Annotated in this window: 50 protein-coding genes and 2 tRNA genes (2 of these 52 running past the window's edge); 15 read left to right on the forward strand and 37 right to left on the reverse strand. The window is 56.6% G+C overall.

Annotated features, from left to right (window positions below; translation table 11 throughout):
- The 9 genes from truD to cysG form a co-directional block, all read right to left on the reverse strand.
- Nucleotides 1–227, reverse strand: partial view of a tRNA pseudouridine(13) synthase TruD gene (truD, locus tag D5066_RS13275; protein ID WP_119916220.1) — the beginning only. It extends 823 nt beyond the left edge of the window; the window shows 227 of its 1050 coding nt (coding positions 1–227); it begins with the start codon at nt 225–227; the stop codon falls past the left edge of the window.
- Nucleotides 224–703 (reverse strand): 2-C-methyl-D-erythritol 2,4-cyclodiphosphate synthase, encoded by a 480-nt coding sequence (gene ispF / locus D5066_RS13280; protein WP_043956768.1) that lies wholly within the window; start codon nt 701–703, stop codon nt 224–226. Before ispF ends, truD begins: the two co-directional genes overlap by 4 nt.
- Nucleotides 703–1413: a 2-C-methyl-D-erythritol 4-phosphate cytidylyltransferase gene (ispD, locus tag D5066_RS13285; RefSeq protein ID WP_119916221.1), complete on the reverse strand. Its 711-nt coding sequence runs from the start codon at nt 1411–1413 to the stop codon at nt 703–705. The genes ispF and ispD overlap by 1 nt, the downstream gene beginning before the upstream one ends.
- A gap of 19 nt (nt 1414–1432) precedes the next feature.
- Nucleotides 1433–1744: a cell division protein FtsB gene (ftsB, locus tag D5066_RS13290; protein WP_003862095.1), complete on the reverse strand. Its 312-nt coding sequence runs from the start codon at nt 1742–1744 to the stop codon at nt 1433–1435.
- Nucleotides 1745–1823: 79 nt separating this feature from the next.
- Nucleotides 1824–2150 carry a DUF3561 family protein gene (locus D5066_RS13295; protein WP_080330142.1) on the reverse strand — a complete coding sequence of 109 codons (327 nt, stop codon included), beginning with the start codon at nt 2148–2150 and terminating at the stop codon, nt 1824–1826.
- A 58-nt stretch (nt 2151–2208) separates the two neighbouring features.
- Nucleotides 2209–2814: an adenylyl-sulfate kinase gene (gene cysC, locus D5066_RS13300; protein ID WP_080330141.1), complete on the reverse strand. Its 606-nt coding sequence runs from the start codon at nt 2812–2814 to the stop codon at nt 2209–2211.
- Nucleotides 2814–4238 carry a sulfate adenylyltransferase subunit CysN gene (cysN, locus tag D5066_RS13305; RefSeq protein WP_080330140.1) on the reverse strand — a complete coding sequence of 475 codons (1425 nt, stop codon included), beginning with the start codon at nt 4236–4238 and terminating at the stop codon, nt 2814–2816. Before cysN ends, cysC begins: the two co-directional genes overlap by 1 nt.
- Nucleotides 4239–4247: 9 nt before the next feature.
- Nucleotides 4248–5156: a sulfate adenylyltransferase subunit CysD gene (gene cysD / locus D5066_RS13310; RefSeq protein WP_006811770.1), complete on the reverse strand. Its 909-nt coding sequence runs from the start codon at nt 5154–5156 to the stop codon at nt 4248–4250.
- Nucleotides 5157–5165: 9 nt separating this feature from the next.
- Entirely contained in the window at nt 5166–6515 is a 1350-nt protein-coding gene (gene cysG, locus D5066_RS13315) for a siroheme synthase CysG (protein WP_165853348.1), read from the reverse strand.
- Between the two features lie 246 nt (nt 6516–6761).
- Between cysG and D5066_RS13320 the strand changes: the two genes are divergently transcribed.
- Nucleotides 6762–7805 (forward strand): aminopeptidase, encoded by a 1044-nt coding sequence (locus tag D5066_RS13320; RefSeq protein ID WP_119916223.1) that lies wholly within the window; start codon nt 6762–6764, stop codon nt 7803–7805.
- 77 nt (nt 7806–7882) lie between these two features.
- Here D5066_RS13320 and cysH read toward each other — a convergent pair whose 3' ends face one another.
- From cysH to cysJ, 3 genes are read right to left on the reverse strand one after another with little or no spacing between them, the layout of a single operon-like run.
- Nucleotides 7883–8617, reverse strand: a complete 735-nt coding sequence (gene cysH, locus D5066_RS13325; protein WP_119916224.1) for a phosphoadenosine phosphosulfate reductase — start codon at nt 8615–8617, stop codon at nt 7883–7885.
- Nucleotides 8618–8632: 15 nt separating this feature from the next.
- Nucleotides 8633–10345: an assimilatory sulfite reductase (NADPH) hemoprotein subunit gene (gene cysI / locus D5066_RS13330; protein ID WP_119916225.1), complete on the reverse strand. Its 1713-nt coding sequence runs from the start codon at nt 10343–10345 to the stop codon at nt 8633–8635.
- Nucleotides 10345–12150 (reverse strand): NADPH-dependent assimilatory sulfite reductase flavoprotein subunit, encoded by a 1806-nt coding sequence (cysJ, locus tag D5066_RS13335; protein WP_119916226.1) that lies wholly within the window; start codon nt 12148–12150, stop codon nt 10345–10347. Before cysJ ends, cysI begins: the two co-directional genes overlap by 1 nt.
- Before the next feature lie 306 nt (nt 12151–12456).
- Here cysJ and queD point away from each other — a divergent pair, with 306 nt between their 5' ends.
- Complete coding sequence (gene queD, locus D5066_RS13340; protein ID WP_119916227.1) at nt 12457–12819, forward strand: 6-carboxytetrahydropterin synthase QueD; 363 nt, start codon at nt 12457–12459, stop codon at nt 12817–12819.
- Between the two features lie 88 nt (nt 12820–12907).
- Here the strand turns inward: queD and queE are convergent, their stop codons facing one another.
- Genes queE through D5066_RS13355 form a run of 3 tightly spaced genes read right to left on the reverse strand, consistent with a single transcriptional unit; the run spans nt 12908 to nt 15900 of the window.
- A complete protein-coding gene (queE, locus tag D5066_RS13345) occupies nt 12908–13579 on the reverse strand; it encodes a 7-carboxy-7-deazaguanine synthase QueE (RefSeq protein ID WP_119916228.1) in 672 nt (223 codons plus the stop codon).
- A 54-nt stretch (nt 13580–13633) separates the two neighbouring features.
- Nucleotides 13634–14341: an N-acetylmannosamine-6-phosphate 2-epimerase gene (locus D5066_RS13350; protein ID WP_119916229.1), complete on the reverse strand. Its 708-nt coding sequence runs from the start codon at nt 14339–14341 to the stop codon at nt 13634–13636.
- Nucleotides 14341–15900 carry a PTS transporter subunit EIIC gene (locus D5066_RS13355; RefSeq protein WP_119916230.1) on the reverse strand — a complete coding sequence of 520 codons (1560 nt, stop codon included), beginning with the start codon at nt 15898–15900 and terminating at the stop codon, nt 14341–14343. Before D5066_RS13355 ends, D5066_RS13350 begins: the two co-directional genes overlap by 1 nt.
- A gap of 165 nt (nt 15901–16065) precedes the next feature.
- Here D5066_RS13355 and D5066_RS13360 point away from each other — a divergent pair, with 165 nt between their 5' ends.
- Both D5066_RS13360 and D5066_RS13365 read left to right on the forward strand, forming a co-directional pair.
- The gene (locus tag D5066_RS13360) at nt 16066–16890 is read left to right on the forward strand and encodes a MurR/RpiR family transcriptional regulator (protein ID WP_119916231.1); all 825 of its coding nucleotides are present in this window, start codon (nt 16066–16068) and stop codon (nt 16888–16890) included.
- 357 nt (nt 16891–17247) lie between these two features.
- Nucleotides 17248–18357, forward strand: a complete 1110-nt coding sequence (locus tag D5066_RS13365) for an SDR family oxidoreductase (protein WP_119916232.1) — start codon at nt 17248–17250, stop codon at nt 18355–18357.
- 53 nt (nt 18358–18410) lie between these two features.
- Here the strand turns inward: D5066_RS13365 and eno are convergent, their stop codons facing one another.
- The 5 genes from eno to rlmD all read right to left on the reverse strand — a co-directional run bounded on the left by eno (nt 18411) and on the right by rlmD (nt 26091).
- Complete coding sequence (eno, locus tag D5066_RS13370; RefSeq protein WP_006811784.1) at nt 18411–19709, reverse strand: phosphopyruvate hydratase; 1299 nt, start codon at nt 19707–19709, stop codon at nt 18411–18413.
- A gap of 81 nt (nt 19710–19790) precedes the next feature.
- Nucleotides 19791–21428: a glutamine hydrolyzing CTP synthase gene (pyrG, locus tag D5066_RS13375; protein WP_080330130.1), complete on the reverse strand. Its 1638-nt coding sequence runs from the start codon at nt 21426–21428 to the stop codon at nt 19791–19793.
- Between the two features lie 223 nt (nt 21429–21651).
- Nucleotides 21652–22443, reverse strand: coding sequence for a nucleoside triphosphate pyrophosphohydrolase (gene mazG / locus D5066_RS13380; RefSeq protein WP_119916233.1), 792 nt, complete (start codon nt 22441–22443; stop codon nt 21652–21654).
- Nucleotides 22444–22509: 66 nt separating this feature from the next.
- On the reverse strand, nt 22510–24741 hold the full coding sequence (gene relA, locus D5066_RS13385) for a GTP diphosphokinase (protein WP_080330128.1): 2232 nt from the start codon (nt 24739–24741) through the stop codon (nt 22510–22512).
- Nucleotides 24742–24792: 51 nt separating this feature from the next.
- Nucleotides 24793–26091: a 23S rRNA (uracil(1939)-C(5))-methyltransferase RlmD gene (rlmD, locus tag D5066_RS13390; RefSeq protein ID WP_119916234.1), complete on the reverse strand. Its 1299-nt coding sequence runs from the start codon at nt 26089–26091 to the stop codon at nt 24793–24795.
- A gap of 57 nt (nt 26092–26148) precedes the next feature.
- On the opposite strand from rlmD, the gene barA reads away from it, so the two are divergent.
- The gene (gene barA / locus D5066_RS13395) at nt 26149–28908 is read left to right on the forward strand and encodes a two-component sensor histidine kinase BarA (RefSeq protein ID WP_080330126.1); all 2760 of its coding nucleotides are present in this window, start codon (nt 26149–26151) and stop codon (nt 28906–28908) included.
- Nucleotides 28909–28997: 89 nt separating this feature from the next.
- Here barA and D5066_RS13400 read toward each other — a convergent pair whose 3' ends face one another.
- From D5066_RS13400 to syd, 8 genes are all read right to left on the reverse strand, one after another.
- Nucleotides 28998–30137 carry a glycerate kinase gene (locus D5066_RS13400; protein ID WP_119916235.1) on the reverse strand — a complete coding sequence of 380 codons (1140 nt, stop codon included), beginning with the start codon at nt 30135–30137 and terminating at the stop codon, nt 28998–29000.
- 77 nt (nt 30138–30214) lie between these two features.
- Complete coding sequence (gene gudD, locus D5066_RS13405; protein WP_080330124.1) at nt 30215–31552, reverse strand: glucarate dehydratase; 1338 nt, start codon at nt 31550–31552, stop codon at nt 30215–30217.
- 15 nt (nt 31553–31567) lie between these two features.
- Nucleotides 31568–32908, reverse strand: coding sequence for an enolase C-terminal domain-like protein (locus D5066_RS13410; protein WP_119916236.1), 1341 nt, complete (start codon nt 32906–32908; stop codon nt 31568–31570).
- The gene (gudP, locus tag D5066_RS13415; protein ID WP_080330122.1) at nt 32908–34263 is read right to left on the reverse strand and encodes a galactarate/glucarate/glycerate transporter GudP; all 1356 of its coding nucleotides are present in this window, start codon (nt 34261–34263) and stop codon (nt 32908–32910) included. The genes D5066_RS13410 and gudP overlap by 1 nt, the downstream gene beginning before the upstream one ends.
- A gap of 293 nt (nt 34264–34556) precedes the next feature.
- Nucleotides 34557–35006 carry a flavodoxin gene (locus tag D5066_RS13425; RefSeq protein ID WP_119916237.1) on the reverse strand — a complete coding sequence of 150 codons (450 nt, stop codon included), beginning with the start codon at nt 35004–35006 and terminating at the stop codon, nt 34557–34559.
- 24 nt (nt 35007–35030) lie between these two features.
- On the reverse strand, nt 35031–35807 hold the full coding sequence (truC, locus tag D5066_RS13430) for a tRNA pseudouridine(65) synthase TruC (protein ID WP_119916238.1): 777 nt from the start codon (nt 35805–35807) through the stop codon (nt 35031–35033).
- Entirely contained in the window at nt 35804–36133 is a 330-nt protein-coding gene (locus D5066_RS13435; RefSeq protein ID WP_119916239.1) for a YqcC family protein, read from the reverse strand. Before D5066_RS13435 ends, truC begins: the two co-directional genes overlap by 4 nt.
- A gap of 630 nt (nt 36134–36763) precedes the next feature.
- Nucleotides 36764–37309, reverse strand: a complete 546-nt coding sequence (gene syd / locus D5066_RS13440) for a SecY-interacting protein (protein WP_119916240.1) — start codon at nt 37307–37309, stop codon at nt 36764–36766.
- Nucleotides 37310–37378: 69 nt separating this feature from the next.
- On the opposite strand from syd, the gene queF reads away from it, so the two are divergent.
- From queF to xni, 5 genes are all read left to right on the forward strand, one after another.
- Complete coding sequence (gene queF, locus D5066_RS13445) at nt 37379–38221, forward strand: NADPH-dependent 7-cyano-7-deazaguanine reductase QueF (protein ID WP_119916241.1); 843 nt, start codon at nt 37379–37381, stop codon at nt 38219–38221.
- A 115-nt stretch (nt 38222–38336) separates the two neighbouring features.
- Entirely contained in the window at nt 38337–39701 is a 1365-nt protein-coding gene (gene ppnN / locus D5066_RS13450) for a nucleotide 5'-monophosphate nucleosidase PpnN (RefSeq protein ID WP_119916242.1), read from the forward strand.
- 513 nt (nt 39702–40214) lie between these two features.
- Entirely contained in the window at nt 40215–41510 is a 1296-nt protein-coding gene (locus D5066_RS13455) for an HAAAP family serine/threonine permease (protein WP_080330115.1), read from the forward strand.
- Nucleotides 41511–41575: 65 nt separating this feature from the next.
- On the forward strand, nt 41576–42943 hold the full coding sequence (sdaB, locus tag D5066_RS13460) for an L-serine ammonia-lyase II (RefSeq protein WP_080330114.1): 1368 nt from the start codon (nt 41576–41578) through the stop codon (nt 42941–42943).
- Between the two features lie 112 nt (nt 42944–43055).
- Nucleotides 43056–43811 (forward strand): flap endonuclease Xni, encoded by a 756-nt coding sequence (gene xni, locus D5066_RS13465; RefSeq protein ID WP_119916243.1) that lies wholly within the window; start codon nt 43056–43058, stop codon nt 43809–43811.
- A gap of 100 nt (nt 43812–43911) precedes the next feature.
- Here the strand turns inward: xni and rlmM are convergent, their stop codons facing one another.
- From rlmM to D5066_RS13485, 4 genes are all read right to left on the reverse strand, one after another.
- Nucleotides 43912–45012 (reverse strand): 23S rRNA (cytidine(2498)-2'-O)-methyltransferase RlmM, encoded by a 1101-nt coding sequence (gene rlmM, locus D5066_RS13470; protein ID WP_119916244.1) that lies wholly within the window; start codon nt 45010–45012, stop codon nt 43912–43914.
- On the reverse strand, nt 45005–45400 hold the full coding sequence (locus tag D5066_RS13475; RefSeq protein ID WP_028014272.1) for a DUF423 domain-containing protein: 396 nt from the start codon (nt 45398–45400) through the stop codon (nt 45005–45007). Before D5066_RS13475 ends, rlmM begins: the two co-directional genes overlap by 8 nt.
- Nucleotides 45401–45439: 39 nt before the next feature.
- The gene (gene gcvA / locus D5066_RS13480; RefSeq protein WP_014885066.1) at nt 45440–46357 is read right to left on the reverse strand and encodes a glycine cleavage system transcriptional regulator GcvA; all 918 of its coding nucleotides are present in this window, start codon (nt 46355–46357) and stop codon (nt 45440–45442) included.
- A 349-nt stretch (nt 46358–46706) separates the two neighbouring features.
- Nucleotides 46707–46934, reverse strand: a complete 228-nt coding sequence (locus D5066_RS13485; protein WP_008499648.1) for a YgdI/YgdR family lipoprotein — start codon at nt 46932–46934, stop codon at nt 46707–46709.
- A 192-nt stretch (nt 46935–47126) separates the two neighbouring features.
- Between D5066_RS13485 and csdA the strand changes: the two genes are divergently transcribed.
- Together csdA and csdE are read left to right on the forward strand one after the other, a co-directional pair.
- Nucleotides 47127–48332: a cysteine desulfurase CsdA gene (gene csdA / locus D5066_RS13490; protein ID WP_119916245.1), complete on the forward strand. Its 1206-nt coding sequence runs from the start codon at nt 47127–47129 to the stop codon at nt 48330–48332.
- Nucleotides 48332–48778, forward strand: a complete 447-nt coding sequence (gene csdE / locus D5066_RS13495; protein ID WP_080330110.1) for a cysteine desulfurase sulfur acceptor subunit CsdE — start codon at nt 48332–48334, stop codon at nt 48776–48778. The genes csdA and csdE overlap by 1 nt, the downstream gene beginning before the upstream one ends.
- Here csdE and tcdA read toward each other — a convergent pair.
- Entirely contained in the window at nt 48769–49575 is an 807-nt protein-coding gene (gene tcdA, locus D5066_RS13500; protein ID WP_006811804.1) for a tRNA cyclic N6-threonylcarbamoyladenosine(37) synthase TcdA, read from the reverse strand. The genes csdE and tcdA overlap by 10 nt on opposite strands.
- Before the next feature lie 75 nt (nt 49576–49650).
- A complete protein-coding gene (gene mltA, locus D5066_RS13505) occupies nt 49651–50748 on the reverse strand; it encodes a murein transglycosylase A (RefSeq protein WP_119916246.1) in 1098 nt (365 codons plus the stop codon).
- Nucleotides 50749–50957: 209 nt separating this feature from the next.
- Between mltA and D5066_RS13510 the strand changes: the two genes are divergently transcribed.
- Nucleotides 50958–51034, forward strand: a tRNA-Met gene (locus D5066_RS13510).
- 44 nt (nt 51035–51078) lie between these two features.
- Nucleotides 51079–51155, forward strand: a tRNA-Met gene (locus tag D5066_RS13515).
- Nucleotides 51156–51244: 89 nt separating this feature from the next.
- Here the strand turns inward: D5066_RS13515 and amiC are convergent.
- A complete protein-coding gene (gene amiC / locus D5066_RS13520; RefSeq protein ID WP_014885071.1) occupies nt 51245–52498 on the reverse strand; it encodes an N-acetylmuramoyl-L-alanine amidase AmiC in 1254 nt (417 codons plus the stop codon).
- Between the two features lie 227 nt (nt 52499–52725).
- Here amiC and argA point away from each other — a divergent pair, with 227 nt between their 5' ends.
- The gene (argA, locus tag D5066_RS13525; RefSeq protein WP_014885072.1) at nt 52726–54057 is read left to right on the forward strand and encodes an amino-acid N-acetyltransferase; all 1332 of its coding nucleotides are present in this window, start codon (nt 52726–52728) and stop codon (nt 54055–54057) included.
- Between the two features lie 34 nt (nt 54058–54091).
- On the opposite strand, the gene recD is transcribed toward argA, so the two are convergent.
- Together recD and recB are read right to left on the reverse strand one after the other, a co-directional pair.
- Nucleotides 54092–55912 (reverse strand): exodeoxyribonuclease V subunit alpha, encoded by a 1821-nt coding sequence (gene recD / locus D5066_RS13530; protein WP_119916247.1) that lies wholly within the window; start codon nt 55910–55912, stop codon nt 54092–54094.
- A protein-coding gene (gene recB / locus D5066_RS13535; RefSeq protein WP_119916248.1) for an exodeoxyribonuclease V subunit beta crosses the window boundary here: on the reverse strand, nt 55909–57671 show its 3' portion. The gene runs 1780 nt beyond the window's last position; 1763 of the gene's 3543 nt are visible here — the last part of the coding sequence; the start codon falls outside the window, past its right edge; its stop codon occupies nt 55909–55911. The genes recD and recB overlap by 4 nt, the downstream gene beginning before the upstream one ends.

Genomic DNA, 57671 nt, shown 5'->3' on the forward strand with positions numbered 1-57671 from the left:
GCAAAGCTCACTTCCCGGGCGTGAATTTTGAGGAATTTTGCCAGCGCATCGGCCACAAAGCGGGTGTTGCAGCCGTTTTTCAGAATACGCACCAGGATATGTTCGCCTTCGCCATCGGGCTCAAAGCCTAGATCCTCGACCACGAGGAAATCTTCCGGGCTGGCTTTCAGCACCCCGTAACCCTGCGGTTTTCCGTGCAGGTAAGTCAGGTTGTCAAAGTCCGTCATTTTGCCGCCTTCACCAGCAGCGCCACGGCTTCACAGGCAATCCCTTCGCCACGGCCGGTAAAGCCCAGCTTCTCCGTAGTGGTGGCTTTGACGTTGACGTCGTCCATGTGGCAGCCCAAATCTTCGGCAATAAACACGCGCATCTGCGGAATGTGCGGCAGCATCTTCGGGGCCTGAGCAATGATCGTCACATCAACGTTACCGAGAGTGTAGCCTTTCGCCTGAATGCGGCGCCACGCTTCGCGCAGCAGCGCGCGGCTGTCGGCCCCTTTAAAGGCCGGGTCGGTGTCCGGGAACAGCTTGCCGATATCGCCCAGCGCGGCAGCGCCCAGCAGCGCATCGGTCAGCGCATGTAGCGCCACGTCGCCATCAGAATGCGCCAGCAGCCCTTTTTCGTAAGGAATACGTACGCCGCCAATGATAATTGGGCCTTCTCCGCCAAAGGCGTGTACATCAAAACCGTGTCCAATTCGCATTATGCCTTCTCCTGATGGGTCGAACGGGTAAGATAAAATTCCGCGAGCTGTAAATCTTCCGGGCGCGTCACTTTTATATTATCAGCGCGCCCTTCAACAAGCTCAGGGTGAAAACCGCAATACTCCAGCGCGGAGGCTTCGTCCGTGATGGTCGCCCCTTCGTTAAGCGCACGTGTTAAGCAGTCGTGGAGCAGTTCGCGGGGGAAAAATTGCGGCGTCAGCGCGTGCCATAAATCGACGCGCTCTACGGTGTGGGCGATAGCCTGCCGGCCCGGCTCGGCGCGCTTCATGGTGTCGCGCACCGGTGCGGCCAGAATACCGCCCACTTTACTGGTTTCGCTCAGCGCCAGCAGGCGCGCAAGATCGTCCTGGTGCAGGCACGGACGCGCCGCGTCATGGACCAGCACCCACTGCGCGCTTCCGGCAGCCTGAATGCCCGCCAGCACGGAATCGGCGCGCTCGGCGCCGCCATCGACAACGGTAATTTGTGGGTGGTTTGCCAGCGGCAGCTGCGCAAAACGCGCATCGCCGGGACTGATGGCGATGACCACGTGCGTCACCCGCGGGTGCGCCAGCAGCGCCGCCACGGCGTGCTCGAGGATCGTTTTATCGCCAATTGAGAGGTACTGCTTAGGACATTCTGTCTGCATGCGCCGGCCAAAACCTGCGGCCGGCACCACGGCACATACGTCCGAAAAAGTTGCTGCCATGTCGTAATCCTGGGCCTGATTATCGATTGTTTTGTGCTGAGCCCTGATTGCGTTTAGACGCATCCGGAACCAGACGATAAAAGGTTTCGCCCGGCTTAGTCATACTGAGTTCATTGCGCGCGCGTTCCTCAATCGCTTCCTGGCCGCCATTGAGGTCATCAATTTCAGCAAAGAGTTGATCGTTTCGCGCCTTAAGTTTGGCATTAGTTGCCTGCTGAGCCGCGACGTCATCGCTCACCCGGCTGTAGTCGTGCAGCCCGTTCTTACCGAACCACAGCGAATATTGCAGCCAGACCAGCAAAGCCAGCAACAGCAGCGTTAGTTTACCCATCCTGCCCCCTGAAAAAACGGCATCATCATCCCATAACTTTCCGCTGGACTCTACTGCGGGGTTTTAATTATGTCGTAAGTTAGCCCATCAGCCATAAAAACAGCAGGCCAAAGATGACGACAACGGTGGCAATCGTGATAACCGTACTGTACAGGAGCTTGCCGTTGAAAAGAGAGTGCAGCGCAACGCCCACAACGACCGCAACGGGCATCAGCGCCAGGAAGAAGGGCCAGGTGTAAAGGAAGAAGAAAAGGGTGTTACCACCGTAGATCAAAAACGGGATACCCAGCGCCAGTAACCACGACGCGAAGCCGACTATCGCCCCAGGAAAGGACCAGGTCGTCTCGTCATCGGTGGTTAACGGTTCCGACCCGGTGGTGATAATGTAGTTTTCACTGTTGCGCATAGCTAATCCTGTGACCGTGACTCATCGTTCGGGAAGACAGCTCCCGAACGATACCGCCTCAGGATCTGATAATATCGTCCCGTCTGAGCAGGTCTAATAATTGGCTTACTAAATTTGTTACCAATTGTTGACCCTTCAGATGAATCTCAGGCGATTCAGGCGCTTCGTAAACCGAGTCAATTCCCGTGAAGTTTCGCAGTTCACCGGCTCGCGCTTTTTTGTACAGCCCTTTCGGATCGCGCGCTTCGCAAATCTCCAGCGGCGTATCGACAAACACTTCAATAAAGCGATCCTGGCCCACGCGCTCGCGCACCATCTGGCGCTCGGCGCGGTGCGGAGAGATAAACGCCGTCAGCACCACCAGCCCGGCGTCCGCCATCAGGCTGGCGACTTCTCCCACCCGGCGGATGTTCTCTTTGCGGTCGTCGTCGCTAAAGCCCAAATCGCTGCACAGGCCGTGACGCACGTTGTCGCCATCCAGCAGGTAGGTACTCACCCCCTGCTGATGCAGCGCCTCTTCCAGCGCGCCCGCTACCGTGGATTTACCCGAGCCTGACAGCCCGGTAAACCACAGCACAACCCCACGGTGACCGTGGAGCTGTTCGCGCTGGGCGACGGTGACCGGATGAGGATGCCAGACGACGTTCTCATCATGGGCGGCCATTACTTGCCTCCCAGCAGATCGCGGGCGCCCCAGTGCGGGAAGTGCTTACGCACCAGCGCGTTAAGCTCCAGCTCGAAGGCGCTGAATTCAGAGGCCGCGGTCGCCTGCTCGTTTGGCTCACGCACCATCCCCGCACCAACGGTAACGTTCGTCAGACGGTCGATAAAGATCAGCCCGCCCGTCACCGGGTTCTGCTGATACGGATCCAGCACCAGCGGCTCGTCGAAGGTCAGATCCACCAGGCCAATACCGTTCAGCGGCAGCTCGCTCACGTCACGGTGGGTCAGGTTGTTGATGTCCACCTGGAACTGAATGCCGTCCACGCGGGCGCGGGTTTTCTTGCCCGCAATTTTGATGTCGTAGCTCTGGCCCGCGGTCAGCGGCTGTTCTGCCATCCACACTACGTCCACGGACGCGCCCTGCACCGCCGCCAGCGTTTCCTGCGCGTCGACCAGCAGGTCGCCGCGGCTGATATCAATTTCGTCTTTGAGCACCAGCGTGACCGCTTCACCCGCACCGGCCTCAGGCAGATCGCCGTCGAAGGTCACGATACGCGCAATCGCTGACTCCACGCCGGATGGCAGCACCTTCACGCGCTGTCCTACCTTCACGGAGCCAGAGGCGATAGTGCCGGAGAAGCCGCGGAAATCGAGGTTAGGGCGGTTCACGTACTGCACCGGGAAGCGCATCGGCTGAGTGTCGACCACGCGCTGAATTTCAACGGTTTCGAGCACTTCCAGCAGCGTCGGGCCGCTGTACCACGGCATGTTCGTGCTCTGGGAGGCGACGTTATCCCCTTCCAGCGCCGAGAGGGGCACAAAGCGAATATCCAGGTTGCCCGGCAGCTGTTCGGCAAAGGTCAGGTAGCTCTGGCGGATCTCCTCGAATTTCTCTTCGCTGAAGTTCACCAGATCCATCTTGTTCACCGCCACCACCAGGTGTTTGATCCCAAGCAGCGTGGAGATAAAGCTGTGGCGACGGGTTTGATCCAGCACGCCTTTACGGGCGTCCATCAGCAGGATCGCCAGGTCGCAGGTGGAGGCACCGGTCGCCATATTGCGGGTGTACTGCTCGTGCCCCGGGGTGTCGGCGATAATAAATTTGCGCTTTTCAGTAGAGAAGTAGCGGTAGGCCACGTCGATGGTGATGCCCTGCTCGCGCTCCGCCTGCAGGCCGTCGACCAGCAGCGCCAGGTCGAGTTTTTCACCCTGGGTACCGTGACGCTTGCTGTCGTTGTGCAGGGAAGAGAGCTGATCTTCGTAAATCTGTCGCGTATCGTGCAGCAGGCGGCCAATCAGGGTACTTTTCCCGTCATCGACGCTGCCGCAGGTCAGAAAGCGCAGCAGGCTCTTGTGCTGCTGGGCATGCAGATACGCTTCTACGCCGCCTTCGTTGGCAATTTGTTGAGCAATAGTGGTGTTCATGGCGGCTCCTTAGAAATAACCCTGACGTTTCTTCAGCTCCATGGAGCCTGCCTGGTCGCGGTCAATCACGCGCCCCTGTCGCTCGCTGGTGGTAGACACCAGCATCTCTTCGATAATCTCCGGCAGCGTCTGCGCGCTGGATTCCACCGCGCCGGTCAGCGGCCAGCAGCCGAGGGTACGGAAACGGACCATCTGTTTTTTGATCACTTCACCCGGCTGCAGGTCAATGCGATCGTCGTCGATCATCATCAGCATGCCGTCACGTTCCAGCACCGGGCGCTCGGCGGCCAGATACAGCGGAACGATCTCAATGTTTTCCAGATAGATGTACTGCCAGATATCCAGCTCGGTCCAGTTCGAGAGCGGGAAGACGCGAATGCTTTCGCCCTTGTTGATCTGGCCGTTGTAGTTGTGCCACAGCTCCGGGCGCTGGTTTTTCGGATCCCAGCGGTGGAAGCGGTCGCGGAAGGAGTAGATACGCTCTTTGGCGCGGGATTTCTCCTCGTCACGGCGCGCGCCGCCGAAGGCCGCGTCAAAACCGTATTTGTTCAGCGCCTGCTTCAGCCCTTCGGTTTTCATGATATCGGTATGCTTGGCGCTGCCGTGAACGAACGGGTTAATGCCCATCGCCACCCCTTCCGGGTTTTTGTGCACCAGCAGCTCGCAGCCGTAGGCCTTCGCGGTGCGGTCGCGGAACTCGTACATTTCGCGGAATTTCCAGCCGGTATCCACATGCAGCAGCGGGAACGGTAGCGTACCCGGATAAAACGCTTTACGCGCCAGGTGCAGCATCACGCTGGAATCTTTACCGATGGAGTACATCATCACCGGGTTAGAAAACTCGGCGGCCACTTCGCGGATAATATGGATACTTTCCGCTTCAAGCTGCCGCAGGTGAGTAAGTCGTTTTTGGTCCATAACCGTTCCTTAAGCCAAATTTACAACAGAAGCGCCGAAGCCTTCTGTATCGGTTGTGTGCTGAAACCAGGCGAGCGTGCTGTGCAGCTGCACCACCTCTCCCACCACGATCAGGGCAGGCATCGGGGCGTCTTTCGCCAGGGTTGCAAGATGTTCCAGCGTGCCCGTCGCAACGTGCTGATCGACGCGCGTACCGCGAGAGATCACGGCTACCGGCGTCGCCGCCTCGCGACCGTGCTGAATAAGCTGTTCGCTGATGTCTGCCGCCTTCATCGTGCCCATGTAGATCGCCAGCGTCTGGCGGCTCTGGGCGAGATGCGACCAGTCGAACGGCGTGCTGTCGGCCTTGTAGTGGCCGGTCACAAAGGTCACGCTCTGGGCGTAATCGCGGTGGGTCAGCGGGATACCGGCGTAGGCCGTCACCGCCGATGCTGCCGTGATGCCAGGCACCACCTGGAACGGGACGCCCGCTTCGGCTGCCGCCTGCAGTTCTTCACCACCGCGCCCGAAGATAAACGGATCGCCCCCTTTCAGGCGCACCACGGTCTTGCCCGCTTTCGCGGCGTCAATCAGCATCTGATTGGTTTCATGCTGCGGGACGGAGTGCTCGCCCGCCCGTTTGCCGACGCAGATTTGCTCCGCGTCGCGACGGATCAGCTCGCGCACGCCGTCGGTAACCAGATGGTCGTAGAACACCACGTCCGCATCCTGAAGAACCTGGAGGCCACGCAGCGTCAGCAGACCGGCATCGCCCGGCCCCGCGCCCACCAGAATGATCTCCCCGCCCGTACTGCCGGGGTTATCCAGCTCGTCTTCGAGTATTTTCTGTGCCGCCGTCTCATTGCCCGCCTGCATCAGGCTGGCAAAGCGGCCGCGAAACACGCGCTCCCAGAAGCGACGACGTTCCGCCACGCTGGTCAAACGCGTTTTAAGATGATTTCGCCAGTAGCTCGCTTTCTCCGCCATGCGTCCGAGACTGGTCGGCAGCAGCGCTTCGATTTTTTCCCTCAGAACGCGCGCCAGCACCGGTGCGGTGCCGCCGGAAGAGATCGCCACCAGCAGCGGCGAACGGTCAACGATTGACGGGAAGATAAACGAGCATAACGGCTGGTCGTCCACCACGTTCACCAGGCGGTGACGGGCCTGGGCCGCGTCGGAAACCCGCCGGTTAAGTTCGTGATTTTCAGTAGCCGCAATCACCAGCACCACGCTGTCGATCTGCGACTCGTCAAAATCCGCCTCTGCAACGACCCGCACCTGCGCCCCAGCGCGCTGCAAAAACGCGATTTTGCGCTCGGCAATTTCACCCGTGCCGACAATTAGTACCGGTCGGTCTTTTAAGGCGGCAAAAAGGGGCAGATAGTCCACAGGCAACAACTCACTAACAACGAGGAATAGAGGGACTATAGGGGGCGGCTTAGATCGAATGAAATTACGAATTGGAATGAGTAGTTACTCAATGGAATAACGCCGTGAAAAAGCAAATACCAAAAAGTGCTTAACACGCGAAATTTCGGGCATTTAAGAGCAATTCAAATTGTGTATGGACGATCACAGTTTCATACTAGGCGGGTTATTATTTTGCTCTGTTTTTAAGGACTCACTATGTTTTCCGCAACGCGCCACCGTATTGCTGCCCTGGCGCTCGGCGTTTGCTTTATCCTTCCGGCTCAGGCAAAAAATCAACCTTATGGTGAAATCGCCAATATGCAGGCGCGGCATATTGCCACCGTCTTCCCTGGCCGCATGACCGGCTCACCCGCGGAGATGCTCTCCGCCGACTATATTCGCCAGCAGTTTGCCGATATGGGCTACCAGAGCGATATCCGCTCGTTTCACAGCCGCTACGTCTATACCTCACGCAATAAAACAAAAAACTGGCATAACGTGACCGGCAGTACGGTGATTGCCGCGCACGAAGGTCGCGCGGCTGAACAGATTATTATTATGGCGCACCTGGATACCTACGCCCCGATGAGCGATGCCGATACGGATAACAACCTCGGCGGTCTGACGCTACAGGGCATGGACGATAACGCAGCAGGCCTCGGCGTGATGCTTGAACTGGCTGAACGCCTTAAAAATATTCCGACGAAATACGGTATTCGCTTTGTGGCGACCAGCGGTGAAGAAGAAGGGAAACTCGGCGCTGAGAATCTCCTTAAGCGGATGAGCGCTGAGGAGAAGAAAAATACGCTGCTGGTGATTAACCTCGATAATTTAATCGTTGGCGATAAGCTCTATTTCAACAGCGGACAGAGTACGCCGGGTACCGTGCGCAAGCTGACGCGCGACCGGGCGCTGGCGATTGCCCGCAGCCATGGGGTTTATGCCACCAGTAATCCCGGTGGAAATCCGGCTTATCCACGTGGAACGGGCTGCTGTAACGACGGCGAAGTGTTCGATAAAGCGGGCATTCCGGTGCTGTACGTGGAAGCAACAAACTGGACGCTGGGGGAAAAAGACGGCTACCAGCAGCGGGCCAAATCAAAGGCCTTCCCGGACGGAACAAGCTGGCATAATGTGATGCTGGATAATCAGCAGCATATCGATCGCGCCCTGCCGCAGCGGATTGAACACCGCAGCCGCGACGTGGTGAAAGTGATGCTGCCGCTGGTGAAGGAGCTGGCGAAAGCGGGGAAAGCGTAGTGCGTTATTTTTTCCCCACCCCTCACCCTAACCCTCTCCCCAAAGGGGAGAGGCCAGGGGTGAGGGGCAGTGAGATTTTACCCTTCGTGCAGCCCGCACTCGCGCTTCAGCCCGAAGAATCGCGTCTCTTCTTCCGCCATTCCCGGTTCCCATTTGCGCGTGGTGTGGGTATCCCCCACGGACAGGTAGCCCTGCTCCCACAGCGGATGGTACTTGAGCCCGTGTTTTTGCAGGTACTGATACACCGTGCGGTTATCCCAGTCGATAATCGGCAGCACTTTGAACACCCCACGCTGGACCGCCAGCACCGGCAAGGTTGCGCGGCTCCCTGACTGCTCGCGGCGCAGACCCGCAAACCACGTCTGCGCGTTCAGCTCTTTCAGCGCCCGGTTCATCGGCTCGACTTTGTTGATCTCATTGTATTTCTCAATACCCTCAACGCCCTGCTCCCACAGCTTGCCGTAGCGCGCCTCCTGCCAGGCAGCGCTTTCCATCGCGCGGTAGACTTTGAGGTTCAGCCTGAGCTTATCCGTCAGCTCATCGATAAACTGGTAGGTTTCCGGGAACAGGTAGCCGGTATCGGTGAGGATCACCGGAATGTCCGGACGGATCTGATTCACCAGATGCAGGCTGACCGCCGCCTGAATACCAAAGCTCGACGACAGCACATAATCTCCCGGCAGATTTTCCAGCGCCCACGCCACGCGCCCTTCGGCGTCCAGCTTTTCAAGGTGGGCGTTAGTTTCTGCCAGGGCCAGAATGCGTTCGACTTTTGGCAGGTCATTAAGGGCGTTTAGATCGAGTACGGACATAATTACCTCTCGTGGTTACTCCCAGAAATCCCTTGCGGGATCGAGCACCGGGCGAATGATGCCCGCACGCACCGTAAAGTCGCCGAAGCCTTCACCCGCTTCGCGCTCTTTCGCCCAGCGCCCGACAAGCTCGTCGATGGAATCAAGAATTTCCGGCTCGGTGATGTTCTCGCGGAACATGCGCGGAATGCGCGTGCCGATACGGTTACCGCCCAGGTGCAGGTTATAGCGACCCGGCGCTTTCCCTACCAGACCGAGTTCGGCCAGCATCGCACGGCCGCAGCCGTTCGGGCAGCCCGTCACGCGCATAACAATATGCTCGTCCGGAATCCCGTGTTTTTCCAGAATCGCTTCCACTTTGTCAGTAAATGACGGCAGGAAACGTTCCGCTTCCGCCATCGCCAGCGGACAGGTCGGGAACGACACGCAGGCCATCGAGTTTTCACGCTGCGGCTTAACCGCATCCATTAACCCGTGATCGCGCGCCAGCTTCTCAATCTTCGCCTTCTGGCTCTCCGGCACGCCGGCAATAATGAGATTCTGGTTAGCGGTAATGCGGAACTCGCCTTTGTGGATCTTCGCAATTTCCAGCAGACCGGTTTTCAGCGGACGGCCCGGATAATCCAGAATACGACCGTTTTCAATAAACAGCGTCAGATGCCATTTATTGTCGATGCCTTTCACCCAGCCGATGCGATCGCCGCGACCGGTAAATTCGTAAGGGCGGATCGGCTCAAATTTGATGCCCGCGCGACGCTCCACTTCCTCTTTGAACGTTTCAACGCCCACGCGCTCCAGGGTGTATTTGGTTTTCGCGTTTTTACGGTCGGTACGGTTGCCCCAGTCGCGCTGGGTGGTCACTACCGCTTCCGCCACGGCCAGCGTGTGCTCCAGCGGCAGGAAGCCGAACTCGCTCGCGGTGCGGGCGTAGGTTTTCTTGTTACCGTGCTCAATGGACAGGCCGCCGCCCACCAGCAGGTTAAAGCCAACCAGCTTGCCGTTCTCGGCAATCGCCACGAAGTTCATGTCATTGGCGTGCAGATCGATATCGTTCTGCGGTGGGATCACGACCGTGGTTTTAAACTTACGCGGCAGATAGGTCTGGCCGAGGATCGGTTCTTCGTCGGTGGTGGCGACTTTCTCCTGATCGAGCCAGATCTCCGCATAGGCACGGGTGCGCGGCAACAGGTGCTCGGAGATCTTTTTCGCCCACTCATACGCTTCGGCATGCAGCTCGGACTCGTACGGGTTCGAAGTGCAGAGCACGTTACGGTTCATGTCGTTGGCGGTCGCGAGCGCGTCCAGCCCGACGGAGTGGAGCATCTGGTGTACCGGCTTCACGTTCTTCTTCAGAATCCCATGGAACTGGAAGGTCTGACGGTTAGTGAGGCGGATGCTGCCATAAATGGTGTTTTCACCCGCAAATTTGTCGATGGCCTGCCACTGCTTGGTGGTGATCACCCCGCCCGGCAGGCGGCAGCGCAGCAGCATCGCGTGGCGCGGCTCCAGCTTCTGTTCGGCGCGCTCGGCGCGGATATCGCGGTCGTCCTGCTGGTACATACCGTGGAAACGGATCAGCAGGAAGTTGTCGCCTTTGAAGCCGCCGGTCAGACCGTCATTTAAATCTTCGGCAATGGTACCGCGCAGGTAGTTGCTCTCTACCTTCATGCGCTCGGCATCAGACAGTTTGCCTTCGACCACCAGTGGGCCAGGATGTTTTTCGCTCATTAGTAGACATCTCGCTGATAACGGCGCTCTACGCGCAGCTCACTTAAAAATTCATCCGCCGCTTCGGCATCCATACCGCCGAATTCGGCAATCACTTCCAGCAGTGCCTGCTCAACGTCTTTCGCCATGCGATTGGCGTCGCCGCAGACATAAATGTGGGCACCGTCATTGATCCAGCGCCACAGCTCTGCGCCCTGTTCGCGCAGTTTGTCTTGTACGTATACTTTTTCTTTCTGGTCGCGGGACCAGGCCAGATCAATGCGGGTCAGTACGCCTTCTTTCACATAGCGCTGCCACTCAACCTGGTAGAGGAAATCTTCGGTAAAGTGCGGGTTGCCGAAGAACAGCCAGTTTTTACCCGGCGCTTCATCTGCGGCACGCTGCTGCATGAAGGCGCGGAACGGCGCAATGCCGGTGCCCGGGCCAATCATGATGACCGGCGTTTCCGGGTTCGCTGGCAGGCGGAAGTTGTCGTTGTGCTCGATAAAGACGCGCACTTCGCCCTCTTCTTCCACGCGATCAGCCAGGAAGCTCGACGCCCCACCCGCGCGGGCGCGGCCTTCGATGTCGTAGCGCACTACACCAACGGTAACATGCACTTCGCTTTCCACTTCAGCCTGCGAAGAGGCGATGGAGTAGAGGCGTGGGGTCAGCGGACGCAGCAGACCAACCAGCGCATCGGCATCCAGTTGCGCCGGAGAGAAGCGCACCATATCGACAATCGGCGTCGTCGCGGCGTAATGCTGCAGCTTCGCTTTGTCGCCCACCAACGGCAGCAAGGATTCGCTGCGCGTTAAGGTGGCGTAATTTTCGACGATATTCGGCGTGTTCACCGTCAGCTCGAAATGCCACTGCAGCGCTTCGGAGAGCGGCAGGGTTTTGCCGTCAACGGTGACGGGCTCGTCACCCTTCAGCCACAGCAGCTCGACAAGCTCTTTCACCAGCGCCGGATCGTTCTGATACCAGACGCCCAGGGCATCGCCGGGCTGATAGCGCAGGCCCGAGTCGCCAAGATCGATTTCAATATGGCGCACGTCTTTTTCCGAATCGCGGCCTGTAATTTTCTGGTTCACCGACAGGCTCGCCGTCAGCGGCGACTCTTTGGTGTACGGGCTGGTGTGGATTTCATTGACGGTGCCCGCAGCGGTCACGGCGGCCTGCGCTGGCGACTCTTTCGGGACGCGGGCTTTCAGCACCTCAACGATGCGCGCACGCCATTCGGCGGCGGCAGTCTGGTATTCCACATCCGCATCTACGCGGTCCAGCAGGCGTTCAGCGCCCAGCTCTGCCAGCTTGCTGTCGAAGTCTTTACCGGACTGGCAGAAGAATTCATAGGAGGTATCGCCCAGGCCAAAGACGGCAAACGCGGTGCCATTCAGTTTTGGCGCTTTTTTCGAGAACAGGAACTTGTGCAGCGCCACCGCTTCTTCAGCGGGTTCACCTTCGCCCTGCGTTGAGGCGACCACCACCAGCAGTTTTTCCGACGCGATTTGTTTGAATTTATAATCCCCGGCGTTGACCAGGTTCACGTTCAGTTTTGCCGCGAGCAGGTCATCACGCAGCGCTTCGGCCACGCGGCGGGCGTTGCCCGTCTGCGAGGCGCTGATCAGCGTAATGGCAGGAATTTCCACAGCCGTTGACGGTGCGCCAGCCACAGCGCCAGGCTGCTGGTTGAGCATTCCCCAGAAATAACCGGAGACCCAGGCAAGCTGAGTGGGAGAAAAATCAGAGGTGGCAGCCTGAAGGCGCGCCAGTTGCTCCGGGTTAAGGGGAAGCAAATTTGAAGGTGGGGCCTGTGTTGTCATGCGTCGTTATGTTCCAGTAGCCAAGCGGACTTTAAGCGAATAAATCCAAACTGAAGATAAGGTTAACGGCGTGGATAATAACAATTAAAGAAGGGATGGAAATAATAAATAACCAAATGGACTAACCTGTTTTAGTTATCGTTCTTAGCGATAAAACCGATTGAATAACCATTTGAAATAAAAGAATAAAAACCAATAATCACCCTGAATACCGGGCGTTCACCGTTCAGAGCCGTTTTAGTTAATGCTAAAAATTGTGCTTTCCGGTACTATGCGGCGGTTTTTTCCGCATTACTGAGAGCGATCATGTCCACCACACTGTTTAAAGATTTCACCTTCGAAGCCGCCCACCACCTTCCGCACGTTCCTGCAGGACATAAATGCGGCCGCCTGCACGGGCATTCGTTTATGGTGCGTCTTGAGATCACCGGTGAAGTTGATCCGCATACCGGTTGGATCATGGATTTTGCCGAACTGAAGGCCGCGTTTAAGCCAACCTACGATCGTCTGGATCATTATTACCTGAATGATATCCCGGGCCTTGAAAACCCGACCAGCGAAGTGCTGGCAAAATGGATTTGGGATCAGATGAAGCCGCTGGTGCCGCTGCTGAGCGCGGTGATGATCAAAGAGACCTGTACCGCTGGCTGTATCTATCGCGGGGAGTGATGCTTGCCGGGTGGCGGCTTCGCCTTACCCGGCCTACAAAAGCCTCGAACCGTAGGCTCGGTAAGCGCTAGCGCCACCGGGCTTTTTTTCAGGCAATATTCAGGTACTTGTGCGTCTGCATCGACAGGCGCCAGTTACGCGCAATACAGGTTTCAATGCACAGACGCGTCGCATCCTCTTTCTGGCTGATCGGCTGCAGGGCAATCACCCGCAGCTTCTCATCCGTCAGCGTCGCCAGCAGTTCGTCCAGGGCTTCGATATCGCGCACGCGCCCTACCGGGTGCTTAATTTCATCCGCGCGCTCCAGCGCCTGAGACAGCACGTCATACCCGCCGCGCATATTCACTTTTGGCGATACCGTCACCCAGGTGGTGTGCGAGCAGCGCACTTCATGGGTGCCGCTGGTTTCAATCTGACAGCTGTAGCCGTTCTTTTCGAGCAGCTCGGTCAGCGGCGTCAGATCGTGGATGCAGGGTTCACCGCCGGTGATCACCACGTGGCGCGCCGTCCAGCCCTGGCGACCAATAATCGCCAGCAGATCTTCTGCACTGCCCGCGCCCCACTTATCGCTCTCTTTGGTTTTCGCCAGTATGCTAAACAGCGACACTTCCCGATCTGCGAGCTTATCCCACGTATGTTTGGTATCACACCAGGCACAGCCAACCGGGCATCCCTGTAAACGAATGAAAATAGCGGGAACGCCGGTAAAGTAACCCTCGCCTTGCAGGGTCTGGAACATCTCGTTAATCGGGTACTGCATAGTCATCTCAGTAAAGGGGATAAACGATAAGTATCGCAGATCCCCGCCGGATGGTCATGCTCCATCGGTGCTTTGCGCGCCAATCGCCGCCATAAAACGCCCGGTAATTTGCTGTGGGCGGGTGATCGCCCCGCCGACGACAACCGTATGCGCGCCCAGCGCCAGACAACGGGCCGCGCGATCGGGGGTATCCACGTTGCCTTCGGCAATCACGGGAACCGTCACGGCAGCCAGCACAGCCTTCAGGAACGCGCAGTCGTTCTCCGGAAGCGAATGACCTGCCGTTTCCGCCGTATAGCCGTAAAGCGTAGTGCCGACGCAGTCAAAGCCAAGCGCCTGCGCCGTTCCGGCCTCTTCAACCGTGGAAATATCCGCCATCAGCAGTACCGAGGGGTAACGTGAGCGGATGCGCGTCACCAGCGTTTCCAGGGATTCACCGCCAGGACGTTCCCGCGCCGTCGCATCAAGGGCAATGATTTCCGGAGAGACAGCCATGAGCTCATCCACCTCTTTCATCGTGGCGGTGATAAACACCTGGCTTTCCGGGTAATCCCGTTTGATGATGCCGATGACAGGCAAAGAGACCTGTTGTTTAATGGCCGCGATATCCACCACACTGTTAGCGCGAATGGCGGCGGCTCCGCCCTGTGCCGCTGCCAGCGCCATCCGCGACATGATAAACGGGCTGTGCAGCGGTTCATTTTCCAGCGCCTGACAGGAGACGACCAGTTTTCCTTTCAGGGTATCCAGTACAGTTTTCATTACGATAAGATCTCTTCCACTTCGTTTTTGATAATCGTGACGTGTGGGCCATAGATGACCTGAACACCGTTACCGCGCACGATAACGCCGCGCGCGCCGGTGGCTTTCAGCGCCGCGTCATTCACTTTGCTGCCGTCCTTCACCGTCACGCGAAGCCGCGTGGCGCAGCAGTCCACCTCTTCCAGATTCTCTTTTCCGCCTAACCCGGCGATCACCGCAACGGCGCGCTCGCTCTGCGGCAGGCTGACGTCATCAACCATCGCCTCCTTTTCCCGGCCCGGCGTGGCGAAATCAAAGCGGTTAATCAGATAACGGAAGGTGAAGTAGTAGAGGAAGAACCACGGCACGCCGACCAGCGGAACGAACATCCAGTTGGTTTTAGCCTCTCCCTGCAAAATGCCGAACAGCACGAAGTCAATAAAGCCGCCGGAGAAGGTCTGCCCGATGGTGATGTGCAGCATGTGCGCGAACATAAACGCCAGCCCGTCAAACAGCGCATGAATGACGTACAGCACCGGGGCAATAAACAGGAAGGAGAACTCGATGGGCTCGGTAATTCCCGTCAGGAACGAGGTTAACGCCGCAGAGAGCAGCAGCCCGGCAACCCGCTTTTTGTTCTCCGGTTTCGCCGTGTGGTACATCGCCAGACACGCGCCGAGCAGGCCAAACATCATCGTGATAAAACGCCCGGACATGAAGCGCGATGTGCCTTCATAGAAGTGCTGCGTGTTCGGGTCGGCCAACTGGGCGAAGAAGATCCGCTGCGTGCCTTCCACCAGATGGCCGTTAACAATCTCGCTGCCGCCAAGCGCGGTGGTCCAGAACGGCAGATAGAAGATGTGGTGCAAACCAAACGGGCCAAGCATGCGTAAAATGAAGCCGTACAGCAGGGTGCCCAGATAACCGGTGGCATCCACCAGCCCGCCGAGACCAAAAATCAGTTTCTGGAAATGCGGCCAGATCACGGTCATGAGCGCGCCAACGAGTATCGCCGCGAGCGAACTGATAATGGGGACAAAACGCGAGCCGCCAAAAAAGCCCAGGAACTGCGGAAGCGCAATCTTGTTGAAACGATGGTGCAGCACGCAGGTCACCAGCCCAATAACCACGCCGCCAAACACGCCCGTTTCCAGCGTCTGAATACCCAGGGTCATGCCCTGCCCTACGGCTCCAGGGTTTTCATGCGCCAGTTTACCGGTGAGGATCAGCAGCGCGTTGATGGTGGCGTTCATCACCAGAAACGCGAGTAGCGCCGCCAGACCAGCCGTGCCCTTATCGCTTTTTGCCAACCCGACGGCTACCCCAACCGCAAACAGCACCGAGAGGTTTGCAAACACAATTGAACCGGCGCTGCTCATGATGGTGAAGATGGCCTGCAGCCAGCCCACATCTAAAAACGGATAGGCCGCCAGCGTATTGGGATTTGATAACGCCCCGCCGATACCGAGCAGCAGACCCGCTGCGGGCAACACGGCAATAGGCAACATAAAGGATTTGCCAAAGCGCTGCGCTTTTTCAAACCATCCCCCTGAAGAAGCCCCACTGAATATTTGCATCATTTTTTCATCCCCCCATTAAACGATGAAAATTTTTACCACATTAATTTTTAATAGAGAAAATTATCATCAAAAACCAGGAGGACGATCATACTTTTTCAAAATGACTGGCATCCTTCCCCCGCTTTCCGCCACACTAGTCGCAGAGAAACGCATTAAGGATCGAGCATGTCAGACAATGAAAACCTGCTGCTGAAGCTACGCCAGGAGGCTTCCGGGTACAGCCCAACGCAACAAAAACTCGGTGAGTTTGTTCTCAGCGATCCTGCCCGGGTGCTCTACCTGACGATCACTGAACTGGCGCGCGAGAGCCACACCAGCGAGGCCAGCGTGACGCGTCTTTGCCGGACGCTGGGCTGCAAGGGCTATAACGAATTTAAAATGGCACTGGCGCTGGATATTCAGCAGAGCCAGCCCGCGCGTGAGACCGGGGATGAAATTGATACTGTGGTGGATGAGTCAGTGCAGGCTCTGCAGGATACCGCCAGGCTCCTTGACCGGTCACTGCTTGAAAAAGCCGCACTGGCGCTGCATCAGGCGCAGTCCGTGCAGATTTATGGCGTCGCGGCCAGCGCTATACTCGGCGAGTATCTGCATTACAAGCTGCTGCGACTGGGTAAACCCGCGCAGCTGTTTAGCGATATGCACTGCGCGGCCATGAACGCGACGACGCTTTCGGCAGAGACGCTGGTCGTGGCCATCTCCAGCTCCGGTTCAACGCGGGATCTCCTGCACGTGGTGAAGCTTGCCCGCAAGCGCGGCGTGAAGGTTCTGGCGCTCAGCAATACCCCGCGCAGCCCTCTCGCCTCCCTTAGCGATATGCTGCTGGTGGCCGCCAAGCCTGAAGGCCCGCTTAGCGCAGGGGCGCTTAATGCCAAAGTTGGGGTAATGCTGCTGGTCGAATTGCTGACCACTTCCCTGATTGCGCGAGATAGCCATTACGCTGACGTCAGCCAACAGACCGCCAGCGCGACGCTTCCTCTGTTGCTCTGAAAACATTCGCAGGCTAAATAAAATAGCCTGCGTTTAATCTCGTCTGATTTCACTTTAGTGGGGTTTAATTCATTTAGCGCATAAATGATTGGTGTAACAAAGTGTTTTATTAATTACATTTTGAATTACAGTTTCCGCCCTGACAGGAAAATAAAAAACATCATAAATTCAATAAATTGAAATATAATATTTATTAAATTGAATTTTTTCAGTTTCCGTAATGTCAAATATCTCCACCTGATTTTCTTTCCTTAAAATAAGCTTAAGACGCGGTCTGTACCGGCGTTTTATTATTTAAATACCGTTTACTTTTGCGCGCCTACAATCCGCCTCATCAATCATAATGAGACGGTATCAATGAAGATGTTATTGATTACAGGCGTGACCGGTTTTCTGGGCGGTGCAGTACTTGAAAAAATCCTGACCAGCGATCGACCCGTAAAAGTCCTTTTGCTTGCCCGTGCCGACGATCCGCAGGGCGGGCTGGCGCGCGTACAGGAGAACATGCGTAAGTTTAACGTTCCCGAGGAGAAACTGGCCTCCCTGAGCGTGGACAATATCCTCATCGGCGACCTCAGCCAGCCGGAGGCTTTTCTGAACGATCCGCGACTGAACCAGGTCACGCATGTCGTAAACTGTGCGGCTGTCGCGTCATTTGGCAATAACCCGCTGATCTGGAAGGTGAACGTAGAAGGCACCCTTGCGCTGGCGCGCCACATGGAGCAGGTCGCAGGGCTGCAGCGTTTTCTGCACGTAGGCACCGCAATGTCATGCACGCCGGAGCAGGATTCGCTGGTCGCCGAAAGTGCGGAATTCAGAGAAAATGCTGAGCACCTGGTGGAATACACCTGGTCCAAGTCAACCATCGAACAGCTGATGCGTCAGGAGTGTCCAAATCTGCCGCTGCTCATCGCCCGTCCGTCCATCGTCGTCGGCCATACCCGTCACGGCTGCACGCCGTCGAGCAGCATTTTCTGGGTCTTTAGCATGGGGCTGATGCTGCAAAAGTTTATGTGCTCAATGGAAGACCGGATCGACGTTGTGCCGGTGGATTATTGCGCCGATGCGCTGTTAATGCTGCTGAGCAGCAACGCACATTCAGGGGAAGTGGTCCATATTTCTGCCGGGGAAGAGAACAGCGTTCGCTTTGCAGATATCGATCAGGCGATGGCGCAGGCGCTGGAGAAAGCGCCCGTCGGCGACAAGTACGCGCAGGTAAGCTACGAAACGCTGGTCAGAATGCGTCGTGAACTGAAGTCTATTTTTGGCCCGTGCAATGAACGGCTGATGCTGAGAGCAATGCGTTTATACGGTGCCTTTGCCACGCTGAACGTGCGCTTCAGCAACGATAAACTGCTCAGCATGGGGATGCCAAAGCCACCTCGTTTTACGGATTATATCGCCCGCTGCGTGCAAACCACCCGGGGATTGAGTATCCCGGAACAGATGGCGGTCGATTTTAAATAGCCAAAAAAAATGCCAGTCATTTGACTGGCATTTTCATTTTAAGGCTTAAGCAATTATGCCTGGCCTTTGATCTCTTTACGACCGTTGTAAGGTGCTTTTTCGCCCAGCGCTTCTTCGATACGAATCAGCTGGTTGTATTTAGCAACACGGTCAGAACGGCTCATAGAACCGGTTTTGATCTGGCCAGCAGCGGTACCAACAGCCAGGTCAGCGATGGTAGCGTCTTCAGTTTCGCCAGAACGGTGAGAGATAACAGCGGTGTAGCCAGCGTCTTTCGCCATTTTGATCGCAGCCAGAGTTTCGGTCAGAGAACCGATCTGGTTGAATTTGATCAGGATGGAGTTAACGATGCCTTTCTCGATGCCTTCTTTCAGGATCTTGGTGTTGGTTACGAACAGATCGTCACCAACCAGCTGGATTTTGTCGCCCAGTACTTTAGTCTGGTATGCGAAACCATCCCAGTCAGACTCGTCCAGACCGTCTTCGATAGAAACGATTGGGTACTGTTTGGTCAGGTCTTCCAGGAAGTGAGTAAACTCTTCGGAGGTGAACGCTTTGTTGCCTTCGCCAGCCAGAACGTATTTACCGTCTTTGTAGAATTCAGATGCTGCACAGTCCATCGCCAGGGTGATGTCTTTGCCCAGCTCGTAGCCTGCTGCTTTAACCGCTTCAGCGATAACAGCCAGTGCTTCTGCGTTAGAACCCAGGTTTGGCGCGTAGCCACCTTCGTCACCAACAGCAGTGTTCATACCTTTAGCTTTCAGAACTTTAGCCAGGTTGTGGAACACTTCAGAACCCATACGAACCGCTTCTTTCAGGGTTTTCGCGCCAACTGGCTGAATCATGAATTCCTGAATATCAACGTTGTTGTCAGCGTGCTCACCACCGTTGATGATGTTCATCATTGGTACAGGCATAGAGTATTTGCCTGGGGTGCCGTTCAGTTCAGCGATGTGCTCGAACAGAGGCATACCTTTAGCAGCAGCTGCCGCTTTGGCGTTCGCCAGGGAAACGGCCAGGATTGCGTTCGCACCGAAGTTAGATTTGTTTTCAGTACCGTCCAGATCGATCATGATCTTGTCGATGCCAGCCTGATCTTTGGCATCTTTGCCAACGATAGCCTGAGCAATAGGACCGTTAACAGCGCCAACCGCTTTCAGTACGCCTTTGCCCATGAAACGGGATTTGTCGCCATCACGCAGTTCCAGCGCTTCGCGGGAACCCGTAGAAGCCCCTGATGGAGCAGCTGCCATACCGACGAAACCACCTTCCAGATGAACTTCGGCTTCAACGGTCGGGTTACCACGGGAGTCGATGATTTCACGACCGATGACTTTAACGATTTTGGACATTAGATTTTCCTCAGTACAAGTTAAACTAAAACTCCAGACAAACAACGCGTACCAAAGGTACGCGTTGCCGTTCTAACTTTTTTACTTCGCCTGACGCTTCTGGTACTCGCTGGCGGCTTTCACAAAGCCTGCAAACAGCGGATGTCCATCACGCGGCGTTGAAGTAAATTCCGGGTGGAACTGGCAGGCAACAAACCACGGATGGTTTGGCACTTCAATGATCTCGACTAACTGATCATCCCCGGAGCGACCCGCAACACGCAGGCCCGCAGCTTCAATTTGTTTCAACAACATGTTGTTGACTTCATAGCGGTGACGATGACGCTCGGTGATGACCGGCTCGCCGTACAGCTGGCGAACCACGCTATCGTCGGACAGCTGGCAGGCCTGTGCGCCAAGACGCATAGTGCCACCCAGATCGCTCTTCTCGGTACGGACTTCGACGTTACCGTCTTCGTCACGCCATTCCGTAATCAGCGCCACTACAGGGTACTTACAGTCTGGCACAAATTCCGTAGAGTTCGCGTTTTCCATTCCCGCTACGTTGCGCGCAAATTCGATCAGCGCAACCTGCATACCCAGGCAGATGCCGAGGTATGGAATATTGTTTTCACGCGCATAGCGTGCAGTGGCGATCTTGCCTTCAACACCACGGTAGCCGAAACCGCCAGGGATGAGGATAGCATCCAGATCTTTCAGAATCTCAACGCCACGTGTTTCTACATCCTGCGAATCAATCAGCTTGATGTTCACGGAGACGCGGTTCTTCAGACCACCATGCTTCAGCGCTTCGATAACGGACTTATAGGCGTCCGGCAGTTCGATGTACTTGCCGACCATACCGATAGTCACTTCGCCCGCCGGGTTCGCTTCTTCGTAAATAACCTGTTCCCATTCAGACAGGTTAGCTTCCGGACAGTTCAAGCTGAATCGTTTACAAATATAATCGTCCAGACCCTGTGATTTCAACAGGCCCGGGATTTTATAAATGGAATCGACATCTTTCATTGAAATAACGGCTTTTTCAGGCACGTTACAGAACAATGCAATTTTCGCACGTTCGTTCGCCGGAATGGCGCGATCGGAACGGCAAACCAGGATGTCAGGCTGAATACCGATAGAGAGCAGCTCTTTAACGGAGTGCTGGGTCGGTTTGGTTTTCACTTCACCTGCTGCCGCCATGTAAGGTACCAGCGTCAGGTGCATGAACAGCGCGTGTTCGCGACCAATGTCTACCGCCAGCTGACGAATCGCTTCGAGGAACGGCAGGGATTCGATATCACCCACGGTACCGCCGATTTCAACCAGCACCACGTCATGCCCTTCGCCACCGGCAAGGACACGCTCTTTAATGGCGTTAGTGATGTGTGGGATAACCTGCACGGTCGCGCCCAGGTAATCACCACGGCGCTCTTTACGCAGCACGTCAGAATAGATGCGGCCAGTCGTAAAGTTGTTACGACGGGTCATTTTGGTACGAATGAAACGCTCGTAGTGGCCAAGATCCAGATCGGTTTCAGCGCCGTCTTCAGTAACGAACACTTCCCCGTGTTGGGTTGGGCTCATGGTGCCAGGATCGACGTTGATGTACGGATCCAGTTTCATCATGGTCACATTGAGGCCACGGGCTTCAAGAATGGCTGCGAGGGAGGCTGCGGCAATGCCTTTACCCAGAGAGGATACGACCCCGCCGGTCACAAAAATATAGTTCGTTGTCATGCTGAACCTGAGAAGTTAGGGTGAAACGATGGAATAACCAGGACGGGAAAGTAGTATACCCGAACACGGCGAGCGCCACAAACTTTCATTCTCCGTCTCCATTCCAGGCCATGACAAACATAAGGAGTGAGAAAATAGCCCCTTTTGGGTAAATGTTTTTGACGCAAATCAAGCGCTTGTCATTTAAAAAATCACACAAATTGCGCTTGATCGCAAAATTCCGTTAGAGATCATGTTCCTGGCGTTTTACTTCCTGCCAGACTTCTTCCATCGCATCGAGGTCTATACCGCTCATTTCCAGGCCGCGCGAGGCCACAATCCGTTCGACTTCACGAAAGCGACGTTCGAATTTCAGGTTGGCTTTTTGCAGGGCGGTTTCCGCTTTTACCCCTAAATGGCGAGAAAGGTTGACGGTGGCGAACAGCAGATCGCCCATCTCTTCCTCCAGCTTTGCTTCATCCACAACCGCCTGCTGCGCTTCGTGCATCACTTCATCGATCTCTTCATGCACTTTATCCAGCACCGGGCCCAGGGAGGTCCAGTCAAAACCGACGGCTGAGCAGCGTTTCTGGATTTTATGGGCGCGCATCAGCGCGGGCAGGCTCAGCGGGATGTCGTCCAGCGCCGAGTGCTGGGACTTTTCTGCGCGCTCTGCGCTTTTAATCTGTTCCCAGCGGGCCAGCACCTCTGCGCTGTTCCCTGCGGTGGCATCGCCAAAGATATGCGGGTGGCGGCGCTCCAGTTTGTCGCTGATGGCGGCGCAGATATCGTCAAAGTTAAAGCGCCCTTCCTCCTGCGCCATCTGGGCGTAGAACACCACCTGGAACAGCAGATCGCCGAGTTCACCGCGCAGGTCGTCAAAATCTTCGCGGGAAATAGCGTCGAGCACCTCATAGGTCTCTTCGAGGGTATAAGGTGCGATGGTCGCGAAAGTCTGCTCTTTGTCCCACGGACAGCCGTTTTCCGGGTCGCGCAGGCGTTTCATGATGCCGAGCAGGCGGTCGATTTGAGTCATGGTTATGTCCTGAAAAAAAATGCCGGGTGGCGGCTTATGCCTTACCCGGCCTACAGAAGAGTGTATTTAACCGCCGTGCAGACGACGCGCGTCAATCACATCCGGCACCTGGTTCAGTTTGCCCAGCACGCGGCCCAGCACCTGCAGGTTGTAGATTTCGATGGTCATATCGATGGTGGCAAGCTGCTCACGGGTATCGCTGCGGCTGGCGACGCCCAGCACGTTGACCTTCTCGTTGGCAAGAATGGTCGTGATGTCGCGCAGCAGGCCGCTGCGATCGTTGGCGGTGACGCGTACCACCAGCGAGTAGCCGGCGGAGTAGCTTTCCCCCCAGACCGCTTCCACAATACGTTCCGGCGCATGAGACTGCAGCTCAGCAAGCTGATCGCAGTCCGACCGGTGGATGGAAATCCCGCGTCCCTGGGTGATAAAGCCGACGATGTCGTCCCCCGGAATCGGCTGGCAGCAGCGGGCGATGTGGTGCATCAGATTACCTACCCCTTCAACCACCACGCGGCCATTGTCTTTGCTGCGCTGCTGCGGCGCATAGGTTTTCTGCTGCAACTGCTTCAGCGCCGCCGCGTCCTGCTCTTCCGCGCTAGGCTTGTTGAACTGCGCCTGCAGGAAGTTCACCATCTGATTGAGACGGATGTCGCCGCCGCCAATGGCCGCTAACAGCTCGTCCAGCTCGTTGAAGTTGTAGCGCGGCAGCAGGAATTTCTCGGCCTCTTTCAGGCTGATGCCGATGTGCTCCAGCTCGTCGTCAAGGATCTGGCGACCGGCAAGAATGTTTTTGTCACGATCCTGCTTGCGGAACCAGGCGTGAATTTTGGAGCGCCCACGGCTGGTGGTGACGTAACCCAGGTTAGGGTTAAGCCAGTCGCGGCTCGGGTTGGGCTGCTTCTGGGTGATGATTTCAATCTGGTCACCCATCTGCAGTTGATAGGTGAACGGCACGATACGCCCGCCAATTTTCGCCCCGATGCAGCGGTGCCCCACGTCACTGTGGATGTGGTAGGCAAAATCGAGCGGCGTGGAGCCAGCCGGCAGGTCGACAACGTCCCCTTTCGGGGTAAAGACGTAGACGCGATCGTCAAAGACCTGGCTGCGCACCTCGTCAAGCATTTCGCCGGAATCGGCCATCTCTTCCTGCCACGCAATCAGCTTGCGCAGCCAGGCGATGCGGTCTTCATGGCCGGAGCGTGCCCCGCCGGAGGTGCCTTCTTTGTACTTCCAGTGCGCGGCCACGCCCAGCTCGGCGTCTTCATGCATCTGTTTAGTGCGGATCTGGATCTCGACGGTTTTGCCACCGGGGCCAAGCACCACGGTATGAATAGACTGGTAGCCGTTTGGTTTGGGGTTCGCGACGTAGTCATCGAACTCATCCGGCAGGTGGCGGAAGTGCGTGTGTACTATCCCGAGCGCGGCGTAGCAGTCCTGGAGCCTCTCCGCAACAATACGCACGGCGCGCACGTCAAACAGCTCGTCAAAGGCGAGATGTTTCTTCTGCATTTTGCGCCAGATGCTGTAGATGTGTTTCGGACGGCCGTAGACTTCAGCACGCACGTTCTCTTCTTTCATCGCCTGACGCAGGCCACCGACAAACTCGTCGATGTAGTGCTCGCGATCGATACGGCGTTCATGCAGGAGTTTGGCAATACGTTTATATTCCGCCGGATGCAGGTAGCGGAAGCAATAATCTTCCAGCTCCCATTTCAGTTGACCAATCCCTAAGCGGTTCGCCAGCGGCGCATAGATGTTCGTACACTCTTTGGCGGCCAGCACGCGCTCGTCTTCCGGCGCATCCTTCACTTCACGCAGGTGGGCGATACGCTCGGCAAGCTTGATGACCACGCAGCGGAAATCATCCACCATGGCCAGCAGCATCCGGCGAACGTTATCAACCTGCTCAGAGGAGACGGAATCGGTATGCGCGGCTTTGAGCTGGCGGATAGCCGCCATATCGCGCACGCCGTGGATCAGCGCAACGACGGATTTCCCGACGCTGTCGCGCAGCACATCTTCGCTGACCACGTCCGCATCCGCGAGAGGGAACAGCAGCGCGGCCTGCAGCGTTTCGATGTCCATGTTCAGCATGGACAGGATTTCAACCATCTCAACGCCGCGCCACAGAAGGAGATCGGCATCCGGATGCCCCTGCGTGGTGCGCAGACAATAGGCCCAGGTTTCGGTTAAGCGTTCACACGACTGCTGGCTGGAAATTCCCAGACTTGCGATCCATTTTTGTGGGTCAAATTCCCCAGCTTTATTGAGATGTGCACTTCTTACCGCAACCATTGTCCTCTCCTTTAGGGACCAGGGCCTGTCGAAGTCGACAAGCCAAACAAATTAGATGTGCTCGAACAACACCATCGATTCCAGGTGTCCAGTGTGCGGGAACATGTCCAGCATTGCCAGACGCCGAATCTGGTAACCCGCGCTGATTAATGCCTCACTGTCCCGGGCAAGCGTTGCCGGGTTACAGGAAACATAGACCACACGCTCAGGCGCGAGTTTAATAATATGCTGCATCACGCCCGGTGCGCCTGCACGCGCCGGGTCGAGAAGGATTTTGTCAAAGCCCTGCTTTGCCCACGGCTGCCGGGTGACATCTTCCTCAAGATTTTGATGAAAGAACGTCACATTTTGCAAGCCGTTCTGTTGGGCGTTCTCCTGGCCTTTGGCTACCAGCGCCTCAACGCCTTCCACACCGACCACGCTTGCGGCTCTGCGCGCCAGCGGCAGGGTAAAATTGCCCATGCCGCAGAACAGATCGAGTACCCGGTCAGTGGGCTTTACGTCAAGCCACGTCAGCGCTTTCTCAACCATCTGCTGGTTAACGCCATCATTCACCTGAATGAAATCCCGCGGGCTGAACGTTAAGCGTAGCCCGTCTGACGCATACCAGGGGGCTTCACCCGTTACCTGCTCAAGTATCTCGCTTTGCGGCGCGAGGAAAAGCGCAAGCTCATGAGAATGCGAAAAGCGTTCCAGTTTTTCGCGATCTTTCTTCGACAGCGGTGCGGTGTGGCGCAGCACCATCAGCGGGCCGTTGTTTGCCAGCACCAGTTCAACATGGCCCAATGCGCGCACCCCATCCAGCGATGCAAGACAGCGGTGCACGTCCGGAAGCAATGCTTCAATCTGGGGCACCAAAATGGGGCACTGCTTTACATCAACAATATCGCTGGAGGCCGCTTTGCGAAAACCCATCTCCAGCCGCTCCGTTTTGGGCTGATAGCTCAGGCTCAGGCGCGCGCGGCGGCGATATCCCCAGGGCTCATCGGCGATAATCTCGTCAGCTTCGTGTTTGATGAGACGCGCCAGCGCCCGGCTTTTACTTTTTTGCTGTAATTCTGTGCTCACATGCTGTTGCTGGCAGCCTCCGCACACGCCAAAATGTGGACAGCGGGGTTCCACGCGCTCCGGGCTATCGTTGAGGCGACGCTTCACCTGCCCGCGCGCGTACTGACGTTTGTCTTCCGTCAGCGTAATTTCTGCTCGTTCTCCTGGCAGCAAACCTGTTATAAACAGAGTCTTACCATTGTGACGAGCCACTCCCTGACCAAAAGGATCGAGGTCCGTGGCTTCAACAGTAATGATTTGACGCGTCGTCACGCGTCGCTTTGCAGAGTAGAATTGCGCCATCGCCGAGATTTTTCTCACATAAACATAATTCTCTTAATTGTCCCATAACGGAACGCCATGACCAACTACAGCCTGCGCGCGCGCATGATGATTTTGATCCTCGCCCCCACCGTTCTCATCGGTTTGCTGCTGAGTATCTTCTTTGTGGTGCACCGCTATAACGATTTGCAGCGGCAGCTTGAGGATGCAGGCGCCAGCATCATCGAACCGCTCGCCGTCTCCAGCGAGTACGGAATGAACCTGCAAAACCGCGAATCCATTGGGCAGTTGATCAGCGTACTCCACCGACGCCACTCGGATATCGTCCGCGCCATTTCCGTCTACGACGAACATAACCGCCTGTTTGTCACCTCGAATTTTCATCTCGACCCGGCGGCTCTGAAGATCCCGGACGGTACGCCCTTCCCTCGCCATCTCACCGTCTTGCGGCGCGGCGATATCATGATCCTGCGCACGCCGATCGTGTCGGAAAGCTATTCACCGGATGAGTCTGCGCAATCCGACGCTAAATCCAGCGATAACATGCTGGGATATGTGGCGCTGGAGCTGGATCTCAAGTCGGTCCGGCTCCAGCAGTACAAAGAAATCTTCATCTCTGGCGTGATGATGCTGTTCTGCATTGGTATCGCACTGATCTTCGGCTGGCGTCTGATGCGCGACGTGACGGGCCCCATCCGCAATATGGTTAACACGGTTGACCGCATCCGCCGCGGACAGCTCGACAGCCGGGTGGAAGGGTTTATGCTGGGCGAGCTGGATATGCTGAAGAACGGCATCAACTCGATGGCGATGTCGCTGGCGGCGTACCATGAAGAGATGCAGCATAACGTTGACCAGGCCACCTCTGACCTGCGCGAAACGCTGGAGCAGATGGAGATCCAGAACGTTGAGCTGGATCTGGCGAAAAAGCGCGCGCAGGAGGCGGCGCGTATTAAGTCGGAATTCCTGGCCAATATGTCGCACGAGCTGCGTACGCCGCTCAATGGCGTGATCGGCTTCACCCGCCTGACGCTCAAAAGCGAGCTTAACCCGACCCAGCGCGATCACCTGCACACCATTGAACGCTCGGCCAACAACCTGCTGGCGATCATTAACGACGTGCTGGACTTCTCCAAGCTGGAGGCTGGCAAGCTGATCCTGGAGAGCATTCCCTTCCCGCTGCGCAGTACGCTTGATGAGGTGGTGACGCTGCTCGCGCATTCGTCGCACGATAAAGGCCTTGAGCTGACGCTCAACATTAAAAACGACGTGCCGGATAACGTCATTGGCGATCCGCTGCGCCTGCAGCAGGTCATAACCAACCTTGTCGGGAATGCGATTAAATTCACCGAAAGCGGCAATATCGACATTCTGGTAGAAAAACGCGCGATCAGTAATAACAAGGTACAGATTGAGGTTCAGATCCGCGATACCGGCATCGGCATTCCGGAGCGGGATCAGTCGCGTCTGTTCCAGGCCTTCCGCCAGGCGGATGCCAGCATTTCCCGCCGTCATGGCGGTACCGGCCTGGGGCTGGTGATCACGCAAAGGCTGGTAAACGAGATGGGCGGTGATATCTCTTTCCACAGCCAGCCAAACCGCGGCTCAACCTTCTGGTTCCATATTAACCTCGACCTCAATCCAAACGTGCTGACCGACGGCCCGGTGACGGACTGTCTGAAAGGTAAGCGCCTGGCCTACGTCGAGCCTAACGCGGCGGCGGCACAGTGCGCGCTGGATATCTTAAGTACCACGCCGCTGGAGGTGGTCTACAGCCCAACCTTCTCTGCGCTTGCCGTTGAGCACTATGACATTTTGCTGATGGGGATCCCGGTTACCTTCACTGGAGAACTGACTATGCAGCAGGAGCGCCTGGCGAAAGCCGCGTCGATGACGGACTATCTGCTGCTGGCGCTGCCCTGCCATGCCCAGCTCAATGCGGAGGAATTGAAGAATGACGGAGCGGCCGCGTGTCTGCTGAAACCGCTCACGGCAACCCGTCTCCTGCCCGCGCTCACCGAGTTTTGCCTGCTGAGCCAGCATGCCCTGCCGCTGGTTAACGATGAGCAAAAACTGCCGATGAGCGTGATGGCGGTGGACGATAATCCGGCAAACCTGAAGCTTATTGGCGCGTTGCTTGAAGACCAGGTTCAGCATGTGGAGCTGTGCACCAGCGGTGCGCAGGCGGTGGAACAGGCTAAGCAGATGCAGTTCGATCTAATCCTGATGGATATTCAGATGCCAGGCATGGACGGCATTCGTGCCTGCGAGCTGATCCACCAGCTTCCGCATCAGCAGCAAACTCCGGTGATTGCAGTCACCGCGCATGCAATGGCCGGTCAGAAAGAGAAGCTGCTGAGCGCCGGGATGAATGATTATCTGGCGAAGCCAATCGACGAAGAGAAGCTTCATAACCTGCTGTTACGCTATAAGCCGGGGCATATTGGCGGGACGTACACGGTGTCCAGCGAGCCGGTTGAGCTCAGCGTCAATCAGAACGCGACCTTTGACTGGCAGCTTGCGCTGCGCCAGGCGGCTGGTAAAGCCGATTTAGCCCGTGACATGCTGCAGATGCTGGTCGCATTTCTGCCGGAAATTCGTAATAAGGTGGAAGAGCAGCTGGTGGGCGAGAATCCGGAAGACCTGGTGGACGCTATCCACAAGCTGCACGGCAGCTGCGGCTACAGCGGCGTACCGCGGCTGAAAAATCTCTGCCAGCTGCTGGAACAGCAGCTGCGCGCGGGTACGCCAGAATCGGAGCTTGAACCGGAGTTCCTGGAGCTGCTGGATGAGATGGATAACGTGACGCGGGAAGCGATGAAGGTGTTGGGGAGCTGAGGTAAAAGCCCGGTGGCGCTACGCTTACCGGGCCTACAGGTGCGCTAACGTAGGCCGGGTAAGGCGAAGCCACCACCCGGCAATCACGGTTAAAATGCCTGCCCTACTTTCAGCACCGCCGCGATATTCCTTGCGGCCATCTGTACATTCGCGCTGGCATTTTCCAGTGCGTCCTCCAGCGAGCAGATGGTGTAGATCACGCTAAACACCGCGTCTAAGCCGTGATCGTGTACCACACCAACATCCGCCGTCAGGCTACCCGCAATGCCGATAACGGGTTTGTTAAAGCGTTTCGCCACTTTCGCCACCCCCACCGGCACTTTACCGTGGATCGTCTGACTGTCGATGCGACCTTCCCCCGTGATCACCAGATCCGCATCGGCCACCTGATCGGCCAGGCGAAGCGCATCGGTCACGATCTCAATGCCCTGGCGCAGCTGCGCGCCGCAGAAGGCGTATAGCGCCGCTCCCATTCCCCCCGCCGCGCCGCCGCCAGCGAGGTTCAGCACATCGATATCCAGATCCCGGGCAATGATCCGCGCATACTGTGCAAGCGCGTTGTCCAGGGTGACGATCATCTCGGGTGTAGCGCCCTTTTGCGGGCCAAAGACGGCTGACGCGCCATCCTTGCCGGTGAGCGGATTCGTCACATCACAGGCGACTTCAATCCGGCACTCCGCCAGCCGCGTGTCCAGCTCGCTCAGGTCAATACGCGCAAGTTTTCCCAGCTCGCCCCCGCCCTGCTTCAGCGGCTGTTCACTGGCATCCAGCAGCTTCGCACCCAGCGCCTGCACCATACCGGCGCCGCCGTCATTGGTGGCGCTGCCGCCGATACCGATGATGATATGCTTAACGCCCGCATCCAGCGCGTGGCGGATAAGTTCACCGGTGCCCCACGAAGTGGTTTTCAGGGGGTCACGCTGCGAAGGTGCAACCAGCTCCAGACCGCTTGCCGCCGCCATTTCGATAAAGGCGCTTTGCTCGTCACCGGATATCCCATAAAACCCGTCCACGCGCTCGCCGAGGGGACCGGTCACCGGGACATGCACAATTCGCCCGCGGGTTGCCGCAATCATCGCCTCAACCGTACCTTCACCACCATCTGCGACCGGCAGTTTGACGTACTCCGCCTCGGGAAAAATCTCACGGAAACCACGCTCTATCGCTGTCGCAACCTCAAGCGCACTCAAACTTTCCTTATACGAGTCCGGTGCGATAACAATTTTCATAAGCCATCCTTACGCATAGTCGTTACGTTAAGCATACACCACGTAGAGAACCGCTCATGGGAGCGGTTCCAATGCGTTTATCGTACCATGCACGGACGTTTATTGTCGAATGTCCAGTCGGGGATCAGATACTGCATTGCCATCGCGTCGTCGCGCGCGCCCAGACCGTGTTTCTGATACAGCTCGTGTGCTTTCATTACCCGATCCATATCCAGCTCAACGCCCAGCCCCGGCGTGGACGGCACCTGCACCATGCCGCCTTTGATCTCAAACGGCTCTTTAGTGAGGCGCTGGTTCCCCTCCTGCCAGATCCAGTGCGTGTCGATTGCAGTAATCGTGCCCGGCGCAGCAGCGGCAACGTGCGTGAACATCGCCAGCGACACGTCGAAGTGGTTGTTAGAGTGTGAGCCCCAGGTCAGGCCAAATTCGTGGCACATTTGCGCCACGCGAACCGATCCCTGCATCGTCCAGAAGTGCGGATCCGCCAGCGGAATGTCCACGGACTGGAGGGATAAGGTATGTCCCATCTGACGCCAGTCGGTGGCGATCATATTCGTCGCTGTCGGCAGCCCTGTTGCACGACGGAATTCGGCCATGACTTCACGACCGGAGAAACCTTGCTCTGCCCCGCATGGATCTTCGGCGTAGGCCAGTACGCCCTTGAGCTGCTTACCAATTTTGATCGCCTCATCAAGCGACCACGCGCCGTTTGGATCCAGCGTGACGCGCGCCTGCGGGAAACGTTTTGCCAGCGCGGTAATGGCTTCGGCCTCTTCTTCTCCCGCCAGCACGCCGCCTTTCAGTTTGAAATCGTTAAAGCCATATTTTTCGTACGCGGCTTCCGCCAGGCGCACCACCGCATCCGGATTCATGGCTTCATCGTGACGAATACGATACCAGTCGCATGATTCATCCGGCTGGCTCTGGTACGGCAGCGGCGTCAGTTTGCGGTTGCCGACAAAGAACAGGTAGCCCAGCATTTCCACTTCCGTGCGCTGCTGTCCCTCGCCCAGCAGCGACGCAACGTTCACGCCCAGGTGCTGGCCCAGCAGATCGAGCATCGCGGCTTCAATGCCGGTGACCACGTGGATAGTGGTGCGCAAGTCGAAAGTTTGCAGACCCCGGCCAGCCGCATCGCGATCGGCGAAGGTGCTGCGCACGGTGTTGAGGATATTTTTGTACTCACCCAGCGTTTTGCCCACCACCAGCGGAATAGCATCTTCCAGCGTTTTGCGGATCTTCTCCCCGCCCGGAATTTCACCCACGCCGGTATGGCCGGAATTGTCTTTGATAATGACGATATTGCGGGTAAAGAACGGCGCATGCGCGCCGCTCAGGTTCATCAGCATGCTGTCATGACCCGCGACCGGAATGATTTGCATGGAGGTGACGACAGGGGTCGTAAAAGTACTCATCGTGTAATCCTTTTATCAGTGACGTCCAAAAACAGGGCGCTTACGGTCAAATGTCCAGCCGGGGATAAGGTACTGCATCGGGCCCGCGTCGTTACGCGCGCCGCCAGGTAGCTTTTTATACGCCTCATGCGCTTTATGGATCTGATCCCAGTCAAGCTCCACGCCCAGCCCCGGCGCATCCGGTACGGCAATGTTGCCGTTTTTGATCTCCAGCGGATTTTTCGTCAGGCGGGCTTCGCCTTCCTGCCAAATCCAGTGGGTGTCGATGGCGGTCGGGTTACCCGGCGCCGCCGCGCCAACGTGGGTAAACATCGCCAGCGAGATATCGAAATGGTTATTGGAGTGGCAGCCCCAGGTCAGGCCCCAGTCATTGCACAGCTGCGCCACGCGCACCGCGCCGGAGAGCGTCCAGAAATGCGGGTCTGCCAGCGGAATATCGACGGCGTTCAGCATCACCGCGTGGCCCATCTCGCGCCAGTTGGTGGCGATCATATTGGTCGCAACCGGTAGCCCGGTAGCGCGGCGGAATTCGGCCATCACCTCGCGGCCAGAGAAGCCCTGCTCGGCGCCGCACGGGTCTTCCGCGTAGGTCAGCACGTCTCCGAGATCTTTACACAGGCTAATCGCCTCATCCAGCAGCCATGCGCCGTTCGGGTCAACGGTGATGCGCGCCTCCGGGAAGCGTTTTTTCAGCATCCGGGCCGTTTCAATCTCCTGCTCGCCGGGCAGTACGCCGCCTTTAAGCTTGAAATCCTTAAAGCCGTAGCGATCCTGCGCGGCTTCCGCCAGGCGCACAACCGTCTCGCTGGACAGCGCCTCCTGGTGGCGCAGCTGATACCAGTCGTGAGCGCCCGGTGTGTGAGCCAGATACGGGAGATCGGTTTTATTGCGATCGCCAACGTAGAACAGATAGCCCAGCACGGTGACCGCCTCACGCTGTTTACCCGGCCCCAGCAGCTCGCAGACAGGCACATTCAGGGCTTTACCGAGCAGGTCCAGCAGAGCCGCCTCCAGGGCAGCAACGGCGTTGACGCGCAGTTCAAACGTCCAGGCACCTTTTCCAAACGTATCAAAATCAGCAGACTGATTACCCTTATGCACCCGCTGAACCACCTTGTTCAGACGTGCCACTTCCTGACCCACCACCTGCGGAATGGCATCAACCAGCGTCTGGTAGATCACCTCTCCGCCAGGAGCTTCACCCACCCCGGTATTGCCTGCGCTATCGGTCAGCACCACAATATTGCGGGTAAACCAGGCGTTGTGCGCGCCGCCGATATTGAGCAGCATGCTGTCCTGACCGGCCACCGGGATAACTTTCATTTCCGTGACGACGGGGCTTGATTGCGTTGTCATTATCCGCGCTCCACAACAGGTTTAAGTTCGACGCGCTTGATATCGCCCACCAGCACCAGGTAGCTCAGCACCGCCACCAGCGCATGTACCCCGACATAAATCAGCGCACCGTTAAAGGAGCCGGTGGTGCCGACGATGTAGCCGATAGCGATAGGCGTAACAATTCCTGAAACGTTGCCGAACATATTGAACAGACCGCCACTCAGGCCGCTGATCTCTTTTGGTGCCGTGTCCGCCATTACCGCCCAGCCCAGCGCGCCAATGCCTTTGCCAAAGAAGGCCATCGCCATAAAGCCGATAATCATCCACTCGGCGCTGACGTAGTTACAGAACACCATGGTCATGGAGAGCAGCATGCCGAGCACAATCGGCGTTTTACGCGCGATATTCAGCGAACCCGTACGGCGCATCAGCCAGTCGGAAATGACCCCGCCAAGCACGCCGCCGATGAAGCCGCAGATTGCCGGGACCGATGCGACAAACCCCGCTTTCAGGATCGACATGCCGCGCGCCTGCACCAGGTACACCGGGAACCACGTGATAAAGAAGTAGGTTAAGGCGTTGATACAGTACTGGCCGAGATAGATACCGATCATCATGCGTGAGCCAACGAGCTGTTTGATCTGAGCCCATTTCTGGCTGAACGGAACTTTTGCTTTCTCGGACTTCTGATCCATATTGATCAGCGCCCCGCCCTCGGCAATGTACTCAAGCTCTTTTTTGTTCACGCCGGGGTGTTGGTTTGGTTCGTGGATCACTTTCAGCCAGATAAAGCTGATGACGATCCCAAGCCCGCCCATGAAGAAGAAGACGTGCGACCAGCCCACCTCATGCGTCAGCCAGCCCATGATTGGCGCGAAGATGACCGTTGCAAAGTACTGTGCAGAGTTAAAAATCGCCACCGCCGTTCCCCTCTCCTGCGCCGGGAACCAGGCCGCGACAATGCGGCTGTTACCCGGGAAGGAAGGTGCTTCCGCCAGGCCCACCAGGAAGCGCAGCGTAAAGAGCGCCACGATGATGCCAAAACCGTTGAAGATATCGACGAAGCCCTGCAAAAGGGTAAAAGCAGACCAGATAAAAATGGACCAGAAATAGACGCGTTTAGAGCCAAAGCGGTCCAGCAGCCAGCCGCCAGGAATTTGCCCGATGACGTAGGCCCATGAGAATGCAGAGAAAACGTAACCCATGCCCACCGGATCAAGGCCGATATCTTTTGCCATTTCTGAACCGGCAATCGACAGCGTGGCGCGGTCACCATAGTTAAAGGATGTGACGATAAACAGCATCACCACTATCCAGTAGCGGGCATTGGTGCGCTTCTCAGCGCTGCTCGCTGCGTGGCTTAATGTACTCATTGTTGCACTCCTGAAACATAGCTTTCGCCTGGTTCATTCTGTACAGCACCGGTAGGGTAATCAGAATGAGATTAGTTTTGTCGTTTTGGTACGGCCTGAAGCCGTTTTATAGTGACCGGAAAAGTATATGAAGGAGTGACGCGTTCTCTCACCGTGCAAAAACACAACATTGAAGGGGGTGGGGAACGTGGTTTGGGGCATAAGCCCAAAGTATTGGAAGATACTTCACGGAATTGAGGATTGGATGCGGCTTTGTTGCCGGGCGGCGGCTACGCCTTACCCGGCCTACGAAACTATTTAAGAAGCGTTGCCCAGTGTTCAACCCACGGGTTCGACTCGCTCTCGGGTTCAGGATGCTCACCCGCATCAATCAGCAGCATCTCGCCGACGCGCTGGGCGCTCTGTTCCTGCAACAGCGCATCAAACTGCTTACCGCCGCCGCAGAAGTTGGCATAAGAGCTATCGCCCAGGGCAATGATGCCGTAGTGAACGTCTGGCTGGTAGCCAAGCTGGTCTTTAATGCCCAGGAACAGCGGCATGATGCTGTCCGGGAGATCGCCCTGCCCGGTGGTGGAGGTCACCACCAGAATGTATTTATCTTTATACTTTTCCCAGTCCGCCAGCTCCGGGTCTTCATAAACCGTGGCTTTATGACCCTGGCTTGCCAAAATCGCCTCAGCCTCTTCCGCTACCAGCAGCGAATTGCCGTACATCGTGCCGACAAAAATGCCTACTTCAGCCATGATATTTTCCCATAATGAATGCGCTTACTGTTCATCCTGAACGTTGCCTGTTACAAACTCAACCCTTTCATTTTCGGGGAGTTGTCCCAGCCAGCCAAACTGTGACAGCGCCTGCATCCAGACGTCGTCCAGCCCCGCACGGATAGTCAGAAATTCACCGGTAAAAGGATGATTCAGACTAAGTTCGCTGGCGTGCAGCATCAGCCGGTTACAGCCGAAGTGCTCTGCCGCGCTGCGGTTCTGGCGCAGATCGCCGTGCTTGCTGTCGCCAATAATCGGGTGGCGCAGGTGTGCAAGGTGGCGGCGCAGCTGGTGTTTACGCCCGGTTTTAGGCAAAAGCTCAACAAGGCTATAGCGCGTGGTGGGAAATTTGCTGGTTGCCACCGGCATTTCCGTGGTCGCCATACCGCGATAATCCGTCACCGCGGGCTGCGGGCCTTTATCATCGCGGGCAAATTTGTCGGCAATTTTGTCCAGCTCTTCCACCAGCGGATAGTCCAGTGTGGCGGATTCGGTCAGCCAGCCACGGACGATCGCGTGGTAGCGCTTCTGGATTTGATGCTGCTCGAATTGCTGCGCCAGCAAGCGGCCAGCTTCGCTGGAAAGCCCCATCAGCAGCACGCCGGAAGTCGGTCTGTCGAGGCGGTGCGCGGTAAACACATGCTGACCAATCTGGTCGCGCACGGTTTGCATCACCACCACTTTCTCATCACGATCCAGCCAACTGCGGTGCACCAGCCAGCCAGACGGTTTATTCACCGCCACCAGCCACTCGTCCTGATAGAGGATCTCAAGCGTCATGCATCTTCACCAGCAAACAGCGCGTCCAGTTTTTCCAGCTCAACCAACATCACATCGCGCGCAGGGTGCGTCGCCTCAAGCGCCATTTCATAATAGGGAGAGACAGCAAACGCCTGCGGCAGCGGGTGCCCCCCTTCCAGCAGGGCGTGCATGCGCGGAATTAATACCCACTGGAGCCACTCGAACGGTGCCAGCGTGTCCAGACAGAATGGCTGGGTACTGGCGAACGCTTCCGGCTTCGGCGCGGTCTCCTGCCACAGCTGATGCTGGCGCAAAAGGGCTTCGATGGCGTGCAACTGAGCACGAACGCTATCGTGTTGCGTCATAGTAACTCCAACTGAAAAAGTGAACGGCGCGCAGCATAGCATTGCGGAAGGCAGAAATAAAAAAGGGAGCACTGTAAAAACAGTGCTCCCGGTTCGTTTCGCAGCATTCCAGCTACAATTCGTGCTCCCTGCTCATCCGTGACAACTTTTCCTGATGCCCGAAGGCCTGGTCATCCGTCTACCTTTTGCATCCTGCACACATCTTCCTGACGTGTTTGTTTCATCCTGAAACGTCCTGGCCTTCCTGACCCACCGACCATCCTGACCGGCTCTCGTTCTCCTTCCTGGAGGTGTCCCTTACGCATCCTGCGTTATCCTTTTGCTTCATCCTGAAGCCTTCCTGCAGCGCCATCCTGACGTGTCCTGAGTAAGAAACGCCATCATCCTGATGTTCGTTTCTCGTGTCGGCCTCCTGTCGACGGAGATAGAATCCGCTATTCCGCTTCGTCTTACAACCCACCCTGCGAGCACTGTAAGCCGTAAGAAATCCCCCAATAAAAGGCGATGAACAACTAATTCATTGAAAAACAGAGTGATATTAATCTCAATTAAATGAGGCAATACTGAATGTTCCAGCGATCTCTCACAAACTGTGTAAGAGATCTCTCACACGCGCCATAGCATCATGGATTACAGAAGTGGCTCAAGTCGGGTAAGGAAATCCGCAAGGGAGGGGGCGAGAATCTCGCGATTGCGGGTGCCGAGAGTCTCTTTAATCACTTCTCCGGACAGGTTGCAGACGGATATCACATCCAGTTCGCTGTCCAGCGTGGCGATAAAGAGCGTCGGAGAAAGCTTAAGGCGCTTTTGCGTGACCAGATGACCAATGAGGTTTTCCTGAACTCGCTGCAGATCGTCTTCACTCCAGGTCTGCAACAGCGTCAGCGTCATATCAGCAAAGCGCGCAGGCATATCCCCTGCCAGCTGCGTGGTATAAAACGCATGAACCGCTGGTTGTACCACAATGTCCATTGCCCGTTCAACCGCATTTACATTCTGCTCGCCGCCGAAAGGTTTTGGCTGCCAGATAACGTAATCGTCAACTGAAGAAATAATGCATGGCGATGGGACGCCGTATAAATCAGCGCGTTGCGGCCATGTCCCGTGCTTTTCATGCCATGCGTCGCAATAACGGGTGGTGAAGGAAGTAAGGGCATTTGCGGTTTCGATGTCCACCGATTTCTCTCTTCTTGTAAGACAGGATAAACTCAGCCCATAAGTGTACCTGTAAAGTGGCTATGAAACATGTCTTACGAAAATCATCAGGCGTTAACCGGCTTAACGCTGGGTAAATCGACCGATTACCGCGACACCTACGATGCAAGCCTGCTGCAGGGTGTGCCGCGCAGCCTGAATCGCGATCCGCTGGGCCTGCACGCGGGCGCGCTGCCGTTCGTGGGCGGCGATATCTGGACGCTGTATGAACTCTCGTGGCTCAACGCGCGCGGCCTGCCGCAGGTAGCGGTCGGCCACGTTGAGCTGGATTACGCCAGCCAGAATCTGGTGGAATCCAAAAGCTTCAAGCTTTATCTCAACAGCTTTAACCAGACCAAATTCAACAGCTGGGACGATGTTCAGCAGACGCTGGAGCGCGATTTAACCGCCTGTGCACAAGGCAAGGTGAGCGTTTCGCTGTATCGCCTGCACGAGCTGGAGGGGCAGCCGATTGCCCACTTCCACGGGACCTGCATCGACGATCAGGACATCGAGGTGGAGAATTATGAATTCAGCGCCGATTACCTCGAAAACGCGGCGAGCGGAAAGGTCGTCGAAGAGACGCTGGTCAGCCATCTGCTGAAGTCCAACTGCCTGATCACCCACCAGCCGGACTGGGGTTCGGTGCAAATCCAGTATCGCGGCCCGAAAATCGATCGGGAAAAGCTGCTGCGCTATCTGGTGTCGTTCCGCCATCACAATGAATTCCACGAGCAGTGCGTGGAGCGCATTTTTAACGATATTCAGCGTTTCTGCCAGCCAGAGACGCTGAGCGTTTACGCGCGCTATACCCGCCGCGGCGGGCTGGACATTAACCCGTGGCGCACCAACACCGATTTTGTGCCAGCAACCGGACGGCTGGTGCGTCAATAATATAAATATTTTCACAATATGCGCGGTATCTTCCGCGCTTTAGGTTGTGAAACGTCACACGCCAGGGCTATTGTAATCAAAGGGAATGACGATAATCGTCCCATAAGGAGCTCACTTGATTACACATATTAGCCCGCTTGGCTCAATGGATATGTTGTCGCAGCTGGAAGTGGACATGCTTAAACGCACGGCCAGCAGCGATCTTTATCAATTGTTTCGTAACTGTTCACTTGCCGTCCTGAACTCCGGAAGCCTGACCGATAACAGTAAAGAACTGCTGTCCCGCTTCGAAAGCTTCGATATCAACGTGCTGCGCCGCGAGCGTGGCGTGAAACTGGAAGTGATCAACCCGCCGGAAGAGGCCTTTGTCGACGGGCGCATTATTCGCTCCCTGCAGGCCAACCTGTTTGCCGTCCTGCGCGACATCCTGTTTGTTAACGGGCAGATCCACAATGCAGGCCGCTTCCAGCATCTCGATCTTGAAAGCTCCGTTCATATCACCAACCTGGTGTTCTCCATTTTGCGTAACGCCCGCGCTCTGCACGTTGGCGAGGCACCAAACATGGTCGTCTGCTGGGGCGGCCACTCGATTAACGAAACCGAATATCTCTATGCCCGTCGGGTCGGAACGCAGCTTGGCCTGCGCGAGCTGAATATCTGTACCGGCTGTGGTCCGGGTGCAATGGAAGCACCAATGAAAGGTGCGGCAGTCGGTCACGCGCAGCAGCGTTGCAAAGAGGGACGGTTTATCGGCATGACCGAGCCGTCCATCATCGCCGCTGAGCCACCTAACCCGCTGGTTAACGAGCTGATTATCATGCCGGATATCGAAAAACGTCTTGAAGCGTTTGTCCGTATCGCTCATGGCATCATCATCTTCCCGGGCGGCGTGGGAACGGCGGAAGAGCTGCTCTATCTGCTGGGTATTCTGATGAACCCGGCCAACAAAGATCAGGTTCTGCCGCTGATCCTTACCGGGCCGAAAGAGAGCGCCGACTATTTCCGCGTGCTGGACGAGTTTATCGTGCATACGCTGGGGGAGAACGCGCGTCGCCATTACCGCATTATCATTGACGACGCGGCGGAAGTGGCGCGTCAGATGAAAAAAGCGATGCCGCTGGTGAAAGAGAACCGTCGTGATACCGGCGATGCTTACAGCTTCAACTGGTCAATCCGTATTGCGCCTGACCTGCAGATCCCGTTCGAGCCTACCCATGAAAATATGGCGAACCTCAAGCTTTACCCGGACCAGCCGGTGGAAGTGCTGGCCGCCGACCTGCGCCGCGCCTTCTCAGGAATTGTGGCGGGGAACGTGAAGGAGATGGGCATCCGCGCAATCGAACAGTATGGTCCGTACAAGATCCACGGCGACCCGGAGATGATGCGCCGCATGGACGACATGCTGCAGGGCTTTGTGGCACAACACCGCATGAAGCTTCCAGGTTCAGCCTACATTCCGTGCTACGAAATCTGTACGTAACGCTCCGCTTCTTCCCTTCTAAGCCGGGCCGCGCTGTTGTGCGTCCCGGCTTTTTTTTACGGAATCAATTCATAGATATTGCTTATGTCTTTTGCAATCTCGCCCTTAACGCAAACGATTACTTCGATTTTACAACCGTAAATTATCAGCCTTAATCTAAATTACCCGCCAGAAAATCCTAAAAAGCCATTTCTTTACAGCGAAAGACACCTATCTCACGGGCCGCTCTTTTAGCTCACATGTCGTTGGTGGTAGCCTTCGCGCCCGTAAATTCTCTTTGATGTTTTTTTAACAGATAAATGGTCTAAAGATGCCCACATCATAAGTGGATTATTGCATTTGGGATCACGATCACTGATAGATTCATAACTAGAATGTATCTTTCCGCCCGCCAATAGTTACGGGCGAAAATTATTAAAAAACCGTCACTGAACGAATTTCATATTACCGTCAGGCGCTTTTTCATCGGATTTGACTAGAAACCTGACAATTTGCTTCCTCCAGGAGATACAGATGGAAACCACTCAAACCAGCACCGTTGCTTCGATTGAATCCCGAAGTGGTTGGCGCAAAACGGATACCATGTGGATGCTTGGCCTTTACGGCACGGCAATCGGCGCTGGTGTACTGTTCCTTCCTATCAACGCAGGCGTCGGCGGTCTGATTCCGTTGATCATCATGGCCATCATCGCCTTCCCGATGACCTTCTTCGCACACCGCGGTCTGACCCGCTTCGTGCTTTCCGGTAAAAACCCGGGCGAAGACATCACCGAAGTGGTTGAAGAACATTTCGGCGTTGGCGCAGGTAAACTGATTACCCTGCTCTACTTCTTTGCGATTTACCCAATCCTGCTGGTTTACAGCGTGGCGATCACCAACACCGTTGAAAGCTTCATGACGCACCAGCTGCACATGACGCCGCCACCGCGTGCCATTCTGTCTCTGATCCTGATCGTGGGCATGATGACCATCGTGCGCTTCGGCGAGCAGATGATTGTTAAAGCCATGAGCGTGCTGGTCTTCCCGTTTGTGGCTGCGCTGATGCTGCTGGCCTGCTACCTGATCCCACAGTGGAACGGCGCAGCGCTGGAAACCCTGTCCCTGAGCAGCGCGTCTGCGACCGGTAACGGTCTGCTGATGACCCTGTGGCTGGCAATCCCGGTAATGGTCTTCTCCTTCAACCACTCCCCAATCATCTCCTCTTTCGCCGTGGCGAAACGCGAAGAGTATGGTAATGGTGCAGAGAAGAAGTGCTCCAGCATCCTGGCCCGCGCTCACGTGATGATGGTGCTGACCGTTATGTTCTTCGTCTTCAGCTGCGTACTGAGCCTCTCCCCGGCGGACCTGGCGGCAGCGAAAGAGCAGAACATCTCGATTCTGTCTTACCTAGCGAACCACTTTAACGCACCGCTGATTGCGTGGATGGCACCGATCATCGCGATGATCGCCATCACCAAATCCTTCCTCGGCCACTACCTGGGCGCGCGTGAAGGCTTCAACGGCATGGTGATTAAATCTCTGCGCGGTAAAGGCAAGAGCATTGAAATCAACAAGCTGAACAAAATCACTGCGCTGTTCATGCTGCTCACCACCTGGGCGGTAGCGACCCTGAACCCAAGCATCCTGGGTATGATTGAAACCCTGGGCGGCCCGGTCATCGCGATGATTCTGTTCCTGATGCCGATGTATGCGATTCAGAAAGTGCCTGCAATGCGCAAGTACAGCGGTCATGTCAGCAACGTGTTTGTAGTTATCATGGGTCTTATCGCAATCTCTGCGATCTTCTACTCCCTGTACACCATGTTCTGACGATCACCCGCGCCGTCTTCGGGCGGCGCACTCCTCCCTCTCTGACTGAAAGCAATGGACGCATCATGATTAGCGTATTCGATATTTTCAAAATCGGTATTGGTCCTTCCAGCTCTCACACCGTCGGACCAATGAAAGCCGGTAAGCAGTTCACGGATGACTTGATTGCACGCGGCATTTTGCACGACATCACCCGCGTGGTTGTCGATGTATACGGTTCCCTTTCCCTGACCGGGAAAGGCCACCATACCGATATCGCCATTATCATGGGCCTGGCGGGAAATCTGCCGGATACCGTTGATATTGATGCGATCCCTGGTTTCATCCAGGACGTGAACACCCACGGTCGTTTGCTGCTGGCGAACGGTGAGCATGAGGTTGAATTCCCGGTTGACCACTGCATGAATTTCCATGCGGACAACCTGTCGCTGCACGAAAACGGCATGCGCATTACCGCGCTGGCCGGCGACAAAGCGGTATACAGCCAGACGTATTATTCTATCGGTGGCGGTTTTATCGTCGACGAAGACCACTTTGGTCAAACCAGCACCTCTTCTGTTGAGGTGCCGTATCCGTACAAAACGGCGGCGGACCTCCAGCGTCACTGTCAGGAGACGGGGCTTTCCCTCTCCGGCCTGATGATGAAAAACGAGCTGGCCCTTCACAGCAAAGAGGAGCTGGAACAGCACTTTGCTAGCGTCTGGGAAGTGATGCGCGGCGGGATTGAACGCGGGATCACTACCGAAGGCGTTCTGCCGGGCAAGCTGCGCGTACCGCGTCGTGCGGCAGCGCTGCGCCGTATGCTGGTAAGCACCGACAAAACGACAACGGACCCGATGGCCGTCGTAGACTGGATCAACATGTTCGCACTGGCGGTGAACGAAGAGAACGCCGCAGGGGGCCGCGTGGTCACTGCGCCAACCAACGGTGCCTGCGGTATCGTTCCGGCCGTGCTGGCTTACTACGACAAGTTTATTCGTGAAGTGAACGCTAACTCTCTGGCACGCTACCTGCTGGTCGCCAGCGCGATTGGTTCGCTGTATAAGATGAACGCCTCCATTTCCGGTGCGGAAGTGGGCTGCCAGGGTGAAGTCGGCGTGGCGTGCTCCATGGCGGCGGCGGGCCTGGCAGAGCTGTTGGGCGCAAGCCCGGCGCAGGTCTGCATTGCTGCGGAAATCGGCATGGAACATAACCTGGGGCTGACCTGTGACCCGGTTGCCGGACAGGTACAGGTGCCGTGCATTGAGCGTAACGCCATTGCCTCTGTGAAGGCGGTGAACGCGGCGCGTATGGCACTGCGCCGCACCAGCGAACCGCGCGTCTGCCTCGACAAGGTTATCGAAACCATGTACGAAACCGGTAAAGATATGAACGCCAAGTACCGCGAAACCTCTCGCGGCGGCCTGGCGATGAAGATCGTCACCTGCGATTAAGCCCCTCAGGAAGCCTCGTTTTGCGAGGCTTCTTCCTGTTTTCCCTCTCACTATTCGTTTCATCCTGCCGACAGTGATACCCTTTACCCATTAGATTTAAGGGAGAATATCTGTGGCTGTTCATTTGCTTATCGTCGACGCGCTTAATTTGATTCGCCGGATCCATGCGGTACAAGGCACGCCCTGTAAGGACACCTGCCTGCACGCGCTGGAGCAGCTTATCCGCCACAGCGAGCCCACCCACGCGGTCGCGGTATTTGATGACGAAGCCCGCAACACGGGCTGGCGACACCAGCGCCTGCCGGACTACAAGGCCGGACGCGCACCGATGCCGGACGATCTGCATGCCGAAATGCCCGCCCTGCGTGCCGCCTTTGAGCAGCGCGGCGTTCCCTGCTGGGGCGCACACGGCAATGAAGCTGACGATCTGGCCGCGACGCTTGCGGTAAAGGTGGCCAGCGCAGGACACCAGGCGACGATCGTTTCAACCGACAAAGGCTACTGCCAGCTTCTCTCCCCCACGATCCGCATTCGCGATTATTTCCAGAAACGCTGGCTCGATGCCCCCTTCATCGCCAGCGAGTTCGGCGTCTCACCAGACCAACTGCCTGACTACTGGGGTCTGGCGGGAATCAGCAGTTCTAAGGTTCCGGGAGTTGCAGGCATCGGGCCAAAGAGCGCCGCGCAGCTGCTGACTGATTTTCAGAGCCTGGAAGGAATTTACGCCCGTCTGGATGAGGTGCCGGAAAAGTGGCGCAAGAAGCTGGAGGCGCATAAAGAGATGGCGTTTATCTGCCGGGAAATCGCAACGCTGCAGACGGATTTACAGCTGGACGGGAATTTGCAGCAGTTAAGGTTAGAGCGTTAAGATCCCCCTCACCCCGGCCCTCTCCCCAAAGGGGCGAGGGGGAATAGACCGCACGGAGCAGTCCCCTCTCCCCTTTGGGGAGAGGGTTAGGTTGAGGGGACTATCGCTCGTCGCGACGCCCGCCTACAGCCGCCCACCAGCGACGAATGTGTACCGTCACCTCTTCGCGGTCGTGATACAGCTGACGCGCCTGGATCTCCACGTTGATACCGTGTTCATCCATCTGCTCCTGAATGTAGGCCAGGTTCTGAGAAACCTCCTCGTAGCGCTTTTTCATCGGCAGCTTGAGGTTGAAAATGGTTTCACGACACCAGCCATTCACCAGCCAGGAGGCCATCAGCGCGGCCACTTTAGCCGGTTTCTCGACCATGTCGCACACCATCCAGGAGATGTTGTTACGGTTCGGACGATAGCGGAAGCCGTCTTCACGCAGCCAGGTGACCTGGCCGGTATCCATCAGGCTTTGCGCCATCGGGCCGTTATCCACAGACGACACCCACATGTTGCGTTTCACCAGCTGATAGGTCCAGCCGCCCGGACACGCGCCAAGGTCGACGGCATACATGCCGTTAGCCAGTCGCTCGTCCCACTCGTCCGCAGGGATAAAGACGTGAAACGCCTCCTCCAGCTTCAGGGTTGAACGGCTCGGCGCATCCGCCGGGAAGCGCAAACGCGGGATGCCCATAAAGAATGGAGAGTTGTTGTTGGTGTATGAATAGCCTGCGTAGCAGCAGCCCGGCGCGATAAAGAAGATATGCACCACCGGACGCTTCGGCGTTTCGTAGTTCGTCAGTACACCCGCATCTCGCAGCGCTGCGCGCAGCGGCACGGTAAATTTGCGACAGAACTTCATCAGCTCTTTGCTTTCATTGGTATCGGCAACCTCAACGCGCAGGTCGCCGCCCTTCTCCACCACGCCCTGCAGCATGCCGACAATCGGCGTGATGCGGTCTTCCGGCGGAAGATCTTTCAGCAGCTCACCCACGACAAACATCTGACGCGCGAAGATAAGCGAGCTGAACGGCAGCTCGCGTGCCAGCTTGTCTGCGTCTTCTGGCTGATAGCACTCGAATACCACATAGCCCGCGTTCTCTTTAACGCGGGCAAAGCCGAAGACTTCGCGCTTCGCCGCTTTATCGGTAATTTCCGCGGCGCACTCTTTCTCAAACCCCGGGCGACAATATAAAACAACCTTATTCATGAACAACGCCCTTGCGTTTCAGACGGATGGCTCCGATAAACATTAATACCCACCCCGCCAGGAAGCTGACGCCGCCGACAGGTGTAACAAACGCCCACAGGCGCAGATGCGAGAGTGCCAGGCAGTACAGGCTACCGCTGAACAGCACGGTACCCAGCGCCATAAACACGCTGCTCCAGTAAAACCAGATGCTAATCCGACGCTGCATCGCCACCGCCAGACCAAAAATAGCCAGCGTGTGGAACGCCTGATATTCAAGACCGGTCTGGATCCAGCCCATCTCGACAGCGCCCAACGACTTGCTTAAAACGTGCGCGCCAAAGGCGCCCAGTGCAACAAAAATAAAGCCACTCACCGCGGCAAAAATCAGCATGAATCGGCTGGTCATGTTTAAGTCCTGAATTAATGCGTGCCCGGCACACAAACGTTATTGTTCATACCTGAAGCGGAATTTTTCTTGCTCGCTTGCCGCTTTCGCCAGTATCCACTGCCGGAAGGCGGCTATTTTACCCAGTTCTGCCTGACTGTCATGACAAACCAGATAAAACGCATTCTTGCTGACCAGTACATCATTAAAAGGGCAAACCAGACGGCCTGCCTCAATTTCGGACTGCGCCATCACGTTGTTTGCCAACGCCACGCCCTGTCCGTGTATGGCAGCCTGTAGCACCATCGCACTGTGGCTAAAAATGGGGCCCTGCTGCACGTTTATATGACTAAGACCTAATTGACGGGTATAAGTTTGCCAGTCACGGCGAGAGGCATCATGTAAAAGCGTATGCTGCGCCAGGTCAGCGGGTGTTTTCAGCGCCTTGTCGCCCGTTAAAAGCAACGGAGAACAGACCGGAAGCAGATATTCTGCGTATAATTTTTCAACACGCAAGCCCGGCCAGTTGCCGCGACCATAAAAAATGGCGACATCCACATCATCAGCCAGCTTGTCTTCCTGACGATCCACCGCCTGGATTCGAACGTCGATCCCCGGATAAGCTGAGTTAAAGCTTGAGAGTCTTGGCACCAGCCATTGAATGGCAAAACTGGGCAATAAACTGACAGTCAGGGCACCTTTTGCACTGCGGGCCTGCAGCTTACGCGTCGCTTCCGTGAGCTGGGAAAAAATCTCTTTAATATCCTGAAAGTAGCTCTGCCCCTCTTCGGTCAACAGCAAGGAACGATTGCGTCGGCGGAACAGCTTAAGGCCCAGGAAATCCTCCAGAGACTTGATTTGGTGACTTACTGCGGCCTGTGTCACAAAAAGCTCATCTGCCGCACGAGTGAAGCTCAGGTGACGTGCTGCTGCATCAAAAACGCGTAATGCGTTAAGGGGTGGCAATCGCTTTGACATGGTTATCTGGCTTAGATGTTAACGGAATTTAACAAACAGGAAACAACGTTTAACCTATTAGTTTTTTTTATCTGAGCCATTATAATTTGTCCGTTGAGGAACTACCAGCAAATACCTATAGTGGCGGCACTTCCTGAGCCGGAACGAAGAGCTTTTTTCGGAATGCGTGTTCTGAAGGGCTTTTGGCTTACGGTTGTGATGTTGTGTTGTTGTGTTTGCAATTGGTCTGCGATTCAGACCACGGTAGCAACGCTACCAATTTTTCACTTCCTGTACATTTACCCTGTCTGTCCATAGTGATTAATGTAGCACCGCCAATTTGCGGTGCTTTTTTTTCGCCTGCGATCGATTAATGCTCGATCTCTTTCATCTCTTTCACGTCCGTGCGGTTGATCTGCTGCTTGTTCCCGTTAGCATCTTTGTACGAAATCATCCCGGTATCGTTATCGGTTGTCGGTTTCCCTTCCGAAACGATAGAACGACCATCGTTGGTGTGCATCACGTAGTTGTTACCAGAACAGGCGCTCAGGGCAAAAGTAAACGCACAGGCAGAAATGATTGCAGCTGTCTTATTCATGATTATTCTCCTTTAGCAATTAATGCTATTCAAACCTCGATTTATAACAGGCTAAAACATCCGCCTAACACTATTCAGCATAACCTGCTTTTTCGAGGTCGCCAGGATAAGCAGACGAATCTGATAGATATCAACCTCCTTGCCCTGCCGATGAAATTGCGCGACGATTTCATTATCGACATGAGGAATTCCATGAACGCATTCAGTCCTGCGCAGTTTCGCGCACAGTTTCCGGCGCTGGCCGATGCCGGTGTTTACCTTGATAGCGCCGCCACGGCCCTGAAGCCCCAGGCGGTAATCGAAGCCACGCAGCAGTTCTACAGCCTGAGTGCAGGCAACGTACATCGCAGCCAGTTTGCCGAAGCGCAGCGCCTGACCGCGCGCTATGAAGCCGCACGGGATCAGGTTGCACGCCTGATCAATGCCGAAAGCGGGAAAAATATCGTCTGGACGCGCGGTACGACCGAAGCGATTAACATGGTAGCTCAGTGCTATGCGCGCCCGTTGCTGCAGCCGGGGGACGAGATTATCGTCAGCGAAGCAGAGCACCACGCTAACCTGGTGCCGTGGCTGATGGTGGCTGAGCAAACGGGAGCGCGCGTTGTTAAACTCCCGTTGAGTGCAGACTTCCTGCCCGACGTGGCCCGTCTTCCTGAGCTGATTACGTCGCGCAGCCGCATTCTGGCGCTGGGGCAGATGTCCAACGTTACCGGTGGCTGCCCGGATCTGGCTCGCGCCATTGAAATTGCTCATGCCAGCGGCGTGGTGGTGATGGTCGATGGTGCTCAGGGCGTGGTTCATTTCCCCGCTGATGTGCAGGCGCTGGATATCGACTTCTACGCCTTCTCCGGGCACAAACTCTACGGGCCAACCGGGATTGGTGCACTGTACGGTAAACCGGAACTGCTGGCCAAAATGACGCCGTGGCTCGGCGGCGGCAAAATGATTACCGAAGTGTCGTTCGATGGCTTCAAAACGCAGGAGCTGCCTTACCGTCTGGAAGCCGGCACGCCGAACGTGGCCGGAGTCATCGGCCTGAGTGCCGCACTTGAATGGCTGGCGGAAACGGACGTGGTTCAGGCGGAAAGCTGGAGCCGGGGGCTGGCGACGCTGGCTGAGGAAGAACTGAAAAAGCGTCCGGGTTTCCGATCGTTCCGCGTTCAGGATTCCAGCCTGCTCGCCTTTGATTTTGCTGGCGTGCATCACAGCGATATGGTGACGCTGCTGGCCGGGTACGGCATTGCCCTGCGCGCCGGACAGCACTGCGCCCAGCCGCTGCTGGCGGCGCTCGGCGTAAGCGGAACCCTGCGCGCCTCGTTTGCGCCGTATAATACCCAAAGCGATGTCGACGCGCTGGTTAGCGCCGTTGACCGCGCCCTTGAAATACTGGTGGATTAATGACTAGCGCTGCTTTAGCCGGACATCCGTTTGGCACCGTCATCACTGAAGAGACCTTAAAACAGACCTTCGCCCCGCTCCAGCAGTGGGAAGATAAATATCGGCAGCTGATCCTGCTGGGTAAACAGCTCCCTGCCCTTTCAGACAACCTCAAAGCGCAGGCGAAAGAGATCGCAGGCTGTGAAAACCGCGTCTGGCTGGGTGTGAGCGCCTCCGGCGAGAAGCTGCACTTTTTCGGCGACAGCGAAGGACGCATTGTTCGCGGGCTGCTGGCGGTACTGTTAACCGCCATAGAGGGGAAAAGCGCGGCGGAGCTGCTGGCACACTCGCCGCTGGCGCTGTTCGACGAGCTGGGGCTGCGCGCGCAGCTTAGCGCCTCGCGCGGCCAGGGCCTGATCGCGCTCAGCGACGCGGTGCTGGACGCAGCCCGTCAGGCTCAGGCCTGACGTTCCGCCTTCGCCATCATCTTCTTCAGGGCGTGAGAGACCGCCACAAAGCCAAAGGAGGCGGTCACCATGGTGGCCGCACCAAAGCCTGAGGCACAATCCATTCTCTTTGGACCTTCCGCCGTGCTTTTCATCGCACAGACTGAACCATCCGCCTGCGGGTAGACCAGCGCTTCAGTTGAGAACACGCAGTCGACGCCCAGCTTGCCCTTACTGTTCTTCACCACGTTGAAGTCGCTTTTCAGGCGTTCACGCAGCTTGGCCGCCAGCGGATCCTGAATGGTTTTCGCCAGATCGGCCACCTGGATCTGCGTCGGATCGATTTGTCCGCCCGCCCCGCCCGTCGTGACCAGCGGTACCTTGTAGCGACGACAGTACGCGATCAGCGCCGCTTTTGGCCGCACGCTGTCGATAGCGTCAATCACGTAGCTGTAGCCTTTGCTCATGTATTCCGCGACGTTATCTGCCGTCACAAAGTCGTCGATCACCGTCACCCGACACTCCGGGTTGATGAGGCGAATACGTTCTGCCATCACCTCTGACTTCGCCAGGCCGACGTTATCGCGCAGGGCATGGATTTGACGGTTGGTGTTGGTGACGCAAACGTCATCCATATCAATCAGCGTAATCGCGCCAATACCGGTTCTCGCCAGCGCTTCCGCCGCCCAGGAGCCGACACCGCCAATGCCCACCACGCAGACGTGCGCATCCGCAAACAGCTGCAGGGCTTTTTCACCATAGAGACGTGCCGTGCCGCCAAAACGCTGGCGCCAGGCATCGCTGATTACCACAGACATAAAACCTCAGATGTAAAAAGGGTGAGGTTTTCCTCACCCTGAACAGTAATCCGTATTGCACTCAGAATACCACAATCAGCCGCTGAATACGCTTCCGGTACCCGGTGCCGCCTTCAGCACCCATACGCGTCCGTAGTGGTTATACCAGCCTGCACGGTGGCCCGCATCCGGACCAATGCCCTGATAGATATCAAAGTGCTGGCCTTTAATTGCTCCGCCCACATCCAGCGCTACCATCAGACGCAGCTCATACTGGCCGTTGAACTTGCCGTTGTTGTCGAGAAGAGGGACTTCCGCCAGCAGCGTGGTGCCCGCAGGAATGATAGAGCGATCGGATGCCACCGACGCGCGGCCAATCAGCGGTACGGCGCTCGCCCCTTTTACCGGGGCAAAGTTTTGCGGCTTGAAGAAGACGAAAGACGGGTTCTGCTCAAGAAGCTCACGCACTTCGGCTTCGCTGTGCTTTTCGCCCCACTCGCGGATCGCCTGCATCGACATATCTTCTTTTTTCACTTCGCCGCGGTCGATCAGCACCTTACCGATGCTGCGGTAGGCATGGCCGTTTTTCCCGGCATAGCTGAAGAAGTTGAGCGGCGAGCCGTCGCCAAAATCAATATAGCCGCTGCCCTGCACGTCCATGATGAAGTTATCCATCAGAGAGTTGCTGTAGGCCAGGACGTAGCTTTCGCTTAGCGCACCGGCGTAGATCTCGGCGCGAGACGGCAGGCGACCGCGTTTTGGCGGCATACGGTAGATAGGATACTGGAATTCGCCCTGACGCGTGTGTCGCGCCTGAATCACGGGCGTGTAGTAGCCGGTGAACTGGACGTTGCCGTAGTTATCCGCCCCTTCCATCTGCCAGGCATCAATACCAAACTGGCGCATGTTGCGCGTATCGCCGCCCGCCTTCAGCCAGTCCTGTACCGCGCTATAAACATTGTTCTGCGAGCTATACAGACGCGGCGACGCGTTGCGGATCTGGTAGACCTGCTCGGAGAAATCACCGGCGTTGATCGGCGCGCCAACGGCGTCAGGCTGATTAACTAACGAGAAAGGCTGGGATAACTTCCCGTCTTTATACTGCTGACCGCGATCGGTCGGTTTGGAAGAACAGGCCGCAAGAATCGCTACCATTGCGCCCGTCATCAGATACTTCGCCCAACGTCCTTTCATTATATCTCGTCTTTAAGTTGCCCATTTCCGCGTGATGAAGATAACAAACCGACAAAGCGAATGAAATGCGATCGCATGCCCTTTGGCAAATTCTGAGCAAAAAATAGTCCAAATGTCGCAATGCCGTTCAATTTACATACAAAGTTAATGATTTATGTGAAAAAGGGGTTGCATCACAAACCTATCCGAGTATAGTGCGCTTCCACGGACGCGGGGTGGAGCAGCCTGGTAGCTCGTCGGGCTCATAACCCGAAGGTCGTCGGTTCAAATCCGGCCCCCGCAACCAATTAAAATTTGATGAAGTATCTTCTACAACTGTAGAAAGACGGACGCGGGGTGGAGCAGCCTGGTAGCTCGTCGGGCTCATAACCCGAAGGTCGTCGGTTCAAATCCGGCCCCCGCAACCAACACTTCTGAACACAATAAACACCCTTAAGGGTGTTTTTTTGTATCTGCCGTTTGTGAATTTGCCGGGCATTCCACCCGGCTAAAAGACCTACCCGCGTCGCGCCAGCGTCGCCCCGTCGGAGAAATACGCCCGAATCCCCGCCAGAATCGACTCCGCAACCTCCTGCTGGAATTTAGCAGTCTTGAGCTTACGCTCTTCTTCCACGTTACTGATAAACGCGGTTTCCACCAGAATGGACGGAATATCCGGTGCCTTCAGTACCGCAAACCCGGCCTGCTCAACGCTGTTTTTGTGCAGCTTATTGATGTTCCCCAGCTTGCCCAGCACCGCTTTACCAAACTTCAGGCTGTCGTTAATGGTCAGGGACTGCACCATGTCAAACATAGTGTGGTCAACGTAGCGGTCGCCGCTTTTGCTCACGCCACCGATCAAATCCGAGGCGTTCTGGGTGTCCGCAAGGTATCGCGCCGCGGTACTGGTCGCACCTTTGGTGGAAAGCGCAAACACCGACGAGCCGCTTGGCTGGCGGCTGGTAAAGGCATCCGCATGAATAGAGACGAACAGATCGGCGCGCTGCTTCTGCGCTTTCGCCACCCTGACCTTCAGCGGGATAAAGACATCCTCATTGCGCGTCATGTAGGCGCGCATATTGCCCTCTTTATCAATTAACGCCTTCAGACGACGGGCAATTTGCAGCACCACGTCTTTTTCACGCGTATGGTATTTCCCCACCGCACCGGAGTCTTCGCCGCCGTGGCCGGGATCGAGCATGATCACAATCGGACGATCGCGCCCTGCTTTCCCCGGCTGCGGGCCGCTTTGCGCAGGCGGCACCTGACGCTGAAGATCGCCTTTGTTGTAATCCTCCAGCAGGGCGAGAAGCGGATCCTGAATATCCGTCGCATTGGCCGGGTAGAGATCCATCACCAGACGCTCTTTAAACGTTGCAACGGGCGCCAGGGCGAACAGCTGCGGCTTAACGTTCTGCTTCAGCTCAAACACCATGCGCACGGTTTGCGGATCAAACTGGCCGACGCGCGCCGATTTAATAAACGGATCGTCACCGCGGATCTGCGCCGCCATGCCTTTAAGCACGGAGTTGAGGTTCACCCCTTCGAGATCCACCACCACGCGTTCAGGGTTGCTGAGGGCAAATTGCTTATATTTCAGCACGCGGTTGGACTCGACCGTTACGCGCGTATAGGTCGACGACGGCCAGACGCGCACCGCCACCACCTGACTCGTGGCGGCAAGACCGACCTGGCTGACGCTAAGCAACCACATTGCCCCGGCCCCTTTTAACAAACGGCGGCGGCTTATTGCTGAATTGGATCCCGACATGCTTCTCCCGAGCAAGAAAACGAACTGATATACAAAATGGTCAGATTGACCGAAAACTTTAACGAATGACGCATAAACTGTCATCTATAAAAGGGTAAACAATCATACGTTAACGCACGGATTACTTATTAATTTCTGTAGGACGCAGAAAATTTGCACTTGCACACGCGCCCACAATCGAATAAAAATACAGAAATTACGAATAAACATTCATTAAGGGTTGTGCCATGGTGAAGGAACGTAGAACCGAACTGGTCCAGGGATTCCGCCATTCTGTTCCCTATATCAACGCCCACCGGGGAAAAACGTTTGTCATCATGCTGGGCGGCGAAGCCATCGAGCATGAAAATTTTTCCAGCATCGTCAATGACATTGGCCTGCTGCACAGCCTCGGGATCCGCCTGGTGGTGGTCTACGGCGCACGCCCGCAGATTGACGCCAACCTGGCCGCTCACCACCACGAGCCGATTTACCACAAACATACTCGCGTCACGGATGCAAAAACTCTGGAGCTGGTGAAACAGGCGGCGGGTCTGCTGCAGCTGGATATTACCGCTCGCCTGTCGATGAGCCTGAACAACACACCGCTACAGGGCGCACATATCAACGTCGTGAGCGGCAACTTTATCATTGCCCAGCCGCTCGGCGTGGACGATGGCGTGGATTACTGTCACAGCGGCCGCATTCGTCGTATTGATGAAGAAGCCATTCATCGCCAGCTGGACAGCGGTGCCATCGTGCTGATGGGCCCGGTGGCGGTTTCCGTAACCGGCGAAAGCTTTAACCTGACGTCCGAAGAGATTGCCACGCAGCTGGCGATCAAGCTCAAGGCGGAAAAAATGATTGGGTTTTGCTCCTCCCAGGGCGTCGTAAACGATGAAGGGGTGATTGTGCCGGAACTCTTCCCGAATGAAGCCCAGGCCCGCGTGGAAGCGCTGGAAGCCGAAGGCGATTACCACTCCGGCACCGTCCGCTTCCTGCGTGGTGCCGTGAAGGCCTGTCGCAGCGGCGTGCGCCGTAGTCACCTGATCAGCTATCAGGAAGACGGCGCTCTGCTGCAGGAGCTATTCTCCCGTGACGGTATTGGTACCCAGATTGTGATGGAAAGCGCCGAGCAGATCCGCCGCGCAACCATCAACGATATCGGCGGCATTCTGGAGCTGATCCGTCCTCTGGAGCAACAGGGTATTCTGGTGCGTCGCTCCCGAGAGCAGCTGGAGATGGAGATCGACAAATTCACCATTATCCAGCGCGATAACCTGACCATCGCCTGCGCCGCGCTCTATCCGTTCCCGGAAGAGAAGATTGGTGAAATGGCCTGCGTGGCGGTGCACCCGGACTACCGCAGCTCTTCACGCGGCGAAATGTTACTTGAGCGCGTGGCGGCACAGGCGCGTCAGATGGGGCTGAGCAAGCTGTTCGTCCTGACGACGCGCAGCATTCACTGGTTCCAGGAGCGCGGGTTCACGCCGGTAGATATTGATTCCCTGCCGGAAACGAAGAAAGAGATGTACAACTATCAGCGTCGTTCAAAAGTGCTGATGGCTGACCTTGGATGATACGACGCCCTCACCGTCCGGTGGGGGCTTTCGTTCAGACGGCCCCAAATATCGCGCTCAGCCCGCTTCGGCGTTCCGTACGGGCGGCAATCGCCTGCACCAGCACCCGTTCGTCGGCATAGAGCGACAGGCGCTGACGCGCGCGCGTAATGGCGGTATAGATCAGCTCGCGGGTAATGACCGGTGAAAGCTGCGTGGGCAGGATCAGCGCCGCATGGTTAAACTCAGAGCCCTGAGATTTATGCACCGTCATCGCCCATGCGGTTTCATGCTCGGGCAAACGGCTGGGCTGGAAAGACTTTACGCTGCCGTCTGGCATCTGGAACCAGACGCGAAGCCCCTGACCGCGATCGAGCGCAATCCCGATATCTCCGTTAAACAACCCCAGCGCGCTGTCGTTGCGGGAGATCATCACCGGCCGCCCTTCATACCAGCGGGAGTGCGGGGTACGGTTGATTTTACGCTTTTGCGCCAGCAGCTGTTCCAGCCTGTCGTTCAGGCCGCTGACGCCAAAGGGGCCTTCCCTCAGCGCACAGAGCAACTGATATTCGCCAAACGCGGCAATGACCTGCTCCGGCGTGCTTTGCTGCTGTACGCCCGTCAGAAAATGTTGATACCCCAGCAGGGCGTCATCAAGCATCGCCTGATATTCTTCCCCGGTTTGCAGCGATTTTTTCTCAATATCCGTATAGGTTCCGTCGAACACCGCAGTGGTGGTGCGCCGGTCGCCCCGATTCACTGCCGCCGCGAGCTGGCCGATGCCGGAGTCGCTGCCGAAACGGTAGCTTTTTTGCAGCAGACACAGGCTGTCGCGCAGCGCCCCTGCAAGCGAATGGTTTTCAGAGGTGAGCGAACATCCGGTGAGACGGGCTAATTCCTCTGCACGTTCCGCGGTATATCCCAGGCTGGCATAGGTGCAGATATCGCCCAGCACGGCTCCGGCCTCAACGGAGGCAAGCTGATCGCGATCGCCGAGAAAAATAACCCGCGCGTGCGGCGGGAGCGCATCGATCAACCGCGACATCATCGTCAGGTCAATCATCGACGCTTCATCCACTACCAGCACGTCCAGATGCAGCGGGTTACCGGCATGGTAGCGCAGACGCTGGCTGCCCGGCTGAGCGCCAAGCAAGCGGTGCAGCGTGCTGGCTTCGTTAGGGAAAAGCGCAAGCTGATCCCCGGAAAGCGGCAGTTTTTGCAGCGCCCCGCCCAACGACTCTGTCAGACGCGCCGCCGCTTTCCCCGTGGGGGCTGCCAGGCGAATACGGCATTTTTGCTCACCCGATAACTGAATCAGCGCGGCAAGCAGCTTTGCCACGGTGGTCGTTTTTCCGGTGCCCGGACCGCCAGAAATCACCGATATCCGCCGCGTTAACGCCACCGCTGCCGCCACTTTCTGCCAGTCTGTCGCGTCGTCAGAGGTAAACAGCATATCCAGCGTTTGCCGGAGCAGTGCTTCATCGCACGCTAGCGGAGCATTGGTCTCGCTGAAGAAGCGCGCCACCGTTAGCTCGTTACGCCACAGCCGGTTCAGATACAAACGTTCTCCCGTCAAAATCATTGGCGTACCGGTATCGGCGCCGCTGACGGCAGGCGAGCGGAGTAATATTTCCTGCCAGTCCACGGCCTCACCCAGCAGCGCGAAACACGCCTGTAAAGCCGGGGGCATTTTCTCATCCACCACCAGACGTGAAAGTGGCAGACACACGTGCCCCTCCCCCGCATCTTTGCTCAGGATCGCGGCGGCAAGCATGACGGCAGGCTCTTCGCCCGCCACCATCATGGCAAACTGCACATCCAGGTGGCGCAGTAATCGTTGTTCAACCGCGTCCAGCAGTAGTGCCTGCATCGTCATGCCACCTCCTCCGTGCCTGTAGCAAACAGGTTATCCATTTTTTCAATCAACTCCGCAGCCGGACGCGTACTGAAGACGCCGGAACGCGGGTCATTAGCATCCACGCCGCGCAGGAACAGGTAAATTACGCCGCCAAAATGGTCTTCATAACGGTAATTGGCCATGCGATGACGCAGGTAGCGGTGCAGTGCCAGGGTGTAAAGCTGGTACTGCAGATCGTAGCGATGCATTTGCATCGCAGAGGCCATCGCGTCTTGCGTGTAGGCTTCGCTGCTTTCACCCAGCCAGTTCGATTTGTAATCCAGCAGGTAGTAGCGCCCTTCATGGCGGAAAACGAGGTCGATAAAGCCTTTCAGCATCCCCTGCACCTGGCGGAAATTCAGCGGCGGGCACCCGGCGGATAACGGATCGTACTCGCGGATCATTGCATCAAGCGCCTCGGCCCTGAGCGGGCTGGCAATAGGAAGATAAAACTCCATCTCCACCTGCTTATCTTTGGCGGTCAACTGGCTCAGCGAAATCCCCTGCGCCGTGAGTGGCGCGTGCAGAATAGCGCGGATCCATTCCGTGAGAACCGGCTGCCACTGCGCGTCGTAGCCGCCGCTCTGCAGCATCTTCAGCACCCACTCATCGGAAACCGGCTGGGTAAAATCCAGCTCCTCAAACAGACTGTGCAAAAACGTGCCCGGCGAGGCGCCGCGTGGGAACTGATGAGGTGTGAGCACGGGCTCAACGGGCACACTCCCGGCACCTGCGGCATCGACATCCAGTTTTGGCATCAGATCCTGCGCAATACTCTGCCCGTGCTGCTGTAAACCGGAGTAGCTGGTGACGCGCCAGTCGTCGGCAATCATGCGGGCAACCTGTCGGGCATGCAGCTCAGAGGCCTGCTGCTCAGGCGTCTGCCAGCGACTGTTGTCGGGCTGGGTCGGAATATGCAGGGCAACATGCTCGGTGCAAAGCGATTCGATGCACTGGCGCAGCCCTGCGGCATCTTTGGGTTCGCCGCGCTGAATAAGCCGCCCCAGCGCGCTCAGATGAAAATCACTCTCGCCGCTTTTTTCGCCACGACGGCGGAACAGCGGCGCAATGCCCAGACTGCAGTGCCAGACTGAACGGGTCAGCGCCACGTAGAGCAGACGAAGATCTTCCGCCAGACGCTCGGCTTCGGCCAGCTCAACGCTGGACTCCGCGTTGCTGAGATCGAGCACCGCCTCAAACGACTCGCGATCGTGGTAAAAAGCCTGGTCCTGCACGCGGTAATTGGCGATAAATGGCAGCCAGACCAGCGGATACTCCAGACCTTTCGACTTGTGAATGGTAACGATCTGCACCAGATGTTTATCGCTCTCAAGGCGCATCTGCTGGCTGGATGAATTACTGTTCGGGTCAGCAATCTGCTGCGCCAGCCAGCGCACCAGGGCGTGCTCGCTCTCCAGCTGCGTGCCCGCTTCCTGGAGAAGCTCGCTGATGTGTAAAATATCGGTCAGCCGACGCTCGCCGCCCGCGGTCGCGAGCATGTTCTCCGCAATGTGACGCTGTGCCATGAGCTCGCGCACCATCGCCATCACGCCGCGCTTCTGCCATTTTTCACGGTAGCGAACAAACTCTTCTACCACGGCATCCCATGCGGATTCGTCATTGTTGAGCGCATCAATGTCACGCGCATTCAGCCCGAGCATCGCGCTCGCCAGTGCGCTGCGCAGCGTGCTTTCCCGCTCCGGCGCCAGCACGGCCTGCAGCAGCCATAGCATCTCCT

It is taken from the genome of Enterobacter chuandaensis, assembly GCF_003594915.1.
Classification (GTDB): Bacteria; Pseudomonadota; Gammaproteobacteria; order Enterobacterales; family Enterobacteriaceae; genus Enterobacter; species Enterobacter chuandaensis.

Coding starts and splice junctions, on each gene's coding strand:
- sdaB (WP_080330114.1), top strand. CDS start 41,576: ATGATTAGCGTATTCGATATTTTCAAAATCGGTATTGGTCCTTCCAGC.
- cysJ (WP_119916226.1), bottom strand. CDS start 12,150: ATGACAACACAGGCCCCACCTTCAAATTTGCTTCCCCTTAACCCGGAG.
- tcdA (WP_006811804.1), bottom strand. CDS start 49,575: ATGTCTGTGGTAATCAGCGATGCCTGGCGCCAGCGTTTTGGCGGCACG.
- queE (WP_119916228.1), bottom strand. CDS start 13,579: ATGCAGTACCCGATTAACGAGATGTTCCAGACCCTGCAAGGCGAGGGT.
- D5066_RS13350 (WP_119916229.1), bottom strand. CDS start 14,341: ATGAAAACTGTACTGGATACCCTGAAAGGAAAACTGGTCGTCTCCTGT.
- queD (WP_119916227.1), top strand. CDS start 12,457: ATGTCCACCACACTGTTTAAAGATTTCACCTTCGAAGCCGCCCACCAC.
- D5066_RS13355 (WP_119916230.1), bottom strand. CDS start 15,900: ATGATGCAAATATTCAGTGGGGCTTCTTCAGGGGGATGGTTTGAAAAA.
- csdA (WP_119916245.1), top strand. CDS start 47,127: ATGAACGCATTCAGTCCTGCGCAGTTTCGCGCACAGTTTCCGGCGCTG.
- eno (WP_006811784.1), bottom strand. CDS start 19,709: ATGTCCAAAATCGTTAAAGTCATCGGTCGTGAAATCATCGACTCCCGT.
- gudP (WP_080330122.1), bottom strand. CDS start 34,263: ATGAGTACATTAAGCCACGCAGCGAGCAGCGCTGAGAAGCGCACCAAT.
- argA (WP_014885072.1), top strand. CDS start 52,726: ATGGTGAAGGAACGTAGAACCGAACTGGTCCAGGGATTCCGCCATTCT.
- D5066_RS13435 (WP_119916239.1), bottom strand. CDS start 36,133: ATGACGCAACACGATAGCGTTCGTGCTCAGTTGCACGCCATCGAAGCC.
- cysI (WP_119916225.1), bottom strand. CDS start 10,345: ATGAGCGAAAAACATCCTGGCCCACTGGTGGTCGAAGGCAAACTGTCT.
- D5066_RS13410 (WP_119916236.1), bottom strand. CDS start 32,908: ATGACAACGCAATCAAGCCCCGTCGTCACGGAAATGAAAGTTATCCCG.
- D5066_RS13455 (WP_080330115.1), top strand. CDS start 40,215: ATGGAAACCACTCAAACCAGCACCGTTGCTTCGATTGAATCCCGAAGT.
- cysN (WP_080330140.1), bottom strand. CDS start 4,238: ATGAACACCACTATTGCTCAACAAATTGCCAACGAAGGCGGCGTAGAA.
- truC (WP_119916238.1), bottom strand. CDS start 35,807: ATGACGCTTGAGATCCTCTATCAGGACGAGTGGCTGGTGGCGGTGAAT.
- D5066_RS13360 (WP_119916231.1), top strand. CDS start 16,066: ATGTCAGACAATGAAAACCTGCTGCTGAAGCTACGCCAGGAGGCTTCC.
- ispD (WP_119916221.1), bottom strand. CDS start 1,413: ATGGCAGCAACTTTTTCGGACGTATGTGCCGTGGTGCCGGCCGCAGGT.
- D5066_RS13475 (WP_028014272.1), bottom strand. CDS start 45,400: ATGACCAGCCGATTCATGCTGATTTTTGCCGCGGTGAGTGGCTTTATT.
- cysC (WP_080330141.1), bottom strand. CDS start 2,814: ATGGCCGCCCATGATGAGAACGTCGTCTGGCATCCTCATCCGGTCACC.
- mazG (WP_119916233.1), bottom strand. CDS start 22,443: ATGACTCAAATCGACCGCCTGCTCGGCATCATGAAACGCCTGCGCGAC.
- recD (WP_119916247.1), bottom strand. CDS start 55,912: ATGACGATGCAGGCACTACTGCTGGACGCGGTTGAACAACGATTACTG.
- relA (WP_080330128.1), bottom strand. CDS start 24,741: ATGGTTGCGGTAAGAAGTGCACATCTCAATAAAGCTGGGGAATTTGAC.
- D5066_RS13400 (WP_119916235.1), bottom strand. CDS start 30,137: ATGAAAATTGTTATCGCACCGGACTCGTATAAGGAAAGTTTGAGTGCG.
- D5066_RS13365 (WP_119916232.1), top strand. CDS start 17,248: ATGAAGATGTTATTGATTACAGGCGTGACCGGTTTTCTGGGCGGTGCA.
- cysH (WP_119916224.1), bottom strand. CDS start 8,617: ATGTCCGTACTCGATCTAAACGCCCTTAATGACCTGCCAAAAGTCGAA.
- rlmD (WP_119916234.1), bottom strand. CDS start 26,091: ATGGCGCAATTCTACTCTGCAAAGCGACGCGTGACGACGCGTCAAATC.
- amiC (WP_014885071.1), bottom strand. CDS start 52,498: ATGTCGGGATCCAATTCAGCAATAAGCCGCCGCCGTTTGTTAAAAGGG.
- gcvA (WP_014885066.1), bottom strand. CDS start 46,357: ATGTCAAAGCGATTGCCACCCCTTAACGCATTACGCGTTTTTGATGCA.
- ftsB (WP_003862095.1), bottom strand. CDS start 1,744: ATGGGTAAACTAACGCTGCTGTTGCTGGCTTTGCTGGTCTGGCTGCAA.
- rlmM (WP_119916244.1), bottom strand. CDS start 45,012: ATGAATAAGGTTGTTTTATATTGTCGCCCGGGGTTTGAGAAAGAGTGC.
- ispF (WP_043956768.1), bottom strand. CDS start 703: ATGCGAATTGGACACGGTTTTGATGTACACGCCTTTGGCGGAGAAGGC.
- queF (WP_119916241.1), top strand. CDS start 37,379: ATGTCTTACGAAAATCATCAGGCGTTAACCGGCTTAACGCTGGGTAAA.
- pyrG (WP_080330130.1), bottom strand. CDS start 21,428: ATGACAACGAACTATATTTTTGTGACCGGCGGGGTCGTATCCTCTCTG.
- D5066_RS13485 (WP_008499648.1), bottom strand. CDS start 46,934: ATGAATAAGACAGCTGCAATCATTTCTGCCTGTGCGTTTACTTTTGCC.
- cysD (WP_006811770.1), bottom strand. CDS start 5,156: ATGGACCAAAAACGACTTACTCACCTGCGGCAGCTTGAAGCGGAAAGT.
- gudD (WP_080330124.1), bottom strand. CDS start 31,552: ATGAGTACTTTTACGACCCCTGTCGTCACCTCCATGCAAATCATTCCG.
- D5066_RS13295 (WP_080330142.1), bottom strand. CDS start 2,150: ATGCGCAACAGTGAAAACTACATTATCACCACCGGGTCGGAACCGTTA.
- csdE (WP_080330110.1), top strand. CDS start 48,332: ATGACTAGCGCTGCTTTAGCCGGACATCCGTTTGGCACCGTCATCACT.
- barA (WP_080330126.1), top strand. CDS start 26,149: ATGACCAACTACAGCCTGCGCGCGCGCATGATGATTTTGATCCTCGCC.
- mltA (WP_119916246.1), bottom strand. CDS start 50,748: ATGAAAGGACGTTGGGCGAAGTATCTGATGACGGGCGCAATGGTAGCG.
- D5066_RS13425 (WP_119916237.1), bottom strand. CDS start 35,006: ATGGCTGAAGTAGGCATTTTTGTCGGCACGATGTACGGCAATTCGCTG.
- D5066_RS13320 (WP_119916223.1), top strand. CDS start 6,762: ATGTTTTCCGCAACGCGCCACCGTATTGCTGCCCTGGCGCTCGGCGTT.